Genomic DNA, 57,671 nt, shown 5'->3' with positions numbered 1-57,671 from the left:
CCGCAAACGGATTTCGCCAGCGATGAGCTGTCGATGACCCACCTGGGCTGGCAGGACACACGGATCGTGAGCGGCGGCAACCCGCTTAAGCTCGGCCATAATAATTCCGGCAGGGGCGTTGGGGGCGGCACGACTCATTTTACCGGTGTATTTCTTCGCTTTCATGAGAGTGATTTTCGCACGAAAACGATGGACGGCGTGGGGGAGGATTGGCCGATTACCTATCAAGACCTCGAGCCCTACTATCAACAAATCGAAAAAGAAATCGCCGTATCCGGACCGAAGCATTTTCCGTGGGGCTCTTTTCACGGCCCGTATCCTTATCCCGAACGCGAGCCCATTAGTGCGAACGCGGAAATCTTTCGGATCGGCTGTGAGAAGCTTGGCATTCGAAGTGTGGTGGCACCTCTAGCCATTAATTCTGCGCCGTTCGACGGGCGGCCTCCATGCATCAACCGAGGATTTTGTAATCAAGGGTGCATGCCGAATGCCAAATTCAGCACGTTGGTTCATCATATCCCGAAAGCGATTCAGCTCGGCGCGGAAGTGATTTCCGATAGCATGGTGACTCAAGTTCTTGTCAACCTGGAAGGCCGGGCAACCGGTGTCACGTTTGTCCATGAAGGGAAAACCTATGAACAAAAAGCCCGTATCGTCATCTTGGCCAATTTCGTCATCGAGACGCCGCGCCTTCTGTTGAACTCCGCCAACGCTCTGTTTCCCGACGGATTGGCCAATTCAAGCGGCTGGGTAGGCAAATCCATACTCGTTCACAGCAGTAACGATGTATACGGCAAATTCCCGGAGGAAATCCGCCTATACAAGGGCACGCCGGTTCTCGCAACCACACAGGAGTTCTATGAAACGGATCTTGACCGGGGGTTTGCGCGGGGCTATACGCTTCACGCACACGGCTCCCGTCCGGTGGAAATGGCCAAGGGTATTTCCGCTTCAGAGAAGCTATGGGGGCGCGCATTGCGCGAGACGATGCTGGATTACAACTTTTACAATAGAATTACGCTCGTCGGTGAAGTGCTTCCGGATTCTGCGAACCGCGTCGAGCTGGCGGAGGAAAAGGACGAATACGGCATGCCGCTGGCCCATGTTTCTTTCACTTACGGAGCCAATGACTTGAAGCTAATCGACCATGCCGTTTCAAAAATGGAAGATATTATCCGGGCGGCTGGGGGAACCCCGGCCTATGTCACCAATGATACGGCACATCTGATGGGCGGATGCCGTATGGGTAATGATCCCGAAACCTCTGTCACGAACAGCTTTGGGCAGACGCACGACATCCCGAACTTGTTTATTTGCAGTGCCAGTTTGTTTGTTACCTCCGGCGGCGGCAATCCGACCAATACCGTGATGGCTGTTGCTGCAAGAACGGCCGATTACCTTATTGATCGGATCAAGCATCGAGAGATCCATTGATTGAGACATATACTAACAAAGGGCTGCCGCGTGGCAGCTCTTTGTCGTTTTCCAAGCTTTAACAAAAATAAAGTTGGGAAATGTGTCACATGGAAGGGGGGGAAACAATATTTTGCAGGTGTAGGCATTTAACATTAAAGGAGGAAGTGCTTTGCGTGCTCGAGTACGAAACGACAGGGGTCTTACCTATGATTATATTGTTATCGGAACGGGACCTGCCGGAGCGGTATTAGCCAAGACCCTTACAGATGATAAAAAAACTTCTGTTCTTGTTCTCGAAGCCGGGGAAAACAAAGACAAGGACCGGCCGATTAGAGACTCCACTTTTGCACCGGAGCTTGAAGAGCAATTTTTTGCGCAGTACTTTTGGCAAGGGGAAGGGACTCCTCAGGAAGGGCTTGACGAGCAAACCTTTGAATGGACAACAGGGCGTTTGGCGGGCGGCGGTTCCTCCATTAACGGGGAGCAATACGTGAGACCTACGGCAGCTGTTCTGTCCAAGTGGCAGAGGCTGCTCGGACCTGCGTGGTCGCCCCGGCGGGCCTTGCAGCGGTTTAAGCGGATGGAACGCTTCAACGGCGAAACCGACAATGTTGAGGCGCATGGTTATCGCGGGCGAATCGATATTCGCCAGGCTCCGCAGCATCCGACAGCCATGGCGAAGAAGCTTGTGTCCGCTATCGAAAGGGCGACGGGCTTTGCGGAAATTATCGATTATAACGATCCGAATACCCCGCTTGGTCCCTTCACCCGATGGCAGCTTTTCCAAAAGCCGAACGGACGAAGAGAAAGCTCTTCGACCGCCTTCCTGTCAGCAGATATTATAAACCCAAACGGCCGCGGCGTACATGGACGAAAACTACATGTATCCTTCAAGTCGACGGCACTTCGCGTCCTTTTTAAAAATAAAACGGCAGTGGGGGTTTCATTTTTAAAAGAGGGGCGGCAGCATAGGGCGTACGCCCGAAAAAAAGTCATCGTATCGGCAGGTATTAATAGCGCTCAGCTTTTAATGCTCTCGGGTATCGGTCCCAAAGAGGAGCTTAAGGCAGCAGGAATTCCTGTTGTATTCTCAAATCCCAACGTGGGCAAAGGGTTAAGAAATCATACGTTAAATTTTGCAACCTTTACAACCAATCCAAGGGACGCGGCACTGCCTGCCGGAGATCCGAATGCGCTTTATACCGGCGGGGCTTTCCTCCCCGACCCTACCCCCGGCGCCGATCCCTTGGAGCGTGCCGTACAGCTTTTCGGAATGGGTTCGGGTGATACTTTAACGCTGGGGATTATTTTCCTGAAGCCCAAGAGCCGCGGTTCGATTCGACTTCAAAGCAACGACCCCTTACAAATCGTTCTTGCCGATGAAGGATTTCTTCAAAATCCGGATGATCTTACCGCGGTAAAAAATATATATAAAATTTATATACGAAGAATCGCCGCACAGCTGGAGGCCATTGATCCGTCCTATCGCCTGCTTTCTCCCACCATGGATATTATTCAGGACGACGCCAGGCTGGAAGCCTTCATTAAAGAAACCTTTGAACACAATCATCACCAGCAAGGCTCACTGCGGATGGCACCTCTTCGAAAGGCGGGAGTAGTCGACCGACGCGGAGCTGTACATGGCGTTAGAAACCTGCATGTTGCCGATGACTCCATCATTCCGTTTACCGTGGATGGGAATACTTCCGCCCCCGCCTATCTCATCGGGCTGACGGTTGCGGAGCAATTGCGCAAGCGAAAGCTAGTGATGAAGCGTAAACGTTACTGGGAAAGCTACGAGGAGTAAATTTCATTAGAGGCCTCAGGGCTTTGGACAATGAAGTCGAAATCGGGCAAAAAAGTACTACTCTCCGGCGAGCGACTATATCCGCCTTTCAAAAAATGAAGCTTGCGGGTTAAGAACGCTGTGTATTATGGTAGAAGAACGATAGAAGCAAAGACACAAGCGCCGGGGAGGAGTATGGAAGTACATGTTATATAATATCAAAGACTTCGGAGCCATAGGTGACGGTGTTACCAAGGATACGGCAAGCATCCAAAGGGCGATCGATTATTGTGCAGAGCAGGGCGGGGGTACCGTTATGGTGCCTAATGGTGAATTTTTATCGGGAACCATACAACTGCGCTCCTATGTTGAGCTGCATTTAACGCCGGCAGCCAGAATTGTAAGCAGCACGGAGAAATCCGATTTTATCGCTCCGGCAGAGGAGGAAGCGGCGCAGCTAAGCGAAGGGCAAGGAAGCAGGGCGCTTGTCTGCGCAAGGCATGCGAAGCATGTCGCCGTTACGGGCCTTGGGACCATCGACGGCCGGGGCGAGCACTTCCTGGAGCCGGAGGACGGAGTAAGCGACTATGTCTTGGAGCCGTTAGTCGAGTTTCGCCCGAAGCTGATCGACTTCGAGGGCTGTACGAATGTCGTCTTCCGGGATGTCACCCTGTATCGGGCGTCCTCCTGGGGTTTGCATATGACCGGCTGTAATCAAGTGACGGTGGACGGGGTCAAAATCCTCGGGCAGGTCCGCGGACCGAACAATGACGGTATCGATCCGGATTGCTGTAAGGACGTTCATATTTCGAACTGCCATATTGAAACGGGGGACGATTGCATCGTCATTAAGACGACGAAATACGGTGCGGAGCGTTATGGAGCTTGCGAGAATATCACGGTGACCAACTGTACGCTGCAATCGCACGATTCGGCCATAAAGATCGGTACGGAAACGCATGCGGATATCCGCTATATTACCGTGACCAACTGTGTCATTCGAAATTCGAACCGCGGCGTCGGCATCTGGGTACGGGACGGCGCGACGATGGAGAACATGCTCTTCTCCAATCTGTTTATTGAGACGAGGCTGTTCAGTAATGATGAGGAGATCAAGCGCACGCTCCGTTGGTGGGGCAAGTCGGAGCCGATCTTCATGACCGCCGAGAGAAGGAATACACCTAACGCTCCGGCACCGGGAACCATCCGCAACATCAGGTTTGACCAGCTGCTGATCGAATCCGAAGGCTGCATCTACATAGAGGGCTCTGAAGAGAGCCGGATAAGCGGCATATCCCTCCGTAACGTGAAGCAGACGATGCGCGTGAAAAGCGGCTACCCGGGCGGTGTATTCGACACCCAGCCATCGGCCCGAGGCGTTTTCCCGCATCATATTCCGGCTATCATCTTGCGTTATGCTGATGACGTTACCCTTAGCGACGTTGAAGTCAAGTGGGGAGAAGAGAGGAATGCCCACTGGTCCAACGCTTTGTACGGAGAGCATCTGGAGGAGCTTCAGATTCAAGGCTTCAGAGGGAAGGCTGCTCAGGACAGCCTGAGCGTCATCGATTTGCGGCATGTGCAGGGACTGGCGATCGAAAGAACGAAGGCGCTGCCGGGAACTGGCGTTTATCTCTCACTTCTGGATACCGAGGTGTCGGAGCAGGATTTGCGGAGCTGCAGCTTGTCCCATGCGGCGGTCCCGATCGAAAGAACATAGCTACCGTCCGTGGCAATCTGGATCCCGAAAGGGTCTAGAGAGAAGCACAAGAGAAGGGGAAATCTCTCTCTTGTGCTTTTTTGTTGTTCTTTGGTTTCGTATCTTAAAGAAGGATAATTTGACTTGGTTATTTTGAACTTCATTGGAAACAATACCCTTAAGAAACTGAAAATAAGGGGATCCTGCGTGTACAACAAACCCAACCATGCCATTGGTATTTTATCTACCTGTTCGATCATTATACTGGCAATCGGGCTTATGAACCATGTGATGGTTCTCCCTCCGCTCCTTCAGGTATCCAAACGGGACGCTTGGATCAGTGTTTTGGCTGCGATACTGCCTTACTTGGCTTGGACCACCATCCTTCATTACATTATAAAAAGGACGAACCAACAACCGATTCTAGCCTGGCTGAAGCTCCATTACGGAGGTTTTGTTGCTTGGGTGTTTCGGGCTTTTTTTCTCGTTTATTTGCTTCTGATCATGGTCATGACACTCAAAGATACGACGATGTGGACACACGTCTCGTATTTACCCAAGACCCCATTCTGGGTCCTTTCCACCGCAATGGTGCTATTATGCTGCTTTGCGGTTCAGTCAGGCATAAGAACCATCGCAATTACCTCGGGAATCCTATTGCCCGCCGTGATTATTTTCGGTGACTTTGTCATGAGTGCCAACCTTCCTCGCAAAAATTACGCTATGTTGAGGCCGATGATGGAAAACGGATGGCAGCCGATTCTCAGTGGCAGTATCTTTATTGGCGGAGGTCTCGTCGAGCTTGCGCTCCTTTTACTGATTCAGCATCAAATAAAATCAAAGGTGCGTCTCTGGCCGCTTTATCTGCTGGCTTGCTTTTTGATTCTTTTGGTGCTTGGCCCTGTCATGGGAGCAATTGCCGAGTTTGGCCCGTATGAGGCGGCTGAGCTGCGGTACCCTGCCTATGAGGAATGGAGGCTTGTCAGCATCGGCAAATATATCCGGCACGTCGATTTCCTATCGATCTATCAATGGCTGTCCGGAGCTTCTATCCGTATCTCCTTCTCCATGCTGTTAATTGTTCAATTAATAACAACCGGTCAAAAAGGTAAGCATCGTGTTCTCATCATATGGCTCCTTGGCTTGGTTGCCGTGTTCCTGACGGAACTGCCAATTAGTGATATGCAATATGTCGTATTCTTAAGGGATATGTATTTGCCGGTCACCCTATGGGCCGTTTCGGGAATGCTGCTGGTTTTGTTTTTACTAGTTCTCATATCCAATAAACAGAGGGTGAATCACGATGGAACCTAGTACTTCCCAGAAGCAATGGACAACCGAAGACATTCGGCATATTTTTCATAAATCGGCGGATATCGTCATGGAGCAAATGAAACTGGGAGATGCAGAGCATGAACAGCCTGTGCTCCTTCTCTACTGTCAGGGATTAGCTGACAATAACAAGATCAATCAATACATTCTTCCGTGCTTGGCGAAGCTGATCAATGAGGATGCAAGCAGGGAACTGGATAACAAGTGGAAGCTGAACCGGATCGCTCAAAGGGAACAACTCATTGAAAGTGTTTTTTCCGGTCAGCTCATCTTATTTTTCGAAACATTGAACATCCTATATTCCTTCGATATAGCCGAGCCGCCTCAACGCACGCCTGCAGAATCCAATACGGAAATTTCCATTAAGGGACCCAAGGACGCTTTCGTGGAAGAATTGATCACCAATGTAGCCTTAATTCGCAAGCGTCTGCGCACCAGCACCATGTGCTACGAGCAATTCACAATCGGGAAGAGGAGTAAGAGTAAGGTAGCCTTATTGTACATGGAGGATATTACGAATCGCGACATCGTTAATGAAGTTCGAGACAGATTACAGAATATCGATATGGACCTGCTGAACAGCAGCAGTCCGTTGGAAGAAATGCTATCGGACAGCTCGCGCTCTCTATTTCCATTGCTGCACTACACCACACGCCCCGATTTTGTAGTGGATTGTCTTGTCCGCGGCAGATTCGCCGTAATAGTGGACGGGGCTCCGACCGCAGTCATTGGTCCTGCCAATCTAATGCTGCTGTTGAAGACGCCGGAGGATTTCTATATTCCCTATTATATGGGCTCGTTTGGGCTTCTCTTTCGCTTCGTCGGTTTTGCCATCGCTTTGTTTTTACCGGGCTTTTGGATTTCCATGGTATCCTACAACATCGATCAGCTTCCTTTTCCGTTCGTCGCCACCGTTTCCATGGCAAGAATAGGGCTGCCCATCCCTGCTCCATTGGAAGGCTTCATCATGATCGGCTTGTTCGAATTGTTCAGGGAAGCCGGGGAACGTCTGCCGAAAGCTGTGGGGCAAACTGTCGCCGTTGTCGGAGGCATCGTCATAGGTGACGCGGCCATTCGCGCAGGCCTTGCTTCTACTACCTTTCTCGTGGTGGCCGCATTAACGGCTGTTTCCAGCTTTGCCTTGGTGAATCAATCGCTTGTCGGCACCGTCAGTATAATTAGATTGCTGGTTATGCTCTGCTCCTCCACGCTGGGGATTTACGGTTTTGTGCTGTCTCTCATCGCTGTCGTTATGTATTTATCCTCCCTAGAATCCTTTGGGGTCCCTTATCTTGCCCCCCTCTCTCCGATTCGTTGGAGGGACATCTGGCTGGCCATAGCCAGAAAGCCTTGGTACAAGAAAAACAACCGCCCAGAAATATTACAGACCGTAGATTCCACTCGGAAAAAGGGGGATTGGTCATGAAGCGTTTCCGGAGGGTCGCCGCCGTTTACATCTTCCTGTCGCTGCTGCTAACAGGCTGCTGGGATATTAAAAATATCGAAGATATCAACTATTTTACCGGGATCGGATTTGATTATGTCGATAATGAGTATCGCGTATACGGGCAAATGATCGACTTCAGCTCGGTAGCTAAAGTGGAGTCGGGCAAGCCGACGCAGCCTGTCCCGGTTTGGGTAGGCGTAGGCAAAGGGGAGACTTTAGTCGGCGCTTACAATGATCTGTACCGGAGCTCTCAAATGCGGATCTTTTACGGCCATGTCAATGCGGTCATCGTTAGTGATAGTGTATTGAAAACAGGCCTGAAGCCTGTCAAGGAGCTGCTTAGCCGTTATTACGAAATCCGTTATACACCGTGGATATTCGGCACCAATCAGCCTATTGGCAAATTGTTTAGCGTATCCCCAATGTTTAATCTTTCATCCATTTTGTCCTTGCTGCACCAACCGCAGGAAACCTATCGGCAGCAATCGCTCATCTCCCCGGTAACGGTGCGGGAATTTATATCCGAGTACCGTGAACCGGGGAACGCGACGCTGCTGCCTTCGCTGACCACCACTGCACAGAACTGGAAAAGCGATGACAAAACGAAGGATATGCTCGTTATCGATGGCATCTATATTTTTCAGGATCAGGCTTTTTGCGGATGGCTTGATTGGAAGCGCGTGATGGGACTTCGCTGGATGAATCCGGAAACCCATCGAAGTCCTCTCTTGATTCATACTGATGGAAAGCCGCAGGTCGCCGTATCTCTAGAGAGCCCTAAGCCGCACATCAGCCCAAGGATTACTATGGGTCAGGTCACCTTTGACATTAACTTGAGGCTAAGCGGATATATCAGTGAGGAATTCGAGAAGCTGCCCGAATCGGAGCTGGAGCGGAAGATAGCGGAAAAGGTTGAATCCGAAATTAAAAATACCTTCATGGAAGGGCTTCGTGTCAAAAGCGATATTCTTCGTTTGGAGCATACTTTATACCGGGATAATATTCGTGAATGGAAGAATTTAAAGAGCCAAGGAGGCATCAGGCTGCATTCGGGCTCCATCGGCCATATCAAAGCAGAGATTAACCTGAACCACTCGGGTAAGCTAAAATATTGAACTTTGCTTCATTGTCGGAAGCAGCTGAGTGGTCGGGAGATATTAGTTGAGCGGGGCTAACGTCCCCCCTCTTTTTTTAGGAGGAGGTGACTTGCCCTCCGTTCACATGAAGTGTCTGTCCGGTGACGAAGCGGGAATCGTCGGATGCCAGATATACGTACGTGGGAGCCAGCTCGAAGGGCTGTCCTTGACGGTCCATTGGATTGCCCGCGAGCGGCACCTGGTCAGCCGAGAAGCTGGAGGGAATCAGCGGGGTCCAGATGCGACCGGGAGCAACCGCGTTGACTCGGATTCCCTTCTTCACCAAGCTGTTCGCGAGCGCACGGGTAAAGCCTACATTAGCTGCTTTGGTTGCGGAGTAATCGATCAATTGCTCATTGCCGTAATAGGCCACCACGGAAGCCGTGTTGATGATGGAGCTTCCGGCTTTTAAATAGGGCAGCGCGGCTCTCGTCGTATAGAAGTGGGAGTAAACATTGACCTTGAAGGTATCATCGAATTGCTCATCGGTAATATCCAGAAGGCTCAGCTGCTGGAATTGAATTCCTACATGGTTGCAAAGAATATGAAGCTGACCGAACGCTTGAATCGTTTGCTCGATAATATCGGTACAATGCTGCTTTTCCCTAACATCCCCAGGTACTAACAAGCAGCGCTGCCCCAGCTCCTCGATTCTCCTCTTGGTCCGGTTGGCATCCTCATGCTCATCCAAGTAAGCAATGGCGACATCGGCGCCTTCCTTGGCGAAGGCGATGGCCACAGCGGCACCGATTCCGCTGTCTCCGCCGGTAATCACGGCAATTTTACCCTTTAATTTGCCGGATCCTTAATACCCAGGATTCTCAATGATCGGTCTGGGCACCATGAGGCTCTCCAGGCCGGGCTGCCGAAGCTGCCGCTGCTCGGGAACGGTAATGGCAACATCGTCGTAACGGGTTATTTTTCCGTAGTTGGGGTACAGGGGATAGGCTTGCTTGACGGGTTCTTTGCTCTTTTCTTCGGACATGACGATCCCTCCTCGAAGAATTTTGCTACCGGATACCATATGTCAAATGGGCTCCTGCCGTGCCTGCCCGGAAAAGAAATACAGCAAGTCGGCACGTAGCAATCTCCCGGGCATTTGAATACAGTGAAGGGAGAATAGACGCCAATAGGAGGAAACCGAAATGCCGACGTCACCTGCCAATCCTGAAGTAAAGCTATTGCTGGTCAATCGTTCTGCGGAAAAGGTAAAGGTTAGTTATAACGGCAATGCTAAGCCTTTGCTCTTGCCCCTAATTGGTCCGAGACCGCCTTATTACTGCAATCCCAGGTATACGCAATATTATCCGGTGATGTGAACCGTATGGAACCCGCTGTTGCAGTCGGAACGGCGGGTTGCTTTTTTTAAGCAGGCGCTTGTCCCATGGGGCAACTCACGGTTTCTACTTCGGGAATGACTGGCATGCACGGGGGACTGCGAGATGAAAATCAAAGATTTCAACTGTAGATCTCAGGGGGAGGTGGGCCGTCGTGGAGCCGGCCTCAAGCACCCCCTGGATGCGAATATGCTCGTAAGGCAGGGACGGATTGCCGAGCCGCCACAGCATCCGGTCTGCAGCGCGATAGCCGCGGGATACTTCATTGTCGATCCCGCAGATAACGGCCGTAGGCCGGTAAAAGCTCAGCTTGCGCTCAATGTCGCGGAGCCAGCCGGTAGAGCAGCGGTTCCCACTCCTTGGGCGTAATGCTCGGAGCAATGAAGAGCCCGTCCGCGAACGTAAGTTCCTTTTCCTCCAGCCATGCCTTGCAAAACTCCGGACCGCCCGGTTGCGGGAGCAGCACCGGCTCCACTCTGTGACCGTATAAGGCAAAGCGGTCATGGAGCCCTTGCGGCAGCAAGCTGTTGTACCCGACCAGTGGGTACGGTGCGATATGCTCCACCTTCATACCGAGCAGCTGCTCGCGGGTAAGGTATCCCAATCGCTGAGCGGTTTGTAGGACAAGCGCTCGGGTTGCATCGGACATCCCCGGCTTCCCTTTCAATGCCTTCATTACTGTCTGTACGCTGACACCCAGCTCAGCGGCAATCGTGCGCAGAGTGACTTTTTTTCCGAGTAGGTATGCGGCACACCTTCCTTGCGTTGGATTGTCATCATTGTACCATCCCAGTGCGATAGGTGAAACAAAAGTGAAACTAGTTCAGGTCGGTATCCCTACGCATAATGGAATTATCAGTGCTTGCAGTTTATCGGCAAGCGATTTCATGTTCATTCCCGGGAGGTTTCATTGTATGGATTCGTTTGAAGCAAAAGTATCGATATCTTCTCAGCTGCCTGTGACCTATGAGCCGGATGTCGTTGTTTTGGGTGGCGGCGCTTCAGGGGTTGCCGCTGCGGTGGCAGCAGCTCGAAACGGGGCGAGCACCCTGCTGATTGAGCAGCGGGGTTACCTTGGCGGTATGGGAACAGCCGCATTAGTGCCTGCTTTTTGTCCGTATACGGATGGAGAGAAGCCGGTCATTCGCGGGGTGGGGCTGACGCTGTTGGAGCGGATGAAGGAAGCCGCAGGGAAGGAATTTTACGAACGGAACAAAGATAAGCTCAACTGGGTGCCTATCGATGTAGAGACGCTCAAGTGGGTATATGATGAGGCAGTCATGGAGAGCGGGGCCTCCCTCTTGTTTCATACCGTGGCGGATCAGGTCCTAGTGAACGGCGAGCGGATCGAGGGGCTCGTCATCAGTAACAAAAGCGGCCGCCAGCTGGTCAAGGCGAAGCTGTATATCGACGCCTCCGGTGATGCGGATCTGGCTGCATTGGCCGGAGTGCCGTTCTTAACGGGTGGAGAGCAGGGGGAGCTGCAGCCGGCCACGATGTGCTTTCTCGTAACCGGGGCAAACCGGCAGCGGTTCAATCATTATCTTAAGGAGACGGAGCAATCCGGCCAGCTGGAGAAGGCGGTGGTGGAAGCGCAGCGGAACGGGGATCTACCGGAGGGGCGAAAAAAGGTCTCCGGTATCGCTTGGATCACCGATACGGTGGCCGGCTTCAACTTCGGGCATATATTTGGTGTGGACGGGACGAAGGCGGAAGATCTCACGAGGGCGGCCATTGAGGGACGGCGCTTGATCCAGCGGCAGCTGCATTTTCTGCGCAAGTATGTCCCCGGGTTCGAGCAGGTTCATCTAGTGCACTCCGGCGATCAGATTGGCATACGGGAAACTCGCCGCATCGTGGGGGATTATCAGCTAGTGGTAGAGGATTTCTTATCGATGCGGACTTTCGAAGACGATATTGCACGTAACTCCTATTTCATTGACATTCATCTGGCTAACGCGAACAGTACAATGACCGTGAAGCATCTGCCGAAAGGTCAGTCTCACGGGGTACCTTACCGTTGCATGCTGCCGAAGGGCATAACGAATCTGATTGTGGCCGGCCGGGCTGTGTCCTCCGACCGTCCGGTGCAGGGCTCGCTACGCGTCATGCCGAATTGCTTCGCGATGGGCGAAGCTGCGGGCGTCGCCGCTTCCATGGCGGCGAAGGCGGGAGCCGGCTTCCGAGAGGTCTCCGTGCCTCAGCTCCAGCGGACGTTGATCGAGCAGGGAGCATGGCTCGGAGAGAAGCCCGGTACCGCCGCTACGGGGGCCGCGCTTAACGAGGGCATCCGCTTCGACGACGAGACGTAGCAGCACGCTGACAAGCGCAAATAATAGCAAAAATGCCATTGCCTGCTTGCCTCGGGCTGTTTCGGCGTCAAGTAGTGGCATTTTTGCGCTTAGCAGGTCTGCAGCTTCGCTGCAGCACGCTGACAGGCGCAAATAATAGCAAAAATGCCATTGCCTGAGCGTCCCGGGTCATTCCGGCGTCAAGGCATTATTGCGCTTAGTGGGTCTGCAGGTTCGCTGCAGCTCGTGGACAGGTGCAAATAATAGCAAAAATGCCATTGCCTGCACGTCCCGGGTCATTCCGGCGTCAAGCAGTGGCATTATTGCGCTTAGCGGGTCTGCAGCTTCGCTGCAGCACGCTGACAGGCGCAAATAATAGCAAAAATGCCATTGCCTGAGCGCCCCGGGTCATTCCGGCGTCAAGCAGTGGCATTATTGCGCTTAGCAGGTCTGCAGGTTCGCTGCAGCTCGTGGACAGGTGCAAATAAAAGCAAAAATGCCATTGCCTGAGCGTCCCGGGTCATTCCGGCGTCAAGCAATGGCATTATTGCGCTTAGCGGGTCTGCAGATTCGCTGCAGCTCGTGGACAGGCGCATTACTGACCGTTTCTTACAACGCACCGGATGAGTAAACCAAACGACGCCACCGATTCTCCCAAAAATATCATTGCCGCGATTCGGCGTCCGCTTGACGCCCGGAGCTCGAGCGATACTCGCTGGGCGTCATATTCTTCAGCTCCCGGAAGATGCGCGAGAACGTTTGAAACGAACCGAAGCCGACCTCGACGGCAATATCGATGCTCTTCATATCGGTCGACAGCAAAAGGCTGCAGGCATGCCTAATCCGCACCTCGTGCAGGAAGCGTACGAACGTCTGGCCCACATGCCGCTTGATTTCCTTACTCAGCTGAGGCTCGCTCCTGTCAAAGCGATGAGCCAGCCCGGAGAGCGTCAGCTCCTCTCGATAGTGCTGATGGATGTAGTGGATGATATACCAAATGCTCGTATCCGGCTCTGCGTTCAACTGCCGCTCGCTCCCCGACGGATGCTCACGCTTGTCTCGTGCCCGTGCGAACCGGATTAACAGCTCGGCCAATCGGAGCTTGATCATCGGTAGTCGCCAGGCATCTCCCGAAGCCAGCTCGGCAACCATGCTGCGGATCAGCGAGAGCCATTCCTCCGCAACTTCACAGGATAAATGCACGTAGGGAAGCGAGCTGGATTCGGTGTATAATAAGCGTTTCCATTCCTGCTCCGAAGGCAAAACGGAAAACAGTAAGCTCATATCGAACATGCAGTTGTACAGCTTCAACGGGGCATCCGGCTTCGCGTGAAGCTCATGAATCTGATAAGGCAGCAAGAAGGAGAACGTGCCTCGCTGAAGCGGATGACTTGTCCCGTTTACAACCTCCCAGCCTTCGCCGTCGATGACCAAGGAGAACTCCAGAAAATCATGCCGGTGTGCAGGAAAGTGCCGCTGAATTTCATTAAGCGAGATGTGAAGAGGGAGCTCGGGTGAGATATATACGTAATCCGCCAGCTGCTTATTTGAAGGAAATACCGTCATGCGGACCGCCTCCTCGGAAAAAGTTGAGACTTATCGTGAAAACTTAAGATGCTGCGACGCTCACTCTATTTTACGATAGAGGCATCACTTATGTCATTCCCCATATCGAAGGAGGCACATGAATCCATGACGATTCAGCTTATTGGAGCCCTGAAATCCAGCACTGTGATTACCCGATATCCCGGCAACCCTGTTCTTACCGCAGCAGACGTACCGTACAAGCCAGCGCTTGTGTTTAATGCCGGAGTTACCAAATATGAGGGCCGATACGTTATGGTTTTCCGTAATGATTACGGAGATCCTGCTACGCATACGCTAGAGCCAAGCAGCACGACGAATCTGGGTCTCGCCTATAGCAAGGATGGGATTCAGTGGGAGGTACAATCGAAGCCATGCTTCGGACTGAAGGACGAGGAAATCATCCGCACTTACGATCCGCGCCTTACGGTGATCGATGGACGCTGTTACATGTGCTTTGCTGTCGACACAAAGCACGGACTCCGCGGAGGGATCGCGGTAACCGAGGACTTTGAGCACTTTGAGGTGCTGCACCTGAGCCTGCCGGACAATCGCAACATGGTGCTTTTTCCCGAAAAAATAGGTTCAAAATACGTCCGGCTCGAGCGACCTTTCCCTGTATACGGCCGTGGGGGAGGCGACCGGTTCGACATGTGGCTGTCCGATTCGCCGGACCTTGTATATTGGGGGAATTCGGCGCTCGTACTCGGGGTGGAGGATATCCCGTTTGCGAATGATAAGATCGGTCCGGCCGCACCTCCTATTCGAACTTCGAAGGGCTGGTTGACCACATTCCATGCCGTGGACCGGGATCCTTCCCGCGGGAAGAACGGCTGGGAAGCGGCTTGGCGTAAGCGTTACACCGCAGGAATTGCACTGCTGGACCTGGAGGATCCCAGAAAAGTAGTCGGACTTTACAAGGAGCCGCTCATGGCACCTGAAGCGCCCTACGAGGCAGAGGGCGGATTCCGCAACGATGTGATCTTTCCAGGCGGGATGATTCTGGAGGACGATGGAGAGGTAAAGCTCTATTACGGCGCAGCGGATACCGTAGAGTGTCTTGCGACAGCCCATGTGGATGATCTGGTCAAGCTTTGTTTGGAAGGAAAATAAGCTTCAGCGCAAAAAGAAGGGGCTGTCTCTAGCGGACAGCCCTTTCATTAATCGGCAAACGGGCCTCCAGTTCGCGCTGCTGCTGAAGGTGATGACGGAAATGCATGTCGATAAGAGCAAACCACTCCTTGGCGTTTAACCAACCGAAGCCGCCGTGCTGTATTTTTCTGTGGGGATCGATCTCCTCCAGCTTCCCTGTCCATTCGCTCATGCGTTCCTGCACCCGATCGAGTCCGCGCGCCAGGTCTTCTTTACTTTCGATATTGCTTGGCGAATTTTCCGGCCCGTCCGGCAACTTGATTTTGACAGGGGGAAACATACGGCCTTCGAAAATGCGCTCGCCTGTTTCCGTCTTCCCAAGTGTGGGGTCTGCGGCTGCCGCTTTACAGAGCCCTGCCTGATCCAGGTAGTCCAGCGCGGTGAGGATCAGATGGTCGTACATTTGGCCAAGCGACCATATCTCAGGCGAGGCTTGATAGCGTAGCTGCTCTTCCGTATATTGTGTCAAACTGCTTTTGTACGATAAAATCCATTGTGAATCACCCAAGCAGGATACCTCCCCGGAAAACCGTGTTTCCTAAATTGTACCATGCGTCGCGACCTTAGGTTTCTTCTGAATTGCTCACCGGGATGCCGCATACCGATATACCGTAAAAGAAAACGGTGCCGGCCTGGTGAACGAAAACTCCCCGCGGGAATCGGGCTTAAGCAGCTTGGCGGAAGCCTCCTCATGACACTGAGGAATAATGACCTGGTCCTTGCTGTCCATTCGCACGATCTCCGAAAGCCGCAGAGCTTCGCACGAGCCGAGCCCCCATAGCTTCAGCATGCGAGTTGACGAAGGGTTCAGCTCCCGGATCACCAATAAATATCCGCTGTCGTCCCCCTGAAGGCTTTGCAGTCCCGTCCAGCCCGTTCCCGTAGGTTCATCACCGATAGGAAGCACATGCCCTGCCAGTATATCCTTGTGATACGGCTTTATCGCCTGAATCACAGCAGATAAGGCTGCCGTCTGAGCGGCGTCCAGCCCGGTAAGCTCCATCCACGCCAGCGGATTCGCGAAGGCCGTCACTGCGTAGGAATACACCTGCCCGCAAGCGGCAGGGGCCAAGGGATCGCCAGCATACAGCTCTTTGTTCCGGTTAACATTCAGAAACTCCATTTGCAGCTTCGAGGACGGGACGAAGGGTGACAGCATCCACAAATTCCGCAGCGTCCAATGAGGATAATAGTTCTTCCAATCGGTATAGCGGTTCTCGAGGAATAGATTGCCGTACTGCGTTTTACCCAGATAGCCGAGGCGCTGCTGGGATGTTGTGTCCAGGTTAAAGTCCACCTGACCTCCAGTCTCCCGTACGACCTGTCTGAGAATCCTGACGAAGCGGCTCTCCCCAAGCTTGGAGCGAATATGTACTCCATCCATTTTGAACATACAGACGCCATGCTCCCGATGCAGCCTCAGCAGGGTCTCAATATCCTTTTCCCAGTTGGCAAAATCGTTCTCCGAATCCGGGGAGTACCACAAGCCGAGCTTGATGCGAAGCTGCTTCGCCAGCTCAGTGACGGGCACCAAGCCGCGGGGAAACCGCTCCGGATGAACCGTCCAGAAATCGCCCCCACCGTTGTAGTAATCGCTCCACCGCCCGCCGGCCGTTTTGGCATTCACCGAATTGGTTGTAACGCCTTTCTGCCATCCGTCGTCGATCTGTACGACGTCAATCCCAAGCCGGGAAGCCGCATGCAGCTCGGCAAGCAAAAACTCCTCACAAACCCGACCGTCTCTAGAGCGGTCCCCCCATGTATTGCTCATCACGAAGCTGTCGCGTTCCGCATGGAACTCCCGAAGGCAGCGGTGGTACTGATGGATCAGCTCGTATCCGTTAAGCTTATCGCCGTCGTAGACCCCTACCGTAACGCCATAGGACGTCACTTCCTCTTGCTGCGCAAGAGTATCCGCATCAAAGCCTGTGCCGACTACCGACAAGCAGATGCCTTGAAAATGCAGATCCAATCCCCGATCCTGCACATGCCCCAGCGGCGTTGCACTTTCCTTAATCAGCAGAAGACCGCTTCCTTGCAGGCTGTTCCTCAGCATGAGGATGTTGCCGCGCAGTCCCCGTTGTTCGTTCTTATACAGCAGTCCGGACTCCCGGCTGACCAGGTTATTGTTGACATCCGTCCGGTCCCGGAAGCTGACGGTCTCCCAGCGACAGTGGAGCTCCTGCAGGTCCAGCCGGTCACAATAATCGTTGTTGCCGGAGGACTGCTGCTTATGGTTATCATCCAATTGCAGGGCCGGGGCTGTACCGACACCGGCGGTTACATCTGAAGATTCCACCGGAATCGCAAAGCCTCCCTGTACCGCAATGACATCCTCCGGCAGCAAAGTAAGCTCATGCCTGATAAAAGCACCTTCCGGGTAAACCCTGACGGTGAGTCGAACGAATCGGGACATCCCTCCGAACAGCATGTCGACATCCGTCCGAAGATGCGACCTGCCAACGCCGCAATCATCATCCACTGAGGTATTGGCAGATACAACCGTCAACCGGGAACCGGCAGGCATCCAGGGTACGCCGAACAAAGCGGCCTTCGAGCCTTCTCTTAGCCATTCCTTGCCTCTCTGTTTGTCCAGAACGGACACGTTCACAGGCCTTCCGTAGGCAAAGGACCAGCTTCGTTCGATCCGGCTGTTTCCGATCCGAAGCACCGATCCTTCGATTCCGACATAGCAGTCTTCCCAAGTCATGACGCTGTCCATATCAAAACACACCTCCGAGTGGTATAATATTTGTCATCTAAAATGATTATAAGACCTTGTAATTTCTTGTTAAACAGTAAATATTTGTCCTGAGGTGGTACGATATTGTGCAGACGTCATATGGTTTTCGATATACGGAGGATGAGGGCAATCATTTGCATAAGCTGTTCTCCATCGGGCACGGCTGTGCGAAGGATGGCTCCTATCGATGGAACGGACGAAAGCGGGAGGGCAAGGGGATTATTTTTCAATACACCTTGAAGGGAGAAGGCCGGCTTCGGTATGGGAAGGAGCACTTTTCGGTTCCGAAGGGGCTGGCATTCACGGTGGCAATTCCAAGCGATCACGAGTATTACTATGATCCTGATCGGACTTCGGAAGGCTGGGAATATCTTTGGATTCGCTTCGAAATGCCCGGTGAGGACTGGCTGACGCAAGAGCTCATGAAGGAGCATGGTCCTGTAGTGGAGATGGGGTCTGATGAGCTGCCGATTCGGCTGCTGTGGACATTGTATCGCGATGCGGAAGCCAAAAGGCTCGGGGACCGGTTCGACCTGTCGCTGCGAATCTACGAGTGGCTAATAGCTCTGCAGCGTTCCTTGCTTAGCCGGGCCTCCTATCGAACGGAGGAGATTCCAAAGGCGTATCGGCGCGTGACGTCATTCATTGACAACCACTATGAGCAGGATCTCTCGCTTGATCAGCTTGCTGACATTGCCGGCTTGAATAAATATCATTTGTGCAAAAAGTTCTCCTCTTACCTGGGCGTTTCTCCCATGGATTATGTTCGAAACCGAAGGCTGGAGAGGGCGGCGGAGCTGCTGCGCACGACAGCTCTGCCGATAACGGAAATCGCGGGACTCTCCGGCTTCAGCAATGTCAGCTACTTCGGCAAAGTGTTTCGCAGAATCATCGGCATGTCCCCAAGTACGTATCGTGAGGCTAAGGAGGGACATGTGCAAAGTCATCTGCGGCTTCTGGAATAGGTATCAGGGCTCGGGCCGGTATGCTATATTGAATGTAAACTTACTCGCGTAGCCGAATTAACGATCTGGAGGTCATTTCCATGCAAGCCGTTCGGCTTTTCTTCCCCTTGAGGGTAAAATTCATATTGCTATTCTGCGTTTTGATTACGGTCCCGCTGACGACGATCGGCGTCCTCAGCTACAGGCAGTATATGACCCAGGTAGAAAAGGACGCCAACAATTACACCGGTCAAATTGCAAACCAGATCCTGAACAGCATCGACCGCTATTATAAAGAGATGGACCGCCTGACGACCGCGCCTTATTATGACCAGTCGGTTATGCATATTCTGCGGAGCCGGCTAACCGAGAGCTCCAGGGATTTCGTGCCGCTGGAGGAAATCAACAGAATGAGCCTGCTGATCTCATCGCTGGCAGCCGAAAGACCGGAGATACAAAACATTCTGATCTTCGCGATGGACGGTGTGCTGTTTACCAATACGGACGATTCCGTGAACAAATCGTGGAGCCAAGAAGCCACCTCCTGGATGGAGTCCGTGATTGCTGCGGATGGAGCGATTGTCGCCATCCCGCCGCACAGCGCCAGATACTACAAGTCCGGAGAGCAGAGGGTCATCTCGCTGGCCCGGGTCATTCGGGATCCGCAAAACCATCAGCATCTGGGAATTGTTAAGATCGATCTAACGCAGGGGGGGTTCGCCAGCATCTTCGGGCTTAAGGACATGAAGCCGGATACGGTGATCCATGTGGCAAGCAGCCAGGGAGCGATGCTGTATTCTTCTCTGGAAATGCAGGACCCCATGCTGGGGAAGTCTGAAGGGGGACCGTTCTTCCTAACGGCGGAGGAGTATTCTCCGGTATCGGGTATCGTAGTCAAAGCGCTTGTGCCTGAAGAGGATCTAAAGAAAAATGCCAGAGCCTTGATCCGATACAGCTTATTCGTGTCGGCTGCGGCTTTGCTGTGCGCATTTCTGCTGTCTGGCTTTCTGGCGGCAAGGCTGACTCGGCCAATCCATCATTTGGCGGCCACGATGAGGAAGATTCAGCGGGGAGAATTCAAGGAGAGAGCCAAGGTAACCTCCCGCGACGAAATCGGATGGCTGACGGAAGGCTTCAACACCATGGTTTCCGAATTGGATAGGCTCGTCCACCAAGTCTACGAAAGCGAGCTCCGGGAGAAGGAAGCCCAGCTGTCCGCTCTTCAGAGCCAGATGAACCCGCATTTTATATATAACACGCTGGAATCCATTAATGTAAAAGCGCTGGAATGGGGAAACACAGAGCTTTCCGAGGCTGTAGTGAGCTTGGGAAGACTGCTGCGCTACACGGTAGACAGGCATGAGAGGTTCGTCCATCTGGAGGATGAGCTGCAGTTTGCCGAGGCTTATCTGCAAATTCAGTCGTTTCGGCTGGGGGACAAGCTCAGCATGCAGATTGAATCCGATCTAAGCCTCGGTTCCTGCCTGATGCCGAAGCTGATTCTGCAGCCGCTTGTGGAGAACGCCATCGAACACGGCATGAAGGACGGCCCGTTTCCGATCCACATTCGGATTCGGGCATGCTGCGAGGAAGAGGATCTGCTGATTTATGTGGAGGATAACGGCAAGGGAATGACGCCCGCCCAAATGTTGCAGGTGGAGCGGAGCTGGCGTGAGCCGGATCAGCGGCGCGGCACAATCGGTTCCTTCGGAGTTAGGAAGAAGGGCTTTGCCCTGCGCAATGTGAGCGAAAGGCTACGGCTGCTGTACGGACCGGGCTACGGCATCAGCTTCGATAATCGTCCGAAGCAGGGAGCGTCCTTTTGTATACGTATACCTTTACAATGGGGGAATGAGGAATGAAGCTGAATATATTGTTGGTTGAGGATGAGTCTACGATTCGGAGCGGGTTTCGCAAGGTGCTGGAGGACGTAATTGGAGGCGTTCATGTCGCAGGGGAAGCCTCCAACGGCCGGGAAGCCTTGGAATGGCTGAAATCGCATACGACAGACGCCGTGTTTACCGACATTCGCATGAAGGAAATGAATGGAATTGACCTGATCAAGCGCTTGAAGGAGCAGAGTCCTGCCCTTCCTGTGGTGATCATAAGCGGATATAACGACTTCGTGTATGCCCGGGAAGCGATCCGGTATGAAGCCGTAGACTATCTCCTGAAGCCTGTAGAGACGGCAGAGCTTGCCCAGGTGGTGGAGCGGCTCAAGAAGCGGACCTTGAAGGGAAAGCCGGACAACGGCCCGCCGAAGGAAGCGGAGGAACGCCAGGTTATCCGCAGAGTGAAGGAATTGATAGGAAACCGCTTGGAGCAGGATATCTCGCTGCAGGACTTAGCCGATCAGGTGCATTTGAACCACCGGTATTTGTCCGTGCTGTTCAAGTCGGAGACAGGGCAGAACTTATCCGACTACGTGACCCAGGTCCGGATGGAGAGAGCCAAGCAGCTGCTGAAAGACACTCAAATGAAGATACAGGACATCGCCAAGCTTTCCGGCTACCCGAACGTCAAATATTTTATGCACCTGTTTAAGCAGAACATCGGCTGCACTCCCTCAGAATACAGAGAAAACAACAATACAATTTAAACCTTTTCTGAACGCAGTGTCATTATGAGCGGGAAGCGATTTCTATATAATGTGCTTGTAAGCGCTTATATATCGTAAAGGGGAGTTATGACATGAACAAAATGTGGAAAGCCGCACTAACCATAGTGCCTGTGGCTCTAGCAGTGACTGCATGCGGAGGCGCTCAGCCGTCGCAATCCTTGCAGCCGGGCACATCAGGAGCCGATCCGGCGAAGCCCGCCAAGAACGTAAACCTGAAATTCAGCTTCTGGGGCAACGACACGCACAAGAAGATGTACGAGGATATCATCGCCAAATATAAGGAAAAGCATCCGAACGTATCCGTCGAAATCGTAACGATCCCGTTCGCAGATTATCAGCAGAAGCTTTCGATCATGAGCGCATCCAAATCCGCTCCGGATATCGCATGGATGGCGGAGCGCATGATTCCTCAGTTCCTGTCTGCCGGTCAGCTGGCGGATCTGGAGCCGCTCAAGAAGGATGCGGACTATAAATTCGATGACGTCATCCCTTCTACGCTGAACCTGGTCACGAAGGACAGCAAGGTGTACGGCATCCCGTTCTCTACGCCGCCGATGATGATTTATTACAATAAAACGCTGTTTAAGGAGAAAAACCTGCCTACGCCGACGGAATTATATAAGCAGGGTAAGTGGACCTACGATGAAATGATGAAGGCCGCCAAGGAGCTGGCGAACCCTGCCAAAGGTATTTACGGCGTGAATTTCGTACGAAACGGCTGGCAAAATTGGCCGGATGCGATGCAATCCCATTTCAACGCGTACGGAGCCTCCTTGTTTAATGCCGACGGAACGGCCTTCACCTTGAATTCGAAGGAAGGCGAGCAGGCGCTGCAGAGCTACTCGGATATGATCTTTAAGGATAAGGTGCATCCGAAGCCGGGAGATCAGACGACCTTCGACACGGGCAAAATCGCCATGCAGAAGGAGCTGTTCAGCTACATGGGCAAGGCCAAGGCGGTAAAGGACTTTGAGTGGGACATTGCTCCGCTGCCGGCCGGCCCGAACGGTCCGGGAACAACCATCGGTTATGCCTCCTATACGATCTTGAAGGATTCGCCGAATTACGCGGAAGCGCTGGAGCTGCTGAAGTTCATGACGAACCCGGACAATATGAAGCTGACCTCCCAATACTTCGTGCCTAGCCGCAAATCGATTCTGGAGTCCGAGGATTTCCTGAAGCAGGGACCATCTGCGGAAAGCGTCAAGCTGTCTGTTGTGGATCAGATGCCGAAAGCCAACTCCTTGCCGTCGCACAAAAATTGGCAGCAGATCGATACGAAGATGCAGACAATCATGGATTATCTGTACGCCCAGAATTCTACTGTTAAGGATGTATTGACGAAAGCGGAAAAAGAGGTCGGACCTTTATTGAAATAGAGAAAGAGGCAAGCCGCCCCTTATGGGGCGTTTAAGCCTTGGGAGCAGGAAGGAGTGACGCTGCATGAGTACCTTACAAAATAACGCAGCGATGGCGAACCGTCCGTACAACGTTGCAGGGAAAAAGAAAAGCAAGCTGCATGCAAGAGATCAGTGGTACGGGTATCTATTCATATCCCCCATTGTGCTGGGATACGCGGTTTTCATGCTGGTGCCCATCGTTTGGGCGTTTGTGATGAGCTTTACGAATGAGTCGCTATTGGGCGCCTCCCAGTTTATCGGATTGAATAATTATACACGCGCATTTACGGAGGATCCGCTATTCTGGACGTCCGTCGGCAACACCCTTTACTTCTCGGCAGGTTTGATTCCGCTCAATCTGCTGCTGGCGCTGGGGCTCGCTGTGCTTCTTAACCGGAAGCTCCCGGGAATCGGCTTGTTTCGTACGGCCATCTTTACCCCGGTCATCACATCGATTGTCGTCTGGGCGATTGTATGGAAATATATTTTCGCTACGGATTCCGGATTAATCAACCAAATTCTTCAGCTGTTCGGCATTACCGGCCCCGCATGGCTTTATAGCTTCGAGCTGGCTATGCCGGTAGTTATTGTCATTAGCGTATTAAAGAATGTCGGATTGAACATGGTCATTTTCCTTGCGGCCCTGCAGGATGTTCCTGCGATGTATTACGAGGCGGCTAAGCTGGACGGCGCCTCCAAGCCCCGTACCTTTTGGTCCATTACACTGCCTATGATTTCCCCGTCGGTATTTCTGGCGCTGGTGCTGACCTTAATCGGGTCCTTAAAGGTGTTCTCCCAAATCCAGGTGATGACGGACGGCGGTCCGGGTACTAGCACGCACGTGCTGGTCTATTATATTTACAAGACGGCCTTCAAAAATTTCGAATTCGGCTATGCTTCCTCCGTCGCGTTCATCTTGTTCTTCCTGGTGCTGGTGCTGACGCTCGTTCAGTGGAATTTGCGTAAAAGGTGGGTGTATCATGAGCAGTAAGCTGGCGCAAAACGGTCCGATTTACGCCCTCTTGACCGTCATCTCCATCGTGGTTTTGTTTCCTTTCCTGTGGATGATCACCACCGCATTGAAGGATCCGACCAAAATTTTCATGTTTCCGCCGCAGTGGATTCCGGATCCGTTCGTCTGGAGCAACTTTGCGAATGTGTTCATCAAGCAGCCTAATTTTCTGTTGTATTTTTGGAACAGCTTGTATATTGCGGCTGTGGTAACGATAGGTACCTGCCTCATCTCCGCACTGGCCGGCTACGCCTTCGCCAAGATTTCGTTCAAGCTGCGAAATGTAATTTTCCTCATTCTGCTTAGCGGGATGATGATTCCGACCGAGGTTACCGCCATTCCGATGTTTGTTTGGATGACGAAGCTGGGTCTCGCTGACACGCATTTCCCGTTAGTATTCCCGCCGATGCTGGGGCGCGAGGGGCTGTTCGGGGTGTTTCTGCTCAGGCAGTTTTTCATCACGGTTCCCGGCGAGCTGGATGAGGCGGCCAAGATCGACGGCTGTACGCCTTGGAAGACGTTCTGGCGGATTATGCTGCCGCTTGCGGGCCCGTCCTTGTCGACGCTGGCCATCTTCACCTTCCTGCACAGCTGGGACAACTACTTCGATCCGCTCATCTTTATCAGTACGGATAAGCTGTTTACACTGCCTGTCGGGCTGAAGCTGTTTACGGATGCGGCGGGCACCGAGTGGAATCTTTTGATGGCTGCATCGGTATTGGCAACACTACCGCTCATGCTCGTGTTTTTCTTCGCGCAGAAGCGCTTTATCGAGGGTGTAGCCATGACGGGGCTGAAATAATAATAGAAGCATAGGGTAAGAGCCGCCAAGGAAGCACAACCGACGGGCGGCTCTTTTTCGTCTCATGAAGTCATAGACTTGACCCTTCTGGGACCTGCTGGACGGCTACATCGTCGAATGCTGTCCGGCGGGCCCGTCGCCGTTAGCCTATCTCTTGCCAAGAAAGGAGAATGAGCCCGGCATATTCGGGGCCGATTCATTGCGTAGACATTTCATCCCCCGACAGGATCACGCTCCGAAGCCAAGCCGCTGCAAGATGCGGAGCTTCGATCGGAAATTGATGGCCGTAAGGGAGGGTGTCGGCGTCGAAGCGTTGGAACGGTGCCGGCAGACGAAAAGCGTTCTCCCGTTCGCCTAGCAGAATCCTAACCTTGTTCGAATTCCAGGTTTCCGGCCGCAGCTCGAAGGAACGGTCATGCGTGAGTACCGACATCGCCCAAGCGTTCGTATGACGTATGCGTGGCGATCGAAGATCGCGGATCGTTGCTGCGACATACCTTTCCATCGTCTCGCCCCCCTTGGGGAAATCCCCACCTTTTCGCTGCTCGCTCTGGAAGGCGGCAGGCTTCAGACGCTTCAAGAACGTCTCGGTGATTGCCGCATACCGATATTTGGCCGAAATGGGCTGCAGGACGGGCTGCAGCAGCGCCAGCTTCCGAATACGAGGCTCGATTCGCTCCATGACCTTTGCGGCAATCAGCCCGCCGAACGAGTGACCGGCCAAGATGACCGGCTCCTGCAGCTCAAGAACGAGTTCGCTTACGGCGTCAACGCAGTCCTCGATCAAGGAAGAGCCGTGCGAGACCGGAGTTCTTCCGAATCCCGGCAGGTCTACGAGGATCGTTCGACGGCCCCTCAGCCGTTCGGCGACGGGGACGAGCCGGTCCGCGCTGCTGAACGTACCGTGCAGCAGCACAATCGGTGGCCCTTCGCCCTCCCGTTCCAACGTGACGACCTTGGAGCTTCGCTTTTGCATAAACCCCTCCGGGGCTGCGGTTTCCGGGTGGGATAACCGATAATCAAGATCGGAGATGACGAAAGGGAGGGTGCCCTTGACCAAGGAGGTACCGCCCTGGCCCTGTTTCTCCTCAATGAGCCGCTTCGAGTGAACCGGAAAGTCCCGATTCACGATAAAGTTCATGGACTCCGAGGGGACGCCGAGCAGGTCCCCGATGCCTGCGCCCAAAGCGGCCTTCAGCAGCGTCGGAGGAACGCTTCCGATCGGCCGCATCATCCGCAGCTCCGTCGCGATCGTGCCGATCAGCGAGCTCATGGTAGGACTGCTGCTCCGGGGATCAAGCAAGTAATATGTATCGCTGGCGACACCTTCCGTGCGAACGAGGTTTGCGACGAACGAAGCGACATGGTCCAGGTGTACCATAGGCAGCCAGTATTTGTCTCCCCCGGGGGCGAGGGGCATCAGGTTTCTTCGTACGGCGTCCACCAAAATGCCTAGTCCCCCGAGCTGTTCGGTCTTCCCGGTCACGGAGTCGCCGATTACAACGCTCGGGTTAACTGTGGATAACGGGATTGCGTGCTTATGAAGCGCTTGCCGAAGGTAAGCGTCCGCTTGAAACTTTGAACGTTCGTACGGCGGGGCATGCCGGAGCGCAGTGTCTTGGTTCGTCAGCGCATTCGTTTCATCGTACGGACTCATGAACCCGACGAGATGGATGAATTGCTTCAGCCCTCGCTTTTGATGAATTTCCACGGCCAACTCCGCAAGCTCCTTCGCGGGCCGGAGAAACGCGCGTTCCGCTTCTGCCGAGCTCAGCTGAATGTCCATGGGACCGCCGGCGTGGATGATCACATCGACATCCGCGATTCGCTCGTAATCGGCCTCGTTCAAGCCTAGTTTCGCATGCGATAAGTCTCCGGTGACCGATAGAACCGTCTGGGCAACACCTGGCGGCAGCTGCTCGACCGCCCGACGGAAGCGCGCCAAGTCGCGCACCAACGCGTACACCTCGTGCCCCTGGGCCGTTACCTCCGCCAGTAAAGCCTTCCCGATGAAGCCGGTCGCGCCGGTTAGGAAAATTTTCAACATAAACTCCTCCTTGATTTTAATGATTAGTACTACATGGTACTAATTACTCTAAAAAAAACGCCTAAGCGATTAACGCTCAAGCATAAGCATGGAAGCTAGACCCAGCCGCAGATCTTCCAGCACCTGGGGACGTCCGCAGGCCTTCGCGACGAACAGCGCGCCTTCGACGGAGGTCACGATGAGTGCAGCCGTCGCCGCCGTAGGCACATTCGAGGGGAGCTCTCCTCTCTGCTTCCCGAGTTCAAGCAGCCGTTCCACCCCGGCCAATTGCCGGTCGAAGAACGCTTTGATTTTCGCTGCAGCGTCTTCGGAGGTATGGGCCGTTTGCGTATACAGCGTGAGGAAGGGGCAGCCCCCGAGAATGTCCTGCTGCTCCTGCCGGTCCGCGAACAGGCGAAGCATTCGGTCCAGGCGGTCCGGAATCGACAGCTCATCTTGTGACAACACAAGCGAAATTTGCCGGTCGTACCCGTCGATCAGTTGATCAACGATGGCGAGTAACAGCTCTTCTTTGTTTTTGTAATGGTAATAGATGTTGGTTTTTGACACGTTGCTGACGGCGACGATGTCGTCCATGCTTGTCAACTGGTACCCTCGAGTCAAGAAGAGCGACGCAGCCGTTTGAAGCACCGTATCCTTGTTGGATAGACGCGTTGGATTCTTTTTCATATTTAGTACTATATAGTACTAAACGATCGACTGTCAAGTCAGTGCTTTCTCGTTTTTAAATCCATAATCAGGATGAGCATCCATTATCAAGTATACCAAAGCTCCAGTCAATGAACCATTCTCTTTTTATACGGGGGACCCCACTTAAGATGACATCTTTGCTGAGAATCACGTATTTGTTCATGAATTAGAGGATTGGGTGATTGCATGTTGCAGGTCCTGCGGGTACGATGACGGTACGTTTCCTGAAGGGAGGGAATCAGGTTCCATTATTCCGCGCTGCTGTCAGTACCTATTCAATCACAAGGAGGTTCGATATGAAAAAATGGATGGCGCTCCTGTTGTCTATTGTATTAGCCGTCACCTTATTCCAAGTGCCGATGCCCTCAGCCAGAGCAGCCTATGACGCGCTGCCGGCCTTCCCGGGAGCCGAAGGCTTCGGCTACGCAGCGTCGGGAGGACGCGGCGGCGAAGTGTATCATGTTACCAGCTATGAGCTTACCGGTCCAGGTACATTTCACGATGCGCTGATGACCGCAGGCACGACACCTCGCACGATCGTTTTCGATATTTCCGGTGAAATCACCATTCCGCAAATGGTAGTAAGGAACAAATCCAAGATTACGATTGCGGGACAAACGGCACCGGGAGACGGAGTCACGATCCGCGGCAACAACATCCGCTTTATCGAGTGCAGTGACATTGTCATTCGTTATTTGCGTTATCGCATGGGAGTTCAAAGCTTCCAAGACGACACGATGTATTTTGAGGATTGCCAGAATGTGATTATCGACCATTCCTCTTTCTCGTGGGGGACGGATGAAGTATTGTCCATCAAGAGCAAGAATTACGAAAATCCGAAATCCAAAAATATTACGGTGCAATGGTCGATCATATCGGAAGGTCTCCTGACTCACTCCATGGGCGGCTTGATCGAGATGAATACCATCTCCATGCATCATAATCTTTATGCCCATAATAACGATCGCAATCCGAAAACGAAGGGGCAGATCGATTTTGTCAATAATATCGTTTATAACTGGGGCGGCTATCCGTATGTAGCCGGTGGCGAATCGGGCACTCAAGGCTATGGGAATGTCGTAGGCAATTATTTTATCGCAGGCTTGAATTCGGCGGATCCCCAGTATGCGGTTGTTCGCGGCAACGAGAACTATCGTCTTTACCTTGCCAATAACCGGATCGACAGCAACAAGAACGGTGTTCTTGATGGGGCGGATACCGGCATAGGGATGATGGAAGCGGAACGGCCTAGTCTTATTGTGCCGGAGCGTTTCGAGTATCCTCCTGTCCATACGCAGGAGCCGGAGGTTGCCTATGGGCATATTCTTGGCTATTCCGGTTCATCAATTGCCAGAGATGCCGTGGATGAACGGGTAGTGGATAGCGTGCGCAAGCAAACCGGAGTGATCATCGGTCATGAGAACGATGTAGGAGGCTTCCCTCAGCTGGCGAAGGGGACGGCTCCTGCGGATACCGACCGTGACGGCATGCCGGATGCTTGGGAGACGGCGAACGGCTTGAATCCGCTCGATGCGGAGGATCGCAACGCGGACAGAAATGGAGACGGTTACACGAATCTGGAGGACTACCTGAATGAGCTGGCCGCGCCGGGCTTTCCCGCCCATTATCCTTTGACCCCGCCGGCATGGTCGGGTACACCGTTCATTCCTCCGACGAAGCCGGCTCCGGAGCCGGAGGAGAAGCCGGTGCGGAGTATGGACGGGAGGTCGATCCGCAGCGTTGTTATCCATGACAACAGCGGCAGCGGGGCGGTCAACGAGGCCAACTGGTCCATCCAAGACAATCTTCAGACAGGGGACTACGTAGCCGGTGACCGGCTCACTGGGAGCAAAACCTATCGATTCGTTACGATTCCGGACGAATTGAAGGGGATGGAATGGATTCGTTCCCCTGTGGCTTCCCGAAGCGCGACGAGCCCGGATCTGGTCTCCTTTTACCTGGCAGCGGATGCCGATGTGTATGTCGCCCACGATGCAAGAATTTCCCCTAGGCCAGAGTGGCTGACATCCTCTTACGAGGATACGGGGTTAACCATCACAGATGACCAGCCGGTGCAGTTCAAGCTGTTCAAGAAGCGCTATGCCGCAGGCTCTCACGTGGTGATGGGACCCAATCAAAATACATCGAGAATGAACTATTTTGTCATCCTGAAGCAGGTGAGTCCCGGCACGCTTCCGCCAGTACAATCGCCGACAGGACTAACAGTACAGCTTAAGAACGACCCTTCCGTTACACTTCAATGGGAGGCCGTAAACGGGTCGTCCTCTTATTTAATCTACCGATCCACTTCCATGGATCCTTATTTTAAAGTCATTGGCAGTACGGACTCGGGCACGACAACGTTCTCGGATACAGCCGTTCAGCTGGGGGTTACCTACAATTACAAGGTGGCCGCCTTGAACGCGGGAGGCGAATCTCCGCACACTGCCTTGGTTGAAATATTTGCCTACGATGCCTCGCAGCCGATTCCGCCTGCGCCGCAAGGATTGCAGGTTGCCTCTACGAAGAGTATTTCGGTGGGGCTGGAATGGACGCCGGTAACACAGGCTATCAGCTATGGGATTTACAAGGCTGCTTCCGCTGACGGGCCTTATCAGAAGGTCGCCCATACATCCGAGTCTGCCTATACCGACAAGAGGTTGAGCCCTTCAACGACGTACTATTACAAGGTTGCTGCAACATCCATGGGTGGAGAATCCGCCTTGTCCGGCAGCGTCGGCGTAACGACGAACCCTCCGGTGTCGGTTCCCGAGACGCCGGCAGGCTTGACGGCCGGTGCTGTAACGACTTCGTCGTTCACGGTGAGCTGGAATCCGGTTAGCCACGCGGAAACCTACCATGTATACCGGAAGGCGAACGGCGAGAATGGTTTTGCCCGCATCGGCAGCACCACCTCCCCTCAGTATACCGATCAAAGCGTGAGTGCCGATCGTTCGGGCTACAGCTACAAGGTGAGCGCGGAGAACGAAATGGGAGAGTCCGGCCTGTCGGGCGAGCTTGAACTGGCTATGCCGCTGCCGGCGATCCCTTCGAATTTGTTTGTCGGTTTAACGGGGGAAACGTTCGTCGGGCTGATCTGGACGTCACATGGCGGCGCGACGCAATACAATATATATCGTTCGTCTGCAGGAGAACCGGCTCAATACGTCGGTTATGCCAAAGTGGATACGTACTATGACCGAACCGTTCAGCCCGGAGTGGAGTACACCTATTATATCAAAGGCAGCAATGCCGCCGGGGAGTCCGCTTCCTCCAATACGGTCACGGTGAAGACTCTTGGGAAGCCCAAGGACGTAACGCCTCCTGTCACGACCGCCGATGCCAAGTCCGGCTGGCAGAACACAGCCCAGGTGATTCGTCTAACTGCCGTCGATGCCGAGGGCTCCGAGACTACCAGCTATTACAGCGTTGACGAGGGTCCGTTCACAATGGGAACCGAGGCTGTGGTCAGCGCGGAAGGCGTGCATACGCTTCGGTATTACAGTATAGACTCGGCGGGGAACAAGGAAGCCGAGCGGTCGGTAACGATTAGTATAGATCTCACGGGTCCAACGATTCAACCGACGGTAACGACCGCGGTGTATCGCACCGATGCCTTACTGATCCCGTTCGACATCACCGATTCGCTTAGCGGCGTAAGCCAGGTGGAGGCAACGCTGGACGGCGCAGCCTTCAGCTTGCCTGTTAGCGTAGAGCCCTACACGTTGCCGATCGGCGAGCATGCGATTGTGATTAGGGCGGCGGACCATGCAGGCAACGTCACGGTGAAGGAGTTCACTTTGGCAGTCGTGATGGACCGCAATCAATTAGACGAAGCGCTGCAGCTGGCGAACGCACGGGGAAAGATCAAGAATCCGGGCGTGCTGAACAGCTTGAGTGTCAAAGTGAATCAAATTCAAAACGAGGGCAACCAAGCTCAGCTCGTCAACGCATTAAAAGCTTTGGAGAATGAAGTGTCCGCCCAGGCAGGGAAGCATATCGATGCGGACTTTGCGAAGCAGCTGCTGGCTGATCTTGCCTATTTGAAAAAAGAAGCGAGTCAATAAGGCTCTCCGAAACGGCCGCTCCCTCCTCATTGAGGGAGCAGCCGTTTATTTGTATTTTAGGGCGATGGTGTGGTGTGTTTCAGTTCATTCTTCTGCAGTACGCCTCCTAACAGGAACATTCCAAGCGAGAGGGCAAGGCAGACGGCCGTGAACACACCGATAGATGAAAAACCGCCGAGTTGGACATACAAGATACCGGCCACCCACGCTCCGAGCGTATTGGCGCCGTTCATGGTTGAATTGGCCAAGCTGGAGATCGTTCCCCGGATAGAGGAATGTAAGGAGGTTAGTGCTTCCATGGCAATCGGGAACAAAATTCCAAGCGTTGCGAAGATGACGAAATATACGAAGGTTACGTAACCGATGCCGGGTAAGTAAGGCGCGCCTATATAAAGTCCTGCAAGCAGCAGCATACCTAACGAAAATGCTTTGACCCGGCTGAGCTTTCGCGTGACGGATGCGCTAATCAGGCTTCCCAGCAGCGTGCCGAAACCGAGGAACATCATCACCGTGCCGACCTGCCCGACAGGCAGATGAAAACGGTCGGCGACCCACTTGCCGACGAATGCGAAAGCGGTTCCGCTTCCCAAGTGAAGAAGCAGGTAGGCTAGAAAACCGCTTCTTGCCTTTGCGCTTGTGAGGAGCGGAACATAACGGCGAAATACCGATATCTTCTCCGTTTGTCGAACGGCAGGCTTGATGTCTGGCAACGTGGACCGGATCACGACTGCCAGCAGCAGCGCCGCGGCGCCAATGGTCCAGAACGGCACGGACCATGAGAAGACCGCTAGCCAGCTTCCGATCGGTACCCCAAGCGCTTGAGCGGCTGCCAACCCCGAGAACGCAATGCCCATTGTCTTTGAAATGCGTTCCGCAGGCAGGACGACCGGGATGGAGGCCCATACTTGGGGAGCTGTGAAAGCCGCGCTGACACCGGCAAGAAAACGGAATAGGCACATCGTCCAAAAGCTGTCGGCGAAACCGCAGAGGATCGTCGAAACGGCAAATCCGAGCAAGCCGCAGAGCATGACGACTTTTCGATTCCAGCCATCGGAGAGGGGTCCGGCGATGAGAGCAAAGATGGCCGATCCCAAAGTGTACGAGCCGATCATCCATCCGGCCCTTTCCGTTGAAACTGAAAATTTCGTTTGAAGAGTCGGAAGCAAGGGAGAAATCAGAAACGTATCCGTCCCGATCAGAAACATGATAAAGAAAAACAGCGCAGTCCATTTTCGCATAACGATCGCTCCTTAGGGTTAGTTGCTTGATGAACCTATTCTAAGTCATAATAGTGACAATACCTGTCATTAATTTTTTGCTTTAAAAATTTTGTTAAAGGTGCTGATTATCGTGACCAAATCGAAACGGCTTATGGAGCTCATGATGACGGTTAACCGAAAAAGACGCTTTAAGGTACAGGAGCTTGCCGACGAATTCGGCGTATCCAAGCGTACGATTCTTAGGGATTTACAAGAGCTAAGCGAGCTTGGGGTACCACTCTATTCTGAAGTAGGGCCGCACGGTGGATATCAGGTGGTAAGGGAGAGGGTACTACCGCCGATTGCCTTCACAGAGGGGGAAGCCGCCGCCATGTTTTTTGCCGTTCATGCGCTTCGGCATTATTCCTCGCTGCCCTTCGAAGCGGAGTCCGCCTCTGCCTTGAGCAAGTTCTACCTTCACATGCCGGGAGACGTCCGAGACCGAATCGACAGTATGAAGCACCGTGTCGATTTCATTACGCCGACAAGGCGGGGCGATGCCCCATGCTTGGCTATACTGCTTGATGCCGCCATCCATAAAAAGGTGCTCATGATCCATTACGAGTCAAAGGTGGAGGGGGAGACGAGCCGCAGGATCCAGCCGGGCTCCATCTATGCGCATAACGGCTTTTGGTATTGTAAGGCGTACTGTTTCCTGAGACAGGGTCTCCGTGTGTTTCGGTGCGACCGGATCAGTGAGGCGGCGGAAGATACATCCGGCATAGAGCCGCTCGATCTAGACGATGTTCACCTTGAACGGCGTGAGACGTACGAGCCAAGGGAGCCTGTACGTTTGAGAGCGGAGCTAAGCAGCATAGGAGTTCAGCGATGTGAAGCCGAGCTCTGGCTTGCTCCTCTGCTGCAGGTGAGAGAAGATGGAGGAGGCTCGATCGATGCGAACGTGTCGCGAAGCGACGTTCCTTTTTATACGGAATTTTTTATTTCCTTGGGAAATGAAGTGGATTTGAAGGAGCCGAAGGAATTAGTAGAGTCGATCCGGAGAAGACTTTCCGAACAGCTAACCCGATACAGTCCATGAGGCTGACGGACGGATTTTGACGACAACAAGCAATGATGCTAGAGTGGTAGTAACAATTATTTTTATGGATTGGAGCATGACGATGTATCGGAATTTGGAAGATTGCGTCTTGGATCTGGAGCGGGGAGGCCATCTGGTTCGCGTGAAGGAGGAAGTGGATCCTTACCTCGAGATGGCGGCGATTCACCTGAAGGTATATGAAGCGGGCGGTCCTGCGTTGCTGTTCGAAAATGTGAAAGGCTCGAAATTCCGGGCGGTCTCTAATCTGTTCGGTACCCTGGAGCGGAGCAAATATTTGTTTCGGAGCACGCTGGCCGGCGTACAGCAGGTCATGAAGCTGCGGAACGATCCGATCAAGGCGCTCAAGCAGCCGTTTCTTCATGTGGCTACCGGGCTGGCCGCAGCCAAGGCACTGCCGCTTCGTAAGAGCGGGGGTGCTCCCGTCACCGCGCAGGAAATCAAGATTTCCGATTTGCCGCTCATTCACCACTGGCCCATGGACGGCGGAGCGTTCGTCACCCTGCCGCAAGTGTATTCGGAGGACCCGTTGAAGCCGGGCATCATGAATGCGAACCTCGGCATGTACCGGGTCCAGCTCACCGGCAACGAATATGTTACCGACCGCGAGGCAGGTCTTCATTATCAGATTCACCGCGGTATTGGCGTTCATCAGCAGCGTGCTGTGAAAAAGGGCCAGCCGCTCAAGGTAAGCATCTTCGTCGGCGGCCCCCCGGCGCATACTCTCGCCGCGGTTATGCCGCTGCCAGAGGGGCTGAGCGAAATGACGTTCGCCGGTCTGCTTGCGGGCCGCCGCTTTCGCTACGGCTATGAGGACGGCTACTGCATCAGCCATGATGCGGACTTCGTCATCACGGGAGAAATCCGTCCGGGCGAGACGAAGCCGGAAGGACCCTTCGGCGATCATCTCGGTTACTACAGCCTGACGCATCCGTTCCCTTATCTTCACATTCACAAGGTTTATGCCCGACCGAATGCGATTTGGCCCTTCACCGTCGTCGGCCGGCCTCCTCAGGAGGATACGACGTTCGGCGCCCTCATCCACGAGCTCACCGGCGACGCGATCAAAGTCGAAATCCCCGGCCTTGAGGAAGTGCACGCGGTAGACGCGGCCGGTGTCCATCCCTTGCTGTTCGCGATCGGCAGCGAGCGCTACACGCCTTATCAGCGCGTGAAGCAGCCGACCGAGCTGCTCACACTGGCGAACCGTATCCTCGGGACAGGCCAGCTTAGTCTGGCGAAGTACCTGTTCATTACCGCGGAGGAGCAGATTCCGATCAGTACGCACCGAGAGGCGGAGTTTATGGGCTATATTCTGGAGAGGCTGGATTTAAGACGGGATATCCACTTCCAGACGAACACGACGATCGACACATTGGACTATTCCGGAACCGGTTTGAACAGCGGCAGTAAGGTCGTCATTGCAGCCTACGGCGACAAGAAAAGAGAGCTGTGCAAAGAGGTGCCGGAGGCGCTGAAGGGACTTCGTGACTTTCCTAACGCGCGTCTTGTCATGCCGGGCGTTGTTGCCCTGCAGGCTGGGCCTTTCACGACATACCCGGAGGCTGACAAGGAATTCGCTGCTTTGAGCGAAGCGCTCAAGGATAGGGATGAGTTTGAATCATGTCCGCTCATCGTCGTCTGTGACGACAGCAATTTCCTGAGCGAGCGGCTGGACAATTTTCTCTGGGCGGCGTTTACGCGCAGCAACCCTTCGCACGATCTGCATGGCGTAAACAGCCGATGCGAGCACAAGCATTGGGGCTGCGACAATCTTATTCTCGACGCACGTCTCAAGCCGCATCATGCGCCTCCGCTCATTCCCGACCCGGACGTAACCAGGCGGATCGAGCGATTGTTCGTTAAAGGCGGCAGCTTGGAGCAGGTTCGAATTTAGCATGAAATGCGTTGAAGGTATTTGTTATCCGATCATCACGAGGCTGCCGCGGCAACAAAACGGCAGCTTTTCTTATGCTAAAAGGTCAAAGGGGAGATAAAGGTGAAGATGGATATCGCCACCGATTTAGACTACGGGTATCTGCATGAGCATGACCGTCATATTTCACAGAGCTTGCTATTGCAAAAGATAAAAAACAATGAAATCTATATACTGCGTAACAAAGACGAAAGCAATATCGGGTGGATGAGGTACGGTTATTTTTGGGATAACACACCATTTATGAATATGATTTGGATATCTGAGCCATTTCGAGGTAAGGGGTTAGGGACGCAAGCGGTCCTCTTTTGGGAGAACGAAATGCAACGAAAGGGCTTTGCATTGGTTATGACGTCTACTTTATCTAATGAGAGGGCACAGCACTTTTACAGAAAACTAGGTTATCGGGATGCAGGGTGTTTGTTGCTTGAGAATGAACCCTTGGAAATCATAATGACGAAAAAAATGCTATAAAGCTATATCACGCCTTGTGCATTGTTCTATTGCGCCCCAACGCAATACAAAGCGGGCCTCCTTACGGAAGCCCGCTTTGTATTGGGTCGAATGTTTATTTTAAGCCCTCTTCTTTGATATATTTATCCGCCTTCTCCTCGGCTTCCCTGAGGGCAGTATTAATATCCTTCTTTTCCGTCGCTATCCCTTTTGCCGCTTCTTTCAGGAACGGATAGATTTTCACGTCAAATTTCGTAGCTTCCGGTAATGGAGCCGGCTTCACTTTGAAAATTCCTTCCAGATTTTTGCCCTCATACAATTTGGTATCGCTCGCGAACTGCTTCTTCAGATTTTGGTCCTTAAGAACGGTTAGGCGCATTCCCTTGTTCATAGCCTTCTGCGCCTCTTCGGAAACCAACGTTTGTAGAACGGCATATACCGCTTTCTTATTTTTACCGGTCGGTGTGACCATGGCAAGATGGAAGTCAATCTCTCTGCCATATCCCGGCTTATCGTCAAACGAGGGGAAGGAAACGACATCCCAATTGAAGTTTTTGCCTTGCTCTTGCAACTGCGGCAGCCGCGTAGTGAGATTGGCGATCCAGTAAGGGAACATGGCCAGCTTCTGGTCCTTAAGGAAGTAGTCGATTCCGTATGTATATTTATTATTGGGGCCGACGATTCCCGTAATGCTGTAGAGCCGCTCGAAAAGTCCGAATACTTTCTTATAAGCGTCGTTCGTCAGAACCGATTTGTCCTGCTTATCATTCACCACGGGAAGCGAGTAGGCCCGCGTCAGCACTTGCGGATCTCCCGTATCAAGTCCGATATATTGCGTACCCTGGTCTTCCCGCGTGACCTTGCGGGCCAGCTCAATCACCTCGTTCCAGGTCATATTATCCTTAGGATACGGGACGGCAAACTTATCGAAAATATCTTTGTTATACGCCATCACTCCGTAATTCATAGCATAGGGCATTCCGTAGATTTCCCCGTTTTTCCCGAATTTCTTCAGCAAGTTGATCGCTTCGGGTTCGAACTGGCTCATATCGATGTTATGGCTTTTTACCATGTCGTTTAAATCGCTTCCCAAGCCTTGCTGTAACAGATCGTGCAAATAATAGTTGCTTGTAAGAATGACATCCGGCACTTCACCGGCGGTGATCAGCTTGTCGAGCGTGGTTCCGCTGATTAATTGAACCGAAATATTAGGGAATTTCGCCTTCACGGGTTTGGCTACCAACGCTTCCAAGTCGGCTTCGCCCAGTATCCCTGCATAGTGGGAATAGAACGTCAAGGTGACAGGTTCATTATTATATAGCTCCTCCTTGCCGGCGGTCTCCTTATTACTGTCGGCTCCGCCATTTCCGCACCCCGAAACGATAAGTAGCGCCGATAAAGCGATCCATCCGTATTTTCTAATTCGCTGCTTCATTGTTACCCCTCCATTTGCATGGTTGATAAACGTTATCATGGTTGACTGCGATTGCCGGTTTGACTCTACCATACTAATTCATATTGCGACTGAAAAGAATAATCAATATAATCGAAAACATGATAGATTCTGCTATTTTTATGAATAGTTGGATGGTGATGACTTGGAGAAAAACGTTTTGCTTTGCGGCTATTCGTACCACACTCATCGTACCCAGAGGGGAAACAAGAATAAGGGGCTCGCAACTTATCTGCTTCGATTGCAGACGGAGGGAAGCTGCGTAGTACATGCTGAGGGGCAGGAGCTCACCATTGAGCCCGGAGATCTTATCCTGCTAAAGCCCGGCAGTTTTTATGAGCTTCGTATCGGGGAACATGATAAGGATAAACAAGCTGCCCTATCCAAGGTGACCAGCGGGGATTATTATTTATACTGCCGGGGAGCTTGGGTGGACGATTGGTGGCATCGTTCCGTCAAACCGTTTCGAATCCGCATTGGCATGACCGATGTCATCCTTTCCTTATGGAATCAGATCATCAAAGAAAAGCAGCGTTTGGAAGACGAAAATTCCGAGATGACCGAATATTTGCTGCGGGCGCTTTGCCTGGCCCTGGACCGTGCCATTAATGAAACGCGGACTTCCCACAGCCGCTGGCAAACGGCCTTGCATATGAGGAGATACATAGAAGAGCATGCAAGGGAAGCGTTTAAAGTTGAGGACGTGGCAAGGTATGCCTGCTTGAGTGTATCCCGCGCTGCGCATTGTTTTAAAGAGTTCTACGGCAAGTCGATCATGCAATATGCGCTGGAAATTCGTTTATCCGACGCAGTGGAACGGATGAAGCATACCAACCTGACGCTGGAGCAAATCGCGGAGAGCTCCGGTTTCGCAAGCTATACATATTTCCATCGTGTATTTAAAAATAAATTCGGCCTTTCTCCCACGGCGTTCCGCAAACAGTAATCTTTCCCGCTTTGGCCGACAAGCGGAAGATGAAATTTTATTTTGAAATGGGGAACCATCTGTTGTAGTCTACGGTCTTATATATTGGGGTGAAGGCATTGACGGACCAGTGGGATTACTTAAAGCATCTGGCACAGGGTTATGATCGGAGTATCGTGCTGCGTGACTTGATGGATTCGTTCGGAGACGATGTATGGAACTTCGCCTATTTTCTGACGAGTCGTTCCGAAGCGGCTGATGATATTTCTCAAGAGGTGTTCCTAGCAGCATATAACGGTTTGTACGCTTTTCGAGGAGAATGCTCGGTCAAAAGCTGGTTGCTGACGATAACGAGGAATAAGGCACTGCATTATTTGCAAAGCGCCTTCCTTCGTAAAGTAACCCTGACCGATACATTTACGAAATGGGGGACCTCCCCGGCTGCGGAGCAAGTGGTTTTTGACCGTCTCGATAACCGCGCGGTTTGGAATGCAGTCCTGCAGCTGCCACGCAAATATAGAGAGGTACTAGTGCTAGATTTTCATTACGGCCTGAAGCAAAAGGAAATCGCCGTTTTGTTGAAAATATCGGAAGGTACGGTGAAATCAAGATCGCATCGTGCCAAGAAACGGATGAGCGAGCTAATATCCCGTGAGGAGGTGTAGAGCATGAGTGAAGAAAAACCGGCTTGGGCCAATAGTATGGCGGATCCGCCTTTTGCCGATCGCCATTTTACCGCTGATTTGAAACATAAGGTGCTGCAGCGTGCTGGTGAGTCGAAAAGGATCCCTTTTTCCGTAGTATCGGCTGTATGTGTACCTTTGGTCATAACATCATTGGTTATCGGCTGGCTTCCGTTCAAAGACATGGTGTTGCCGTCCGTAGTTGAACCGCCCGTCGTAATTTCGGGTAAACCGATAGCGCGGCATGACTATTATGATAACGGACGAAGACTATTCACAGTCTATCCGGACCCGTATGCGACGGCCGGGAAAACCGCGGGATATATGTTTCATTTTGACGAGGCCTTAGAAACCTACTTGGGAAAAATGGTAACGCTCCAAGCCGTTCATCTCGAATCGGGCGCGAAGGAGATATTATCCTCCGAAGTCATTACGAAGCCGAGCCCCGGTTATGCAGGACTGGAAAGATTCACAACCCAGTTCGCTTTGCCGCTGGAGGGGATGTGGGAACTGAGCGTGCTGCTCGACGATAAGCCCTATGGCACTGTACAGCTGTTTATACTTGAGCCCTCATGGGATATTACGCCTGAGTTTACATCCGGGGCTTACATGATGCGCGGTGTCGAGAAAAAAGTGGGGTTCATCGATGCCGGGTTCATTGCCGGAAGAAACCAAAAGTACATGTGGCATTTCTGGGGGAACGATGAACTTCTTAACGGGCCCTTTGAGGTAAAAGCGGTGAAGCAAGGTACAGACAAGATGATCGATGTTTACTCCTCTAACCAGATAAGCTCCGCGAATGCCTTGGCCGGTAAACTGAACGGAGCCGACCGTCACGTCGTCACCTTGATGAAGCTGCCTGAAGCGGGGCGCTGGAGGCTGCTTCCCTACGTAAAGGGACGGTTGCTTGATACGATTGTCGTCGAAGTATCGAAGTAAACTATATGGATGGGAAAAGGGCCCTGCGATCCTCGAAAGGCTGCCGAAAAGAAATCGGCAGCCTTGCTGCGCTCCCGGCGCTATATACCGGGAACCGCTCCTTTGCTAAATGGTATGATAAGTCGAGAGGACCAGCTTGATCTGCTGAATCACGAACCCGATGTGCTTATTGTCCCGGGTTAACCGGCTTGCCATGACGCCGCCTTCCAACGAAGAAACCACGAACGAAGCTACGGCTTCCGTGTTGAGAGTTGAAGATAGCTCCCCCGAGGTGACCCCTTCGTCCAATATACCTTGAATGAACGCCGTGAAATGACCATGTGCGGCTACCGCTTTCTCTCGTAGCGGAAGATAACCATCATCCGCCTCCACCGCCGTGTTGAGCAAGGGGCATCCCCCCTCGATCGGAAGCTGATTAACAGGGTCTTCGTATACCGCGCATACCGCCAAGATCTTGTCGGTCGCCTTCTCCGCCTTTTCCGCAGCCTCCAAGAAATGCTCCATCATAATCCGCGAGGCATAATCGAACGCTTCCAGCGCAATTTCGTCTTTCCCGGAAAATGTCCGATAGACGCCGCCTTTGGTCAATCCCGTGACTTGTATGATGTCTTGTATGGAAGAGCCGGCATACCCTTTTTGATTAAAGAGTCCGGCGGATTTCTCGATAATATGCTGGCGCGTCTTCTCGCCCTTGCGCATGATAGATGACCTCCGTACTTAAGAATAATGAATATTATTATTTTAACATTACTATGGTATTTTCGAAAAATATTTGGTAACCTATAAAAAACCGAACCGTTCGGTATTTTATTTTAAAAAGAGGAGTGACTTGTTTATGAAGAACGTGAGCATTGTACGGATTCCCATTCTTCCGATGCACATGGTGAACGCCTATTTGCTGCGCGGACCGGATGGTTGCGTCTTAGTCGATGCCGGTATACCGGCATCGGAGCAAAAAATAGGAAGAGCGCTCGCGAAAGAGCGGCTTACCTTTAAGGACATCAAGCTTATCATCATAACCCATGCCCATGTCGATCATGCCGGCAGTGCGGCAAGATTGCGGGAGCTTACGGGAGCACCCATACTCGCACATGAGGACGATGCCAAGCATTATAACCGGGAAGAGGAGATGACGTTCTGTCCGACGGGACGGTTTGCCCGGCTGTTTTTCAAAACAGGATTTATCCGTCAGCCTTATGAGGGATTTACGCCGGATTTATTGGTTTCCGGAAAACAACCCGTTGATTTACAGCGTTTCGGCGTACCCGGAACGGCGACACACACACCTGGGCATACCCCAGGATCTATATCCGTCGAACTGGAGTCGAATGACGCTATGGTAGGTGATCTTTTGGCCTCGGGTATTTTGCTCGGGGGCATCATGAGGAAAAACCACGCCATCCGACCGCCATTCGAAGACGATCCGCACCGGGTTGCCGAGGAGCTTCTGGGTTTACTCTCTTCCGGCCACGAGACATTTTATCTGGGTCATGGCGGCCCTCTAGGGGCGAATGAAGTTCGACGCCATGCAGAATATTTGAAAAGGCTGCCGGCCGGTCAACAAAAAAGTCAGTGCACTCACATTTGATACCCGCTACGAACGGAGAGAATAGGTTAAATAAAAATGTACGGATTATTTTGTTGTACATTTTGATAAGATGTTATGTAGTAAGGTTGATTATCGGAGGGCGCTTATGCACAGCATACATCTACTTGAGATTGATTTTGAATATAACGGACAAAGGCAAATCATCACTCCAACTATTCTTCAAGACGAGCAGGATACGATCCTTATTGATTGTGGATATCCGAATTTCGAAGCTTATCTTGAAGCTGCAGCCAACCGGATAAACGTCAATTTAGCTGCGGTTACCAAAGTAATCGTCACCCATCACGATATGGATCATATGGGTTCGCTTGCTGGGTTGAAGCGCATGTACCCGCAAGTAGAGATTATTGCACACGAGCTGGAAAAGCCGTATATCGAAGGAACGAAAAAGTCATTGCGGCTGGAACAAGCGGAATCGGGGTTGGATGCTTTGTCCGCACAGGAAAAGCCATACGCTGAACAATTTATATCCTTTCTGAAAACAATAGAACCGGTTACGGTCGATCGTACCGTTTCCTCCGGTGAGAGGTTAGCTTGGTGTACCGGCATAGAGATTGTCCATACTCCGGGTCATATGCCTGGACATATCTCCGTTTATGTACCATCCAGTAAAACACTTATCGCAGGAGACGCTGTTGTACTGGAACAAGGTAAACTGGACATTGCGAATCCCCAATTTACTTTGGATATGGCAGAGGCTTTAAGTTCCGTTCGTCGATTGCTTCAATATGACATAGATCAACTGATTTGCTTTCACGGAGGAGTATTTCAAGGTGATGTAAGAGGAGCTTTGGAGAAGCTTCTCCGGGATTATAGTGCCTAGGAAAAGTCGACAAGTTACGTGTAAATGATGACGGCAGCCGTATCGGTTCGAGTGGTTCCTCCCACCAACAAAACGAAAAAAAGGAGCACGAGGAAATATGAATCGACGCGTGATTACCGATCCTCTTCAATTAAACCTTGAATATATCATCGATTGCTTGAAGCGCGCGGGTCTCCAGAGTGGCGTGCTTCCGACAGATTACCGCTTGGAACCGCTGCGCGCGGACAATTCGGCAGCGTATCGCGTCCGGCTGGCGTACGAATGCTCTGGCGGCGGATCTCCGGAAAGTTTGTTTCTGAAGCTGTGCGGCGGAGGGACATTCGGACGTTCGGAAGTTGATTATTATACGAAGGATTACACCGGGTTTCACGGAGTCCCGATCCCGAATTGTTACGATGCGCATTATGAAAAGTCGTCCTACCATCTCCTGCTGGAAGACTTGACGAACACCCATAGGAACAACTGGGACATCGAGCCAACATTGGCTTACGGCAAGGCAGCGGCGAGAGCATTGGCGAGACTTCACAGTTATTGCTGGGGTACGGACAGCCTCCGGGCTGCTGGATACAACGTTGTTGACGAAATGCAGCTGGAACGGTATTTGACGCAAACTCGGACGGGGTTCGAGCCATTGCTCGAGGCACTTCGGGATGGTAGCGGGTCGTTCCAGAGCGACTTAGCGTCGGATGTCTTCAAACGTCATCCGGACGCGATGGCGAAACGCCTATCGTCAGGTGGGCCATTCGCGTTGATACACGGGGACGTAAATCCCGGCAATATATTATCGCGGAAGGATGGCCAGGCTGAAGGAATTTACTTTATTGACCGGCAGCCGTTCGAGTGGTCATTGCAAAACTGGGTCGGGCCTAGTGACTTGTCCTATATGATGGTCTTGTGGTGGGAACCGGGACACCGCCGCGCGTTCGAACTCGATATACTGCGAACATATTACGACTCGCTCGTCGAATTCGGGGTCGCGGACTATACATGGGAAATGACATTATCCGATTACCGATTATCGGCACTTCAATGCTTTTATATCGCAGCTTCTTGGTGCACGGATCCGGAAGAGCGCACGAAAATGCGTTGGCTATGGAGCTCCCAGCTGGAACGGGCGTGCGCGTTTTACCGGGATTGGCGATGCCAAGAAGTGCTTTAGCTTTCTAAGAAGACGATAGTTGAAACAGGTTTAAGTTCGTTGCAAGCAAGGTGCACGAAAGACAGCGACTCATGTAACTGCCGCTCATACCACTATTTTTTATTCTCCCTCTCGTAGCGATCGTCATATGATATAGCGGGGGGTGATCATAAGAGTCGATAGAACGCGATCTGGGGTTATACAGGGATAGTCACTCATTCGGTGATTATCCTTTTTGCTTTAGACCAGACAAACCGGCATAAAATGGTAATAAATTGATACTGAGTAAGTTATGGGGGGTAGCAATAAATGAGCACGTCTTTTTTTCTTGTCAGGCATGCTTTAAAGGAGAAGGCAATCGGGGATGTCTCCATAACTTCTATGGGTATATTACAAGCACAAACAACAGCAAGACATTTTAATAAATTACCCGTTTCAGCCATATTTTCAAGCCCGCTTCGAAGAGCGAAAGAAACCGCCGAGTATATAGCATTAGAGGCGAAATCAACAATTTGTGTGGATGCCCGTTTACGGGAACGAGCCAATTGGGGGGACTTACCGGGACAAACTTTTGATGAGTTTGTTGCGATGTGGGAGCACTGTACACGTGAGCCTGACTATATACCGCCGGTGGGTGATTCCGTAAAGCAGGCAGGGCAACGTTTATTCTCATTATTATCTGAAATAGCAACACAACACCCGCTCCATAGTAATATTGTCATCGTTACCCATGGCGGATTAATAACGGACTTTTTGGTACATACATTTCATAAGGGAGATCTTGATGTTTGGCATCCTAATTTCATATCCGTGCAAAGTGAATTGGTTCCGGAGTGTTCGATAACAACACTTACTTACGAAAGCGGAAACTTCAAAATTGCAGATTTTGCATCAGTTAAGCATTTAGATAGGTTGCACTAACGGGGCGGGATCTCAAAATAACAACCCTGCACTCCCGTTGCAGGAAGGCAGGGCTTGTTTTCTCCTAAGGTGCTCCGGTCATGAATGAAGTTGCTTTTGCAGTGTTGCGGCAAGCTCTTTCAGGTACAGAAGTTCTTTATTGATGCCGTGGGATGCTTTATTCTGCGTACCCGTCATCCCATACAGCTCTTGGACGGAAGCTACGCTTTCCTCGGTTACCGCCGAAATATTACTCATTTCGGCAGATATGCTATGGGATCGCTGCTCGATCAATATGACGGATTCATGCAAGCCTTTTATACCGTCGATCACTTCCTGAATGGCTTCGTTCATTTGATGGAAGCTGCTTACACAGGAGCCGGCGAGGCTAACGGTGTGTGCAGCAGCTTGATGTCCGGTTTCGAACTGAAGGACAGACTGCTGGCTTTCCTGCTGAATGGCCATAAGAATGATTCCGATTTCTTCAGTCGCTTTATTCGATTGGTCGGCTAGCTTCCTGATTTCGCCGGCAACAACAGCGAACCCTTTACCGAGCTCGCCGGCCCTTGCGGCTTCAATGGAAGCATTTAATGCCAGAAGATTCGTTTGGTTAGCGACTCCCTGAATAGTGGAAATAATCGTACCAACGCGATGCGAGGACTCATTCAACGTTTTTACGGTCCTTGTAGCTTGATTAATGGCGTCAGAGACAATGCCTACCTTTTCGAACAAGGATTCAATGCTGCTGCGGTTGATTTGTACCTTATCCCCGGTAGTCGCGGCTTTATCGTGTAAAACGGCAAAGGTTTGAGTGTTATGCTTGATCATTTCGTCAATGTGATGCAAATTCGATTCGATGGTTGTGAGCGATTCACTTTGAATTTCTAGCCCGGAGGATACCTCTCTAAAGGAGGCCAGCATCTCTTGGCCGGTTCCGATATTATATTCGGATTTCTGTGAGATCTCGTAAGAGGCTTGTTCCAATTGATGGGAGAGCGCTTTAACCGTTTCCAACAGCGTTGTGATTTTGTTCTGCTTTAATTCATTTGCTTCTTCTAACCTGCCGGTCATTTTTTTCTTCGATTTAATGAGCAGAACGGTTGCAAGTGACGTCAGTCCTAAAAATACAGCGTGAACTACCAGCATGAAGAAAGAATAATGATCAACCCCAAAAACAAATTGCGGCAGGAAGTAAAAGCCTAGAATATGCTGCAAAAAGAAAATAACCGTCATTTGGCTTATTATATTGACATTTTCGTAATAAGCAATAATGGCCAACACCATAAAGATTGAAAAATGAAACTCTACCGCTCCACCTCCGCCTGCGATCATGGAAATGCTTGAAAATGTAAGCGCTGATGCATTGAGTACCGGGATAAGCCGATGATCTGTCTGTTTCGAGTAAAGAAAATAAGCTAACCCCAATTGGATAAGCGGTATGACTAATATAATATTCAACATAACCGCGAAAAAAGGAGGGGATTCGCTGCCCGTTGCCAAACCTATCGTGTTCATATGTCCAAAGACACCATAGGCTCTGTGCATGAAATGAACGATTAGACTTATTATAAACGTACCAAGAGATAGTGCTAACATCATTTTGTTTTTGCCGCTTGCCAATTCTCCCCACATCCTTTTTAGCTATTGTTCAGATGGCTCTTTGTGGAAGTATAATAGAGACGGCTCTACAAAAACTCAACAATTTCGACTTGAGAAGGTATCGTGCGCCTAGCCTTTTGCCAGGGTATCTCGGTCTATCGCTTGTGGTTGTTTTTCTAGCCACTCATGTTTCACCATTAGGTTATAACAAATCGCACCGGCCTGCATGGCGTGATTAAACACCTGCTGGTAGTTTAAAATGACATCCGACCTTAAGCTGGAGCCGATGGATGCGCCGTAATAAGTAAGCGCCGCGTTTACCAAAAAAGCGGCATGAAACATAATCAGTTTGTCCGAAAACGGACTTACCGTTGAATCAGTGATCTCGTCATCCCATCTCTGAGGTATGGAGATATCATCTTGTTTTAATATTTCGTCAAAGCTGTCTGCGTCCTTCCCAGCCAATTTAACGTTCTTTAACAAGAATTCGAGAACTTCTTCGTGTTCCGTCACTTGACTGAAAGCCAAACTTAACGTTCGTACAAACCCGGTCTTTTTGGAATTAAAGAACAGGTTGCCTATTTCAGTACTATTGAGTGGTCTCTTGTCTCCAAAAAGATTAGAAATGATCCCCGTCGAGTGGATAAATTCAACCTCTTGAAGAGATGGGACAGAGGGAACCCCCGAAAATTTCGGTTGAGATTTTGCACTATCGGAAATTTTTTGGAACAATTCTTTCGTTTTTTCGAGACATTCAAAATAATAATCTTGAATGTCTTTCCGCTCGCTGTTGGCTATGGCCAGACTATAAGCAGTTAAGCCATGTATGCTCATAATATAAGAGTAAAACAGTAAAAAGGAGTCAGAAAACAATCGCGGAGCATTAACATTGATGTCCGATTCAGTAAATCCTTGAGGGCCTTGGAAATTAGCGTCGTTAAAGAACATAGTAATTTTCTCAATATGTTCCTCAGCCAATTGCAATGCAAATTCCATTATCGGCATGATCTCCTTATCTTCAACAATGGATAAGAAATATTTATACATGCAAACGGACATCGAATCGCCCATGTATTGGTTCCAAAGAGCAGATATTTCTGCAGCGGTTAGCGTGTTTTTCTTGGTGCTATCAATGTCCTGGGTAGAAGAAGTCGACGATTTCAACGGAATCCCTCCGAATATGGAAAGTCTTGTTAGTAATATTGTGCTAACTTTTATTTTGAAATATGTATGGATCGGAAACTATAGCCACAACTTTTTCGGTTGATTAACTATCAAGAGTATTTGAAGAAACGTAAACAGCAGCAGGCATGGACCATCGGTCCATGCCTGCCGCTGTTTCTATTGCAAAGGGGCGAGAAGCCCGTACTATGCGGTTAAGGCTTCTTTACTTCCGTAAGACCTTTTTCTCTCAAATTTAAAATAAATTTGACGGCTTCCGCACGAGTCAGAGGGTCATCTCCATGGTAGCCTTCCATTGTTGCTGAAGTTTTACCGATAGAATAACCTTTGTCCAGCACGTAGTTAATTGCTTCGTTTCCACTTAAGCTGAGACCATCGATGGAAGCTATGATTTCGGCAACCTTTGTACGTTCGATAATGTCATCCCGATTAGAATGATCTTCATATCCGGTCAAGGGAATATTGTACTTCTGTGCCAATCGATATATCCCGTCGGACCAGTGATTAGTGTCCATCATACTCACGCCGGAGTCATCGATCTTAAGTGCTCGTAGCAGGAATGCGATGAATTCGGCTTCGGTTACTTTGGTGTCCGGACGGAAAGTTCCGTCAGGATATCCTTCGATAATTCGGGAATCAATAGCCCAAGCGATTTCAGGCTCGGCCCAGTGGCCCTTAGCATCAGGGAACTTGATGATTATTTCCTTGATTTGTTCTGCGGTCCAGCTACCAGTCGTTTCAGATGGTGCGGTTGGAACAGCAGTCGGGGACTTAACATTCACTTCGAAAGTGGTGGATTTGCCCTCGTAGGTTACTGTAACGATTGCTTTATCAGTGAGGCCAATAGCTTTGACTAACCCGTTGGAATCAATGGTGACATTAGAACTGGAAGAAGAGTAGGATGCCTTATTGGTTACGTCTCTGCGTAGGCCATAACGGTTGCCGGCTTGGACTGTTTGCTGCGTTGATTCTCCTACCTTGAGATCAATGAAAGAATGCTTTAGGTGGAGAGAGGCAATGACTTCGGACTCTGTAGTGAAATTCCAGGAATATAGCACAGTGCCTTTGTTTTCGACTTCTCCAGTAAACAGTACTGTGTACTTCTCATTATGTTCCAACACAGCTTTAGGTGTAAAAATCATTGCCGAGCCGGAATGTGGAAGAGCAAGGTTGTCAGTAACATAATGATCTATCATATTCCCTTTTGAATCCTTAATAGTAACAGATCCTGAGGTGATGCTCCCTGCAGGGGATGTTGTGGATACGGTTATTGGATAACCAACATACTGATTCGTTTTATCATGTAATTGCATAGAGTTAGGGGTTTCATCAGCGTACCAGCCTGCAGGTACATTTTTTTGTCCATAGTAGGGGTAATATATAACTCCGTTGTGGTCCTCCTGACGAGAGTAACCGATGTTAGAAACTGTGTAGCCGTTGATACCGGTTTTTATACCTATGCCGACTTCAGCTGCATTTGGGTCGATCATGAGTACACGATAATAAGGTGCATCCATTAAAGCTTTGATGGCTCCGTTATCGGAGTTGTCCATGTAATGAATTACTTCGCCTACACCTTTGTCGGTGACGTAACCGGCGTACTCTGCGCGGTCTTTCGCGGATATGCCTGTGAACCCGGATTGTCCGCTTTTTTCAATGTGCCCCCGTTGAAGAGCTAACTCACGCCCTAGCTCAAATAAATAATTAGCGTGAGCTTGCGCGGAGTTGTTGAGTTGAGTGTTTTCGGTTAAGGTACGGAGGCCCATTGCGGTACGAATGGAATTCCAGTAAAAAAGACCCGCTCTGCGTTGATTAACTACATCAGAGGCATCGAAACCCTTATTTAAATCATCGCTTCGGACAACTACGATTGCTGTAGCGTACTGACCGTTATATTCTGCACTAAGCGTAGCGGTTCCCGTGCCGACAGCACGGATCGTATTTCCCTCTACCCGAGCGATTCTTGTGTCTGAAATGCTGAAGGAAGCCCTTGAGGTGAGGTCAATGGCATCGGTATTAGTGGTGCGAGCTGATAGAGTAAACGATACGGAACCGTTGTTATCAATCGTATATGTACTTTGATTCAGTTGTAAAGAATCCGGTGCACGAACAGTTATTGTTTGAGTGCCTTGCGCTCCTCCGTATGTTGCAGTGATGACTGTTGTCCCCGGATTCATCGCATGGAAGCTGCCATCGGATGTTACGGTGGCGACTTCTGGATTGGATGAAATGTAAGTTACTTCGGACGGGTAACTTATTTTACCGTCATCGCCGCGTGCCTGTGTTTTGAATTGAATTACTTGATCCAAGTCAACTGTTGAAACTAGGGATTCGGAGTTATCGAAGATTCGTAGTGACTCGGTTGCTGCACTTGCCGCCACAGGGGAAAGCGCCATAGCTAGAGACAATATGGATACTACCAATGTTTTTCTTAGATTCATGTCAAACCTCCTTGATTCGGTGCACTTTTCTTACGCATACAATATTACGCAACGCCTTACCTAATAAATTATACCATAATAGCAAATTAATTCCAGAACGTTCCTAGTAAAATCCCTTTGTTCATTACGTGTATGGTTGACATTCAAAACATTGAAAACCTACTAAATTCCGTCAGGCAGTTGACGGTGATTGTAGTAGGTTTGGATGAAAACGAAATGCAACCCCAAGGTGATTCTGCGATTAAGGCTTGTTAGCAGTCCTACAGCTTAAAATAATCTTTCAATCCGGCAGTGATTGCTTCCGCTGCTTTCTTCTGGTAAGCGCCTGTCCGGACGACTGCTTCATCCTTGGGGTTGGATAGAAACCCTAGCTCCACTAAGGTCGATGGCCTATCGTTCTCGCGAAGCACATGGTAATTGCCGTAAGAAATGCCGCTGCTCTTTAAGCCTGCCTTTTCACGAAGGCGGCTTTCGATTTTCCTAGACAATGTCAAATCTTTCGATTGATCATGGTAAAACGTTAATGTGCCGGAGTTCGACTTCAAGGATGCATTGTAATGAATGCTGATAAACGCATCCGCCCGGTTCCGTTCGCTAATAGCAACTCGTTCGGAGAGCTCAGGCTTCTCCTCATCGGAAATCCTCGTCATAACAACCTTTGCCCCGGCTTGACGCAGCATATCGGCCAAGTAGGAGGAGGTTGACAAATTAAGCGTCTTCTCCAAACTGCCGTACTTCTTGCCGATAACCCCACTGTCATTCCCTCCATGCCCCGGATCGATGACGATTACTTTCCCCTTTAGCCCGGGCGGAACGGATGTCTGGTTCTTGGTCTTCACTTTATCAGCTTGACTGGTGCGAGTGGCTGCAGTAGACTGCTTGTCCGCTGATCCGGCACTGGTTCTCTGCAAATATTGCCCCGCTACCCATCCGGTGGTACGTCCGGAGGTAACCTTTACCCAGCCGAACGACTCCTGGGATATTGTAACAACATCGTTCCGTTTCAATGATCCGATAACAGGAGATTGAGCATCCGCTTTGCTGCGCACATTCAACGAGGGTACCGCTACTTTGGCGCTATGGCTGCCTGCCGCTTTTACTTGGTCCGAGTAGATCCACATCATGGCGAACAGTATCGTACAAATGGTGGCTGCTTGTCTAAAGTTTCGTTTCATCGGCCTTCTCCATCATGGCAAAAGTTGTCGTATTACGAATACTTTAACATGATAATTTAGTAAATAAAAGGATATATTTTCCTATATTTCTCGTTCAAATGTCGATTACAGCCGTCGATTTGCAGGGGCCGCCTCCTGTTACCGGAGGACAGCCCTTTGCCGGCAGCAGCAATGCTGCCGCTCCCATAAACCGGGAGACTATACCTGGATGGAAAAAATAGCGTTGTATCGCACGTTGTTAGACAAGCGAACGACAGCAAAGAAGCCAAATTCATCTATACCTACGGATTCCAACCGCCGGGACCCGGAGGCAGCTCTTAGTAACCGAAGCAGTGCTGCTTGTTTATTGCCAAGGTACAGCCGTACGACAAGCAGCCGGAAGCTGCGGCTTGCGGCAAGTCGCCGAATGATAGGCTGCATGATACGCGCTACCTGCCGAATTTGCGGCGTACGAATGGTTTGACCTGGCCGGAAGATGCCGAAACCGAAGCTTTGTGTGGGGCTCGTAAAGTTGATGTCCGATTCAAAGCCTGCACCTACACTGACGGCAGCTTGCGGTACGACCTGCTGAATCAACTGCTCCACTCGGTTGAAATTGCGTGCGCGAATAGCTAATACGAGTTTACCGGCATAGGTGCGATTCGTGATTATTTTTTGGAATAAGGGGGCGTTGCGTCTGGCGGAAATGCCTAGTCTTCTTACAAGCAGCGTTCGGTTTCGTGCTTGGGTAAGGCGCATACAATCACTCTCCTGTATGTTATGCTCTTACCATATGAAGTCGCCGAAAATATGTGCTTACAACAGAACATCTCAAACGCGGCTTAGTTTCACAACAGCATGAATAATATAAATATGGGCAAGCAACGCCGTACTCAAACAAGGAGAAGGATATGAAATTTGTGGAAATGAAAAGCTTAATTAGCATTCGACTGGCAGGCAATATAATTATCACCATCAATTCCTTAGCGATTTTGATGCATGCCATGATCCTGCTTAAAGTGTTGCCTTATGATTTTGTTTGGGGAGGAAGATTAAAGAGTGAGGGGGATGTCATCCTCTTTGAAAGCATATCGCTAGGTGTGCAAGCCCTATTTATTGCAGTTATTGCTGCTAAAGCAGGATATGCTTTCAAAGGGAAGTTGAAAAGAACAGTGAATTTCGGTACATGGGTTATGTTTGGACTTATGGTGTTAAATACAATCGGCAATTTCGCTTCTAGCTCCGGCTTGGAAGCCATGATAATGACGCCGCTAACCGGTGTACTTGCATTATTGGTATTCAGATTGGCAATTGAAAAATAATCCGGCAGCAGCTATTCGTTGGGCCAGAGCACGAAAATCGGTGCCCGCGTCCGCATTCCTCCTTGCATTTCTTGTATCGCTTTTTCGTTCTCTCCTTGTTTGGTAAACTCGAGAGTCATCGGCAGCTTAGCCTGAACTGTGTATTGGCCCGGTGGAACGAGCTTGCCGTCATCGTCCAGCATATCCCACCGGAATGAAAGCTCTGCATAACCGAGCGGTTGTAACGAGCCGCTTAAAGCGGGGAGCAGACCATGCCAGACGATCTGGAATTCGTTCGTTTCGCCTTTCGGGACGTAACGTACAATCTGAGCCTCCAATTCCACAGGCTTACTTAGCGTAATCGGCTCTTCGCCCACATTGGTAAGCCGTACCTTAAGGTCGACGGGCGTCCCCAGCCAAGTGTTTTGGCCGTACAATCCATAGCTGCCGAAAGAAAGCGACAATGGATAGCCGTCATAGCCGGTATACCTGACAGGGTAGCTGCCGAAGTTCCATTGGCTTGCGATACGAGCCGCTTCAGTGCTGGCCGGCGCGTGATAATCGTTAGGATCGACAGGAGAAGGAAACGGCTCTCCGGCGGTTTTATTGATGAATAGATGGGCGATGTCAAACTCGGTTTGGATGCTTCTTCCGTCAACCTGCTCCTCACTCAAAATCCGAATCCGGTAGATTCCTTGCCCTGAAGGAAGCGGCAGCTCAGCTTCGAATTGTTCGGAGGTAAGCGGTGTTCCGTATCTCCATACCTCCCGATACCCGTCGTTTTCTCGTTTCTCCACGACAAACCGGAGCTGCCCGCCTACCGCTTGCTCTACCGATCCGCTGAGACGGGCAAGGTCGTCTGCAGTTTCCGAGTAGATGAGAGCCGGCTGACTCAGCCGGATGTGGCTGTAGGTGCCATGAGAAATGATGTCGCTATACTTCAAAGTAGGACTCGCTTTGCTTACTTCCACCTCAGGTGCAAATGCCTTCCTGTAGAGGGTCTTATGTCCGTCAGTGATCTGCAGAATCATGTTATTATCGTCGATATCAATCTGCGCTTCCGCAGCCAGCGTGTATTTCACGAGCCCGCCTTCGGCCACACCATCTCTACGGACATGAAAACGATTGTCGAACTGCCGCTGGCCTTGAACGGAATTGGTTAACTGCAGCGTGGGAATAAAGAGCTTGCTGTCGTCAAGATATGCAGCAGCCTGCAGACCGTATCTTAGGCCGGGAAAGGCTTGCGGTACGCCATGATCTTCAACTTGATATTCGGGACAGCGCAATGAGAAGAAGGTGCGACCGTTAGTACTGTCCGGGAGCTCGGTGGAGCAGCCGAACAGCGATCGCGCATCCTGTTCGTGAATGTATACTTCTCCCGACTTGGCGACCGGTGTCCGATACCATTCGAAGCTCTCGGCTTCTCCTCCGAGCCAGGTGAGTTCAGGAGCGCTCAGCCCGGGGACGATGTGAAAGCGGTTTGTTCCGTCGTCCATAACAAGAGAACCGTCCTGCTGCCAATCCGCCTTGTACCCGAGCTTCTCTGCGAGCTGACGAGTCGGCAGCATCGGGTCATCGCCCGCGACAAGACCGAAGGCAGCTCCATCGAGGAGGACGTCGGGGCCTGTGATCTTAAATGGACCCAGCTCCATGAGCTTCGTCTGCCGCAGCACAAGCGGCGGGCTATCCTTGAGCGAAGGGTTGGAGACGTTCCATGAAGGGGAATACGATAGCTTTCGTTCCTGCTCTTTCCATTCGATCTGCCCAAAGCTAGACAAGTCGTTAAGCGAAATGGCCGTATGCCCGCCGATGTTATAGGAGGGGAGCAGTTTGCCGGCGTAATATACCCGAATATCCGTTGAGACTACATCAGCGAGCTTTTCCCCGACCCGGGAAGGTTCCAAGGGAGGGCCGGGAAGCGGGTTGATTGCTTTGCCGGGAGTGTACGTGATGTCCACCCGTCGCTCCTTCGGAATCCAGGCGACATCGAAGCCGTACCGCCTCAGGTCCTCGGCTATGACTGCCGTATAACCGTCGATGTTTAGGGAGGGAATGATCTCTCCATTAATATCAGCCCTGATATCGGTGGATAACACGGTTCCGACCGGCGTGCCCACAGGGATCTTTGTTTCCGCTTGTACGGGTGAACCCCAGACGATACCGGTACCCGCTGCCAATAGTGCGGCAGCCAAGGACCCGAGTATGCATATTTTCATACCGCTCACCTTCCCGTATTTTATATAAATTAAGACGCGGAACAGCCGGGAAAGTTACAAGAACGTCGGTTGCTACACAACAAAAAAGGCTGCATTCATCACATTGTGTGATGGAAGCAGCCTTCTTCCTGTTGCTATTCCATTGTATAAGGCAGTTCAAATGTCCAAAGCTCTGTACCATTCTCAGGAGAGGTGCTGTCTACTCCAAAATCATTATCATTAACAATGACCAGCTTATTGCCATTCACGAGCGAAAGGCCCTCCACCTTCTCATAGGGGAATTGAAAGGCGACCAGATCCACTACCGTGCGCTTGGATGGAGGAGTAATGCCATGAGTCTTCAGATCTTGTATGCTCATTTGTTCCAAGGTTTTGCCGGCTGCGGCGGCATCATCGAATTTACCAAGGATGTTGGTAGCTTTCGTCAGATCAATAGCATAAATGCGCTTAAGCTGGGCCTTATCCCCAGCGTTCTTGTCGCGCTCGTCGATGAGAAGCAAATTCTCATGAACTACGACCAAATCGGAGATAACAATATCCGCTTGCTTCAAATCTTTGAATTGCCTGGCGTCCTCAGCTACATAGGCGAACTCGGCGACAGGCTTTAATGTTTCCAGATCAAACTTGATCAAGCGGATTTGACGGGATTGATCCATTTCTTTCGTTGGGTTCCGCAGCGGGCTTTGCATCGCCATGAACAGAAACTTCCCGTCCGGCGTGATGCCTACGGCCTCGGCACCGCGGTTTTGCCGGAGTTGATTATAGACCGCCGGAAGCTCTTCATGAATTTTCATTAGCGGAGTGGAAGCTTGAGCGGCCCAGCCCTGCGGAACAATCCGCTCGATTATCGTTCCGTCGCGCTTCACATGAGCGATGGACGGACCGTATTCATCGGAGATCCAGAACGTCTGATCCTTCGCGTTATAGGCCAAGCCCTCTACATCAAGACCATACGGATCGTAAGCCAGCTCTTTTTCTCCCTTGGCATCGTAAGGCATTTCATCACGACCTTTAATATTAGGAAGGCCGGTTATGGTCTGTTTATCGGTTACGGGGTTCGTCCCGGCAACCTTCAGAGGGAGCTTCTCCAAAATGTTGATTTGGTTCCCCGACAGCTCGATTTTGTAGATGGTAGGTGCATAGTCAGGGAGCGGGAAGGTTCTGATTTCCTTGCCGTTAACGACCATTTGTCCATTCGGGCCACGGTCCGCCGTCGTGTAGAAGATATTATCCGGGTCACCCGGCAAATGGGTCAGGGAGGAGCCGATGCCCATCTTCACTCCATCCGCGAGATTGTCGGCTGTCAGCTTATACTTGCCGGTCAAGGTTGGTTTATCCGTCAGCGCCACGGCTTCTTGAAACTCATCCCAGTCTACATACTTGCCGACGGCTTCACCGAAGGCGCGAAGCGGCAGGTACAATGAGCCTTCCAGATTAACGGCGGGGGAGGTGGGCGTGAGTGCTTGTCCGTTATCGGTATACCGAATGGCTTCCGCTGTAGTCCCGGTTACTTCGGCAGCGGATGCAGCTCCTGTTCCTGTCATAAGTGTAAGCGTCGTTATAGCGGTAATGAAACGTTTTTTCATCATGGGGAAGATCTCCTTCAGCTTCTATATATATTGGATACGTCTTCCACAAGTATAGCGAAGGGATGTTATTGCAGTGTTACTGCTATGTATACATATTGTAAAAATCACGGATGCATAATCATGGATGTGCAGTAAGCAACTTTAAATTATGCCGGATATAACCAAAGCGATACAACGTTACGCAACAGGATAAGCCTTGCAAGAAAGTCTAATCGTCATATATCCAAAAGCAAGAAAAGTCTCATTGCCGCCCGGCATGCTTTCCATTACTATTACCTTGAGTTTTCCATGGAACGTAACGCAATGTTCCTCACTAGCCAGTAAGGGGGTGATCGTAACGGGGTGAAACAAAGGCTATTGTCATAACTAGGATACAGCAAGTGGCATGGAACATACATTTGGGAGGGATACGGTTGGTTCAGCTGTGGAAAAAACGTTTGTCCGCGATACTAAGCGCGATTATGCTCGTCTCACTGCTCGCCGGCACAGGCATCGTTGGCACACAGACCGCGTCGGCAGCAGCGCTGCCAAGCTTGAAATTCGATTTCGGCTCCGAGACCAGTCCCGTTGCGCCGGGCTACAATCAGGTTACGAACAAGATGATCTACAGCACCGCTAGAGGCTATGGGCTGAATATCTCTACGGATTTTCGCGACCGCGGTGGCTCCGATCCGTTGCTGCGGGATTTCGTGATCAACAGCAATTTCTTGTTTATGGTCGATCTTCCGAACGGGGAATATTCGGTCAAGATCGTTGCCGGTGACGCCATTGCCTCCAATAAAACGGATGTTCGAATCGAAGGCGTTTCGTATGGAACGATTTCGTCCGGCAGCGGATTATTTAGCGAGCTTACAAAGACGGTACGCCTTGAGGACGGCCAAATGACCTTCCAATTTACGAACAATGGCCGTGTGAATGCAATAGAGATTTACCCTTTAACGTATCCATCAGGCTTGACCGTATCTGAAATGACCTATGCGCCTGCTGCATCCGTCAGCTTAGTATGGGAGGCTGTATACGGTGCCTTAGGCTATAACATTTATCGGACCGGGGCGGGAGACGGGAATTTTTCACTAATCGGCAGCTCGGCAGCTCCCGGCTTTAAGGATACAACGGTCAGTCTTACGGAAACGTATCAATACAAAGTATCGCAGCTGACGGCGCAAAATTATGAATCCGCTTCCAGCCCGCCCATCACGGTGAGCGTTGTAGATCCCGCGACTCCGCCACCGGCAGCTCCGGCAGAGCTGTACGTGAAGTCATCGGCTAAGGAGCAAATTACCATTGGCTGGAGTCCCTCGGCGAGTGCACTTTGGTACAATGTTTACCGCTCGAAGTCGCCAAGCGGGCCGTTCATCCAGGTAGGTTCCTCAGCATCAACAGAGTTCACTGACACGGATGTGTTTACGACGATCCCTTATTATTATCAGGTCGTTGCCGTTAATGCCGGCGGTAAATCCAATCCGTCCGCTGTGTTGAATGTGCCGGCGGCTACCGTGCTGTACCGTC

General features: G+C 51.3%; 43 protein-coding genes and 1 pseudogene (2 of these 44 running past the window's edge). 27 read left to right on the top strand and 17 right to left on the bottom strand.

Going from position 1 to position 57,671, the window contains the following annotated elements; translation table 11 throughout:
- The 6 genes from QMO62_RS29085 to QMO62_RS29060 all read left to right on the top strand — a co-directional run.
- Window positions 1-1,434, top strand: partial view of a GMC family oxidoreductase gene (locus tag QMO62_RS29085; protein ID WP_284645987.1) — the 3' portion only. The gene continues 201 nt to the left of window position 1, outside the view; 1,434 of the gene's 1,635 nt are visible here — the last part of the coding sequence; its start codon lies off the left edge, out of view; its stop codon occupies window positions 1,432-1,434.
- A gap of 151 nt (window positions 1,435-1,585) precedes the next feature.
- Window positions 1,586-3,223, top strand: a complete 1,638-nt coding sequence (locus tag QMO62_RS29080) for a GMC family oxidoreductase (protein ID WP_284645986.1) — start codon at window positions 1,586-1,588, stop codon at window positions 3,221-3,223.
- A gap of 184 nt (window positions 3,224-3,407) precedes the next feature.
- On the top strand, window positions 3,408-4,922 hold the full coding sequence (locus QMO62_RS29075; RefSeq protein WP_284645985.1) for a glycoside hydrolase family 28 protein: 1,515 nt from the start codon (window positions 3,408-3,410) through the stop codon (window positions 4,920-4,922).
- Window positions 4,923-5,108: 186 nt separating this feature from the next.
- Window positions 5,109-6,215 carry a GerAB/ArcD/ProY family transporter gene (locus QMO62_RS29070; protein WP_284645984.1) on the top strand — a complete coding sequence of 369 codons (1,107 nt, stop codon included), beginning with the start codon at window positions 5,109-5,111 and terminating at the stop codon, window positions 6,213-6,215.
- Window positions 6,205-7,659, top strand: a complete 1,455-nt coding sequence (locus tag QMO62_RS29065) for a spore germination protein (RefSeq protein WP_284645983.1) — start codon at window positions 6,205-6,207, stop codon at window positions 7,657-7,659. Before QMO62_RS29070 ends, QMO62_RS29065 begins: the two co-directional genes overlap by 11 nt.
- Window positions 7,656-8,795 (top strand): Ger(x)C family spore germination protein, encoded by a 1,140-nt coding sequence (locus QMO62_RS29060; RefSeq protein ID WP_284645982.1) that lies wholly within the window; start codon window positions 7,656-7,658, stop codon window positions 8,793-8,795. The genes QMO62_RS29065 and QMO62_RS29060 overlap by 4 nt, the downstream gene beginning before the upstream one ends.
- Before the next feature lie 76 nt (window positions 8,796-8,871).
- On the opposite strand, the pseudogene QMO62_RS29055 reads toward QMO62_RS29060, so the two are convergent.
- Together QMO62_RS29055 and QMO62_RS29050 are read right to left on the bottom strand one after the other, a co-directional pair.
- Window positions 8,872-9,801, bottom strand: a pseudogene (locus QMO62_RS29055) (SDR family oxidoreductase).
- A gap of 668 nt (window positions 9,802-10,469) precedes the next feature.
- Window positions 10,470-10,865, bottom strand: coding sequence for a helix-turn-helix domain-containing protein (locus QMO62_RS29050; protein WP_284646717.1), 396 nt, complete (start codon window positions 10,863-10,865; stop codon window positions 10,470-10,472).
- Window positions 10,866-11,067: 202 nt separating this feature from the next.
- Between QMO62_RS29050 and QMO62_RS29045 the strand changes: the two genes are divergently transcribed.
- Window positions 11,068-12,465: an FAD-dependent oxidoreductase gene (locus QMO62_RS29045; RefSeq protein WP_284645981.1), complete on the top strand. Its 1,398-nt coding sequence runs from the start codon at window positions 11,068-11,070 to the stop codon at window positions 12,463-12,465.
- 642 nt (window positions 12,466-13,107) lie between these two features.
- On the opposite strand, the gene QMO62_RS29040 is transcribed toward QMO62_RS29045, so the two are convergent.
- On the bottom strand, window positions 13,108-14,010 hold the full coding sequence (locus QMO62_RS29040) for an AraC family transcriptional regulator (protein ID WP_284645980.1): 903 nt from the start codon (window positions 14,008-14,010) through the stop codon (window positions 13,108-13,110).
- 126 nt (window positions 14,011-14,136) lie between these two features.
- Here QMO62_RS29040 and QMO62_RS29035 point away from each other — a divergent pair, with 126 nt between their 5' ends.
- A complete protein-coding gene (locus tag QMO62_RS29035) occupies window positions 14,137-15,141 on the top strand; it encodes a glycoside hydrolase family 130 protein (RefSeq protein ID WP_284645979.1) in 1,005 nt (334 codons plus the stop codon).
- Window positions 15,142-15,169: 28 nt separating this feature from the next.
- Here the strand turns inward: QMO62_RS29035 and QMO62_RS29030 are convergent, their stop codons facing one another.
- Together QMO62_RS29030 and QMO62_RS29025 are read right to left on the bottom strand one after the other, a co-directional pair.
- Window positions 15,170-15,688 (bottom strand): DinB family protein, encoded by a 519-nt coding sequence (locus QMO62_RS29030; protein ID WP_284645978.1) that lies wholly within the window; start codon window positions 15,686-15,688, stop codon window positions 15,170-15,172.
- Between the two features lie 75 nt (window positions 15,689-15,763).
- Entirely contained in the window at window positions 15,764-17,902 is a 2,139-nt protein-coding gene (locus tag QMO62_RS29025) for an alpha-amylase family protein (RefSeq protein WP_284645977.1), read from the bottom strand.
- A 107-nt stretch (window positions 17,903-18,009) separates the two neighbouring features.
- Between QMO62_RS29025 and QMO62_RS29020 the strand changes: the two genes are divergently transcribed.
- From QMO62_RS29020 to QMO62_RS28995, 6 genes are all read left to right on the top strand, one after another.
- Window positions 18,010-18,888: an AraC family transcriptional regulator gene (locus tag QMO62_RS29020; RefSeq protein ID WP_284645976.1), complete on the top strand. Its 879-nt coding sequence runs from the start codon at window positions 18,010-18,012 to the stop codon at window positions 18,886-18,888.
- A 140-nt stretch (window positions 18,889-19,028) separates the two neighbouring features.
- Window positions 19,029-20,729 carry a cache domain-containing sensor histidine kinase gene (locus tag QMO62_RS29015; protein WP_284645975.1) on the top strand — a complete coding sequence of 567 codons (1,701 nt, stop codon included), beginning with the start codon at window positions 19,029-19,031 and terminating at the stop codon, window positions 20,727-20,729.
- The gene (locus QMO62_RS29010) at window positions 20,726-21,466 is read left to right on the top strand and encodes a response regulator transcription factor (protein ID WP_284645974.1); all 741 of its coding nucleotides are present in this window, start codon (window positions 20,726-20,728) and stop codon (window positions 21,464-21,466) included. The genes QMO62_RS29015 and QMO62_RS29010 overlap by 4 nt, the downstream gene beginning before the upstream one ends.
- A 92-nt stretch (window positions 21,467-21,558) precedes the next feature.
- The gene (locus tag QMO62_RS29005) at window positions 21,559-22,866 is read left to right on the top strand and encodes an ABC transporter substrate-binding protein (protein ID WP_284645973.1); all 1,308 of its coding nucleotides are present in this window, start codon (window positions 21,559-21,561) and stop codon (window positions 22,864-22,866) included.
- 64 nt (window positions 22,867-22,930) lie between these two features.
- Window positions 22,931-23,878, top strand: coding sequence for a carbohydrate ABC transporter permease (locus QMO62_RS29000; protein ID WP_284645972.1), 948 nt, complete (start codon window positions 22,931-22,933; stop codon window positions 23,876-23,878).
- Complete coding sequence (locus QMO62_RS28995) at window positions 23,868-24,701, top strand: carbohydrate ABC transporter permease (protein WP_284645971.1); 834 nt, start codon at window positions 23,868-23,870, stop codon at window positions 24,699-24,701. The genes QMO62_RS29000 and QMO62_RS28995 overlap by 11 nt, the downstream gene beginning before the upstream one ends.
- A 196-nt stretch (window positions 24,702-24,897) precedes the next feature.
- On the opposite strand, the gene QMO62_RS28990 is transcribed toward QMO62_RS28995, so the two are convergent.
- Together QMO62_RS28990 and QMO62_RS28985 are read right to left on the bottom strand one after the other, a co-directional pair.
- The gene (locus QMO62_RS28990) at window positions 24,898-26,748 is read right to left on the bottom strand and encodes an alpha/beta fold hydrolase (RefSeq protein WP_284645970.1); all 1,851 of its coding nucleotides are present in this window, start codon (window positions 26,746-26,748) and stop codon (window positions 24,898-24,900) included.
- 69 nt (window positions 26,749-26,817) lie between these two features.
- On the bottom strand, window positions 26,818-27,417 hold the full coding sequence (locus tag QMO62_RS28985) for a TetR/AcrR family transcriptional regulator (protein ID WP_284645969.1): 600 nt from the start codon (window positions 27,415-27,417) through the stop codon (window positions 26,818-26,820).
- Window positions 27,418-27,734: 317 nt separating this feature from the next.
- Between QMO62_RS28985 and QMO62_RS28980 the strand changes: the two genes are divergently transcribed.
- Window positions 27,735-31,505, top strand: a complete 3,771-nt coding sequence (locus QMO62_RS28980; RefSeq protein ID WP_284645968.1) for an OmpL47-type beta-barrel domain-containing protein — start codon at window positions 27,735-27,737, stop codon at window positions 31,503-31,505.
- Between the two features lie 56 nt (window positions 31,506-31,561).
- On the opposite strand, the gene QMO62_RS28975 is transcribed toward QMO62_RS28980, so the two are convergent.
- A complete protein-coding gene (locus tag QMO62_RS28975) occupies window positions 31,562-32,743 on the bottom strand; it encodes an MFS transporter (RefSeq protein WP_284645967.1) in 1,182 nt (393 codons plus the stop codon).
- A gap of 112 nt (window positions 32,744-32,855) precedes the next feature.
- Here QMO62_RS28975 and QMO62_RS28970 point away from each other — a divergent pair, with 112 nt between their 5' ends.
- The 3 genes from QMO62_RS28970 to QMO62_RS28960 all read left to right on the top strand — a co-directional run bounded on the left by QMO62_RS28970 (window position 32,856) and on the right by QMO62_RS28960 (window position 36,231).
- A complete protein-coding gene (locus QMO62_RS28970; RefSeq protein ID WP_284645966.1) occupies window positions 32,856-33,803 on the top strand; it encodes a helix-turn-helix transcriptional regulator in 948 nt (315 codons plus the stop codon).
- Between the two features lie 82 nt (window positions 33,804-33,885).
- Window positions 33,886-35,718, top strand: coding sequence for a UbiD family decarboxylase (locus tag QMO62_RS28965; protein WP_284646716.1), 1,833 nt, complete (start codon window positions 33,886-33,888; stop codon window positions 35,716-35,718).
- Window positions 35,719-35,820: 102 nt separating this feature from the next.
- On the top strand, window positions 35,821-36,231 hold the full coding sequence (locus tag QMO62_RS28960; protein WP_284645965.1) for a GNAT family N-acetyltransferase: 411 nt from the start codon (window positions 35,821-35,823) through the stop codon (window positions 36,229-36,231).
- Between the two features lie 94 nt (window positions 36,232-36,325).
- Here QMO62_RS28960 and QMO62_RS28955 read toward each other — a convergent pair whose 3' ends face one another.
- Entirely contained in the window at window positions 36,326-37,645 is a 1,320-nt protein-coding gene (locus QMO62_RS28955; protein ID WP_284645964.1) for an ABC transporter substrate-binding protein, read from the bottom strand.
- Window positions 37,646-37,808: 163 nt separating this feature from the next.
- Here QMO62_RS28955 and QMO62_RS28950 point away from each other — a divergent pair, with 163 nt between their 5' ends.
- The 3 genes from QMO62_RS28950 (at window position 37,809) to QMO62_RS28940 (ending at window position 40,210) form a co-directional block, all read left to right on the top strand.
- A complete protein-coding gene (locus tag QMO62_RS28950) occupies window positions 37,809-38,609 on the top strand; it encodes a helix-turn-helix domain-containing protein (protein ID WP_284645963.1) in 801 nt (266 codons plus the stop codon).
- An 89-nt stretch (window positions 38,610-38,698) separates the two neighbouring features.
- Window positions 38,699-39,253 (top strand): RNA polymerase sigma factor, encoded by a 555-nt coding sequence (locus tag QMO62_RS28945; protein WP_284645962.1) that lies wholly within the window; start codon window positions 38,699-38,701, stop codon window positions 39,251-39,253.
- A gap of 3 nt (window positions 39,254-39,256) precedes the next feature.
- Window positions 39,257-40,210, top strand: a complete 954-nt coding sequence (locus QMO62_RS28940) for a DUF4871 domain-containing protein (RefSeq protein ID WP_284645961.1) — start codon at window positions 39,257-39,259, stop codon at window positions 40,208-40,210.
- A gap of 105 nt (window positions 40,211-40,315) precedes the next feature.
- Here the strand turns inward: QMO62_RS28940 and QMO62_RS28935 are convergent, their stop codons facing one another.
- A complete protein-coding gene (locus tag QMO62_RS28935; RefSeq protein ID WP_284645960.1) occupies window positions 40,316-40,909 on the bottom strand; it encodes a TetR/AcrR family transcriptional regulator in 594 nt (197 codons plus the stop codon).
- 136 nt (window positions 40,910-41,045) lie between these two features.
- On the opposite strand from QMO62_RS28935, the gene QMO62_RS28930 reads away from it, so the two are divergent.
- The 4 genes from QMO62_RS28930 to QMO62_RS28915 all read left to right on the top strand — a co-directional run bounded on the left by QMO62_RS28930 (window position 41,046) and on the right by QMO62_RS28915 (window position 44,701).
- The gene (locus QMO62_RS28930; RefSeq protein ID WP_284645959.1) at window positions 41,046-41,798 is read left to right on the top strand and encodes an MBL fold metallo-hydrolase; all 753 of its coding nucleotides are present in this window, start codon (window positions 41,046-41,048) and stop codon (window positions 41,796-41,798) included.
- 106 nt (window positions 41,799-41,904) lie between these two features.
- Window positions 41,905-42,642, top strand: coding sequence for an MBL fold metallo-hydrolase (locus QMO62_RS28925; protein ID WP_284645958.1), 738 nt, complete (start codon window positions 41,905-41,907; stop codon window positions 42,640-42,642).
- A 97-nt stretch (window positions 42,643-42,739) separates the two neighbouring features.
- Window positions 42,740-43,801 (top strand): phosphotransferase, encoded by a 1,062-nt coding sequence (locus tag QMO62_RS28920; protein WP_284645957.1) that lies wholly within the window; start codon window positions 42,740-42,742, stop codon window positions 43,799-43,801.
- A gap of 288 nt (window positions 43,802-44,089) precedes the next feature.
- Entirely contained in the window at window positions 44,090-44,701 is a 612-nt protein-coding gene (locus QMO62_RS28915; RefSeq protein WP_284645956.1) for a histidine phosphatase family protein, read from the top strand.
- Window positions 44,702-44,779: 78 nt separating this feature from the next.
- Here the strand turns inward: QMO62_RS28915 and QMO62_RS28910 are convergent, their stop codons facing one another.
- From QMO62_RS28910 to QMO62_RS28890, 5 genes are all read right to left on the bottom strand, one after another.
- Window positions 44,780-46,300 carry a methyl-accepting chemotaxis protein gene (locus tag QMO62_RS28910; RefSeq protein ID WP_284645955.1) on the bottom strand — a complete coding sequence of 507 codons (1,521 nt, stop codon included), beginning with the start codon at window positions 46,298-46,300 and terminating at the stop codon, window positions 44,780-44,782.
- A 108-nt stretch (window positions 46,301-46,408) separates the two neighbouring features.
- Entirely contained in the window at window positions 46,409-47,443 is a 1,035-nt protein-coding gene (locus QMO62_RS28905) for a DUF3231 family protein (RefSeq protein WP_284645954.1), read from the bottom strand.
- Between the two features lie 212 nt (window positions 47,444-47,655).
- Window positions 47,656-49,902, bottom strand: a complete 2,247-nt coding sequence (locus QMO62_RS28900) for an S-layer homology domain-containing protein (protein WP_284645953.1) — start codon at window positions 49,900-49,902, stop codon at window positions 47,656-47,658.
- A 260-nt stretch (window positions 49,903-50,162) separates the two neighbouring features.
- Window positions 50,163-51,077 carry an N-acetylmuramoyl-L-alanine amidase family protein gene (locus tag QMO62_RS28895; protein ID WP_284645952.1) on the bottom strand — a complete coding sequence of 305 codons (915 nt, stop codon included), beginning with the start codon at window positions 51,075-51,077 and terminating at the stop codon, window positions 50,163-50,165.
- A gap of 198 nt (window positions 51,078-51,275) precedes the next feature.
- Window positions 51,276-51,815 carry a hypothetical protein gene (locus tag QMO62_RS28890; RefSeq protein ID WP_284645951.1) on the bottom strand — a complete coding sequence of 180 codons (540 nt, stop codon included), beginning with the start codon at window positions 51,813-51,815 and terminating at the stop codon, window positions 51,276-51,278.
- A gap of 152 nt (window positions 51,816-51,967) precedes the next feature.
- Between QMO62_RS28890 and QMO62_RS28885 the strand changes: the two genes are divergently transcribed.
- Window positions 51,968-52,378: a hypothetical protein gene (locus QMO62_RS28885; protein ID WP_284645950.1), complete on the top strand. Its 411-nt coding sequence runs from the start codon at window positions 51,968-51,970 to the stop codon at window positions 52,376-52,378.
- 11 nt (window positions 52,379-52,389) lie between these two features.
- Here the strand turns inward: QMO62_RS28885 and QMO62_RS28880 are convergent, their stop codons facing one another.
- Both QMO62_RS28880 and QMO62_RS28875 read right to left on the bottom strand, forming a co-directional pair.
- Window positions 52,390-54,573, bottom strand: a complete 2,184-nt coding sequence (locus QMO62_RS28880; protein ID WP_284645949.1) for a flagellar hook assembly protein FlgD — start codon at window positions 54,571-54,573, stop codon at window positions 52,390-52,392.
- A 134-nt stretch (window positions 54,574-54,707) separates the two neighbouring features.
- Window positions 54,708-56,162, bottom strand: a complete 1,455-nt coding sequence (locus tag QMO62_RS28875) for an esterase-like activity of phytase family protein (RefSeq protein ID WP_284645948.1) — start codon at window positions 56,160-56,162, stop codon at window positions 54,708-54,710.
- A 461-nt stretch (window positions 56,163-56,623) separates the two neighbouring features.
- On the opposite strand from QMO62_RS28875, the gene QMO62_RS28870 reads away from it, so the two are divergent.
- Window positions 56,624-57,671, top strand: partial view of a rhamnogalacturonan lyase family protein gene (locus QMO62_RS28870; protein WP_284646714.1) — the beginning only. The gene runs 2,633 nt beyond the window's last position; the window shows 1,048 of its 3,681 coding nt (coding positions 1-1,048); its start codon is at window positions 56,624-56,626; its stop codon lies off the right edge, out of view.

Source organism: Paenibacillus silviterrae (assembly GCF_030167925.1).
In the GTDB taxonomy this organism is placed as follows: domain Bacteria; phylum Bacillota; class Bacilli; order Paenibacillales; family NBRC-103111; genus Paenibacillus_G; species Paenibacillus_G silviterrae.
The sequence above is the reverse complement of the archived record's forward strand: the minus strand, read 5'-3'. Positions and strand labels throughout refer to the sequence as shown.

Coding starts and splice junctions, on each gene's coding strand:
- QMO62_RS28925 (WP_284645958.1), top strand. CDS start 41,905: ATGCACAGCATACATCTACTTGAGATTGATTTTGAATATAACGGACAA.
- QMO62_RS28890 (WP_284645951.1), bottom strand. CDS start 51,815: ATGCGCCTTACCCAAGCACGAAACCGAACGCTGCTTGTAAGAAGACTA.
- QMO62_RS28985 (WP_284645969.1), bottom strand. CDS start 27,417: ATGAAAAAGAATCCAACGCGTCTATCCAACAAGGATACGGTGCTTCAA.
- QMO62_RS28975 (WP_284645967.1), bottom strand. CDS start 32,743: ATGCGAAAATGGACTGCGCTGTTTTTCTTTATCATGTTTCTGATCGGG.
- QMO62_RS29025 (WP_284645977.1), bottom strand. CDS start 17,902: ATGGACAGCGTCATGACTTGGGAAGACTGCTATGTCGGAATCGAAGGA.
- QMO62_RS28880 (WP_284645949.1), bottom strand. CDS start 54,573: ATGAAAATATGCATACTCGGGTCCTTGGCTGCCGCACTATTGGCAGCG.
- QMO62_RS29065 (WP_284645983.1), top strand. CDS start 6,205: ATGGAACCTAGTACTTCCCAGAAGCAATGGACAACCGAAGACATTCGG.
- QMO62_RS29075 (WP_284645985.1), top strand. CDS start 3,408: ATGTTATATAATATCAAAGACTTCGGAGCCATAGGTGACGGTGTTACC.
- QMO62_RS29005 (WP_284645973.1), top strand. CDS start 21,559: ATGAACAAAATGTGGAAAGCCGCACTAACCATAGTGCCTGTGGCTCTA.
- QMO62_RS28885 (WP_284645950.1), top strand. CDS start 51,968: ATGAAATTTGTGGAAATGAAAAGCTTAATTAGCATTCGACTGGCAGGC.
- QMO62_RS28920 (WP_284645957.1), top strand. CDS start 42,740: ATGAATCGACGCGTGATTACCGATCCTCTTCAATTAAACCTTGAATAT.
- QMO62_RS28940 (WP_284645961.1), top strand. CDS start 39,257: ATGAGTGAAGAAAAACCGGCTTGGGCCAATAGTATGGCGGATCCGCCT.
- QMO62_RS28875 (WP_284645948.1), bottom strand. CDS start 56,162: ATGATGAAAAAACGTTTCATTACCGCTATAACGACGCTTACACTTATG.
- QMO62_RS28965 (WP_284646716.1), top strand. CDS start 33,886: ATGTATCGGAATTTGGAAGATTGCGTCTTGGATCTGGAGCGGGGAGGC.
- QMO62_RS28930 (WP_284645959.1), top strand. CDS start 41,046: ATGAAGAACGTGAGCATTGTACGGATTCCCATTCTTCCGATGCACATG.
- QMO62_RS28995 (WP_284645971.1), top strand. CDS start 23,868: ATGAGCAGTAAGCTGGCGCAAAACGGTCCGATTTACGCCCTCTTGACC.
- QMO62_RS29010 (WP_284645974.1), top strand. CDS start 20,726: ATGAAGCTGAATATATTGTTGGTTGAGGATGAGTCTACGATTCGGAGC.
- QMO62_RS28895 (WP_284645952.1), bottom strand. CDS start 51,077: ATGAAACGAAACTTTAGACAAGCAGCCACCATTTGTACGATACTGTTC.
- QMO62_RS29045 (WP_284645981.1), top strand. CDS start 11,068: ATGGATTCGTTTGAAGCAAAAGTATCGATATCTTCTCAGCTGCCTGTG.
- QMO62_RS28980 (WP_284645968.1), top strand. CDS start 27,735: ATGAAAAAATGGATGGCGCTCCTGTTGTCTATTGTATTAGCCGTCACC.
- QMO62_RS28955 (WP_284645964.1), bottom strand. CDS start 37,645: ATGAAGCAGCGAATTAGAAAATACGGATGGATCGCTTTATCGGCGCTA.
- QMO62_RS28990 (WP_284645970.1), bottom strand. CDS start 26,748: ATGTTGAAAATTTTCCTAACCGGCGCGACCGGCTTCATCGGGAAGGCT.
- QMO62_RS29040 (WP_284645980.1), bottom strand. CDS start 14,010: ATGACGGTATTTCCTTCAAATAAGCAGCTGGCGGATTACGTATATATC.
- QMO62_RS28900 (WP_284645953.1), bottom strand. CDS start 49,902: ATGAATCTAAGAAAAACATTGGTAGTATCCATATTGTCTCTAGCTATG.
- QMO62_RS28935 (WP_284645960.1), bottom strand. CDS start 40,909: ATGCGCAAGGGCGAGAAGACGCGCCAGCATATTATCGAGAAATCCGCC.
- QMO62_RS29060 (WP_284645982.1), top strand. CDS start 7,656: ATGAAGCGTTTCCGGAGGGTCGCCGCCGTTTACATCTTCCTGTCGCTG.
- QMO62_RS29035 (WP_284645979.1), top strand. CDS start 14,137: ATGACGATTCAGCTTATTGGAGCCCTGAAATCCAGCACTGTGATTACC.
- QMO62_RS28915 (WP_284645956.1), top strand. CDS start 44,090: ATGAGCACGTCTTTTTTTCTTGTCAGGCATGCTTTAAAGGAGAAGGCA.
- QMO62_RS29000 (WP_284645972.1), top strand. CDS start 22,931: ATGAGTACCTTACAAAATAACGCAGCGATGGCGAACCGTCCGTACAAC.